Genomic DNA, 55,397 nt, shown 5'->3' with positions numbered 1-55,397 from the left:
ATGATAGACGGCGTTGAGCGGCGTGGTGCCGCCCTTGGCCGCCGCGCCCAGCGATTTCTCGAGGATGGTCGTCAGCCCGCCCAGCTTGTTGCCCGGCGAGGGGTTGTTGTTGAGCTCCATGTTGTTCCGCCTGGTGTAGTCCTCCCACCAGTGGATGATGTCGACCAGCTTCTGGCCCACGTCCGGGGTCCGCGCCCGCCGCGTCAGCAGGTGCTCGGCGCCGTAGATCTCCGGCGTTTCGCTGAGGATGGCGGTGCCGCCGTGCCGGACCAGCAAATCGGCGGCGTAGCCGAGCGCCGGATTGGCGGTGATGCCGGAATAGCCGTCCGAGCCGCCGCATTGCAGCGCCAGCATCAATTCGCTCGCCGGCGCGGTTTCGCGCTGCACGGCGTTGACGATCGGGAGCATCGCCCGCACCGCCTCGACCCCGGCCTCCACCGTCTTTTTGGTGCCGCCCACCTCCTGGATGGTCATGGTGCGGAAGGTGTCGTTCTCGGTGACGCCGTAGGCTTCCTTGAGCTTGGGAATCTGGAAGCCCTCGCAGCCGAGCCCGACCATGATCACGCCGCCCATGTTGGGATTGGTGGCATAGCCCCAGGTGGTCTTTTTCAGCGTGTCGAAGATCACGCCGCGATAGTCGATGATGCAGCCATTGGCCTGCTTCAGCGCCACGATGCCGTCGATGTTGGGATAGTCGTCGAGGATGCCCGAGCGCTCGACCTCGCGCGCGATGAACCCGGCCACCGTGGTCGAGCAGTTCACCGAGGTCAGGATGCCGACATAGTTGCGCGTCCCGACGCTGCCGTTCGAGCGGCGGTAGCCCTGGAACGTCGCCTGCTGCGGGCCGGTGAAGAACTCGACCGGGGTCACGCCTTCGGAGAATGCATAGTCGCGGTTGAACGCCCCGTGCTCCTCGCCGATGCCGCAATTGTGCTCGTGCACCCATTCGCCCGCCGGCAGGTCGGCCTTGGCGAAGCCGATGATCTGGCCGAACTTGACGATCGCCTCGCCGGCCCTGACCGGCCGCACGGTGAATTTGTGCCCGCGCGGCACGCGCTTGGTGGTGGTCACCCCCTGCGGCGTCGCCACCCCGACGTCGAGATTGCTCAGCGCCACCGCGACGTTGTCGGCCGGATTGAGCAGCAGCGTCCTGGCGGACGGGCGGGACATGACTTCGGACATCGGCAATCTCGCGATAGTGCGGCGCAGCCGGTTGATCGGCTGGCCTGATGCAACTAACATGTTAGCATGACGGTGGCGGAAATCCCCTACAAATTTCTGGTGAAGGCGGCCACGCCGCAGCGCGGCGGCGTCACCGCCTCGGTCACCGAGCAATTGCGCCGCGCGATCGTCACGCTCGAGCTCAAGCCCGGCGAGATCCTCGACAAGGGGCTGATCTGCGAGCGCCTCGGGGTGTCGCGCTTTCCGGTGTCGGAGGCGCTGGCGCGGCTGCAGTCGGAGGGGCTGGTCGAGATCATGCCGCAGCGCGGCTCGATGGTGAGCCGCGTGCGCATCGGCGACGTGGTCGAATACATGCTGATCCGCAAGGCGCTGGAGAGCGAGGCGGTGCGCCTGCTCGTCGCCCGCGCCACGCCCGACCTGCTGCGCGAGCTCGAGGCCAACCTCGCCGAGCAGGCGCGCGCCGCGCGCAAGGGCGAGCGCGAGACGTTCCACCACCACGACCTCGAATTCCACGAAATCCTGTTCGAGGCGCTGCGCTTTCCGCGCATCAAATCGGTGATCGACAATGCCCGGGCCAATCTCGACCGCGCGCGGCTGCTGATCCTCGACCCGCGCCGGCTCACCAACACCCATGCCGAGCACAAGGCGATCGCCGACGCCATCGCCCAGGGCGATCCCGACCGGGCCGCCGCCGCCATGCGCGCCCATATCGACAAGGTGACGGGCGAGCTGCTCGCCTTCGCCCAGAAGACGCCGGAGCTGTTCGCCGACGGCGACCGCCTCGCCGCCGCCGACCTGCCATTCGACTGAGGGACTTTCATGCTCAAGGGCATTCCGCACATTCTCGGCCCCGATCTGCTGCACGCGCTGCAATCGATGGGCCATGGCGACGAGATCACCATCGTCGACGGCAATTATCCCGGGGCCGGCGCCGGTCCGCGGCTGATCCGCGCCGACGGCCACAGCGGCACCGATCTGCTCGAGGCGATCCTGACGCTGATGCCGCTCGACGATTTCGTCCCCGATCCGGCGGTGGTGATGCAGGTGGTGGGCGATGCCGAGGAGCGCCCGCCGATCGTCGACGCCTATGAGCGCATCGTTGGCCGCTTCGAGCCCGAGGTGGAACTCGCCTCGCTCGAGCGCTTCGCCTTCTACCGCCGCGCCAATGCCGGCTACGCCATCGTGCAGACGGGCGAGCAGCGCCTCTACGGCAACATCATCCTCAAGAAGGGCGTGATCCGCCCGCCGAACCCATAACCTCAAACCCGCCCTCGCCTTCGGGCGCACGGGCCGCTACAGACCGCCAAAATCAAGGACACGGAGACCGACCGATGAAACTGCTGCGCGTGGGCGACAAGGGCGCCGAAAAGCCGGCCCTGCTGCATTCCGACGGAACCTATCGCGATTTGAGCGCGGTGGTCCCCGACATCACCGGCAAGACCATCGACGCCGCCGGCCTCGCGAAAATCAAGGCCGCCGATCCGACGAAGCTGCCGGTGCTCGACGGCAAGCTGCGCATCGGGCCCTGCGTCGGCAATGTCGGCAAGTTCATCTGCGTCGGCCTCAACTACGCCGACCATGCCGCCGAATCCAACCTGCCGGTGCCGTCCGAGCCGATTCTGTTCATGAAGGCGACCAGCGCCATCATCGGCCCCAACGACACCGTGGTGATCCCCAAGAACTCGACCAAGGCCGACTGGGAAGTCGAGCTCGGCGTCGTCATCGGCAAGGAGGCGCGCTACGTCGAGGAGAAGGACGCGCTGAGCCACGTCGCCGGCTATTGCGTCATCAACGACCTCAGCGAGCGCGCCTTCCAGAAGGACCGCGGCGGGCAGTGGGTGAAGGGCAAGTCGGCCGACACGTTCGGCCCGCTCGGCCCGTGGCTGGTCACCGCCGACGAGGTGCCCGATCCGCAGAACCTCAAGATGTGGCTCGAGGTCGACGGACACCGCTACCAGAACGGCTCCACCAAGACGATGATCTTCGGGGTCCGGACCCTGGTCAGCTACATCAGCCAGTTCATGTCGCTGCAGCCCGGCGACGTCATCTCCACCGGCACCCCGCCGGGCGTCGGCGAAGGCGTCAAGCCGAGCTCGGTGTTCCTGCGCCCGGGCCAGACGATGCATCTGGGCATCGACGGGCTGGGCGAGCAGACGCAGCGCACCGTCGCCTACGCCTGATACGGCGTTCCAGTGGCCGGCGGGCGAGGAGCCCGCCGGCATCCGGCGATCTCAGCCGGCGCTCGGATTCCAGGTGGAGTCGGCCTTGCGCGCGAGCTGCTCGAAGATGGTCTTGCCCAGGGTGCGGATGTCGGTTTCCGGCAGGCTCGCGACGATGGTGCAGGTCACCGCGTCGTTGGCCCAGTAATAGGCGTCGACGCCGCGGCGGCTCTCGAGCTTCCACACTTCCTTTTTGTCGGGCAGCGGGCCGGTGATGTAGAGCGTCAGCCGCTCGGCGGCGGCGTTCTCGTACATCAGTTGCGCCGCCGGGCCGTGCGCCGCCTCGCCGGCCTCGCCCGGCAGCAGGCGGCCGCCGAGGAAGGTATAGCCCTGCGCCGCGAGGTCGGGCGCGTCGATCGGGCTCGAAATGCGGTTGGAGAGCCAGCGCATGAGGTTGGGCGAATCCGCCGCCGCCTCGACGGCGTGGGTCTTTTCCTTGACGTAGAGGGCGTGGGCGATGACGGCGTTGTCGATCAGCCGCTCATAGACCGGCTCCTCCTGCCAGAACACGCCGCGCAAATACCAGCCGAGGCTGCCGGCGACGGCGACGACGACCAGCACGGCGGCGATGTTGCGCAGCGCCTCGAGCCGGCCGGTGCGGACGCGCTCGGCAATGCGCTGCGGGTTGAGGCGGGCCGGCACGGGGTCCTGCTGCACCGGCGGAAACAGCGCCCCCAGCGCCTCGTTCTGGCGCGTCCACTGGGCGACGAGCGCGGCGGCGTCGGGGTGCGCGGCGAGCCAGGTTTCCACCGCGGCGCGCCGTTCGGCCGGCAACTGCCCGTCGACATAGGCGTGCAGCGCATCGGTATCGATCTCGAACGGCGCGCCGGTCATTTCACAGTCCTCAGTCTGGGCTCCTCGGCACCGCCGGTCGCGGTCCGCAGCGCGGCCCTGGCGCGCCCGAGGCGCGACATCAATGTTCCGATCGGAATGCCGAGCGCCGTGGCGGCCTCGGCGTAGCTCATGCCCTCGAGCACGACGAGCAGCAGCGCCTCGCGCTGCTCGGCCGCGAGGGTTTCGATGGCGCGCGCCATCTCGGCCAGGGCGATGCGGCCGGGCTGCGCCGGGGCGACGGCCGGCTCGGCCACCAGGGCCTCCACCGCCAGGTGCTCGCCGCGGCGGCGCACGACGCGCAATTCGTTGCGGTAGAGATTGAGCAGGATGCGGAACAGCCAGGCCTTGAGCGGCCCGGTCGGCTTCCACAGCGCCTGCTTGCGGATGGCCCGCTCGAGGCAGTCCTGGACGAGGTCGTCGGCGCGGTCGGCGTTGCGCGTGAGCGCCCGCGCATAGCGGCGGAGCGCCGGCACGCAGAGCTCGATCTCGTCCAGGAACTGCTGGGACACGGGGGAATGCTGCCGGCTGCTACTCGACGGCAGTGTGCCAGGTGCCGCCGACGCCGTCGCCGGTGGTGTCGCCCGGCTTGGTGTCCTTGACCCACAGATAGAGCGGCCAGCCCTTGTAGGCGACGATCTTCTTGTCGCTGTCCTTGCGGTCGACGAGGGTGAAATCGCCGCTGACGGCGGTCGAGGCATCGACCAGCACCGGCGGCCAGGCGGTGGCGCATTTGTCGTAGCAATTGGACACGCCGACGGCGTCCTTGTCCCAGATATAGAGGGTCATGCCCTTGGAATCGGTGAGGATTTCCTTGCCGCCGACGCTGGCGGACTTGACCGCGCCGCCCAGGTAATCGTCGGCCAGCGCGAAGGAGGTCGAGAGCAGGCCGATGGCGGCCGCGCCCAGAAGCACAGAGCTCAGTTTCATGTCGGACTCCCTTTGGAGAATGGCGTGCCGGTGGGCAGCGCTCATCGATCAAAACAATCGGCCTCCGATCTTATTCCTTATGATGCTAAAGATTCTTGCGGGGCGGTTGCCGTTTTGCTTGTGTCGGGGTCCTGTTGACGGGAGGACTTTTATGAAGAGACGGCAATTCTTCGGGGCGGCGAGCGCCGCCGGAGTGGGCAGCATCGTGGCGTCGGCACTGCCGATGCCGGCCATCGCGCAGTCGACGCCCAAGGTGAACTGGCGCATGAGCTCGGCGTTCCCGAACTCGCTGGACACGCTGTTCGGGGCGGCCAAGCTGCTCAGCAAATACGTGTCGGACGCGACCGACGGCAATTTCGTCATCGACGTGTTCGCGGCGGGCGAGATCGTGCCGCCGGCGCAGATCGCCGATGCGGTGATGTCGGGCTCGATCGAGGCGGCGCACACGGCGTCGTATTACTACTGGGGCAAGGACCCGGCCTGGCAGTTGCCGACGACGATGCCGTTCGGCCTCAACGCCCGCGGCATGAACGCCTGGTTCTACTATGGCGGCGGCAACGAGATCTGCGACGAGTTTTTCGCGGCGCAGGGCATCACGGCGTTCCCGGCGGGCAATACCGGGGCGCAGATGGGCGGCTGGTTCCGCAAGGAGATCAACACGGTCGCCGATTTCGAGGGCCTCAAATTCCGCATGGGCGGCTTTGCCGGCGCCATCATGCAGAAGCTGGGCGTGATCCCGCAGAGCCAGCCGGGCGGACAGATCTACGAGGCGCTGGAGAAGGGCACGATCGACGCGGCCGAATGGGTGGGCCCGTATGACGACGAGAAGCTCGGCTTCGTGAAGGTGGCGCCGTACTACTATTATCCGGGCTGGTGGGAAGGCTCGGCGGCCCTGCATGCCATGTTCAACAAGGCCAAGTTCGAGGCGCTGCCGCCAGCCTACCAGTCGGCACTGAAATCGGCGTCGCAGGCGGTCAATCTCGACATGACGGCGCATTACGACTTCGTCAACGCCACCGCGATCAAGGCGGTGGTGGCCGAGGGCGCCAAGCTCCGCCCGTTCAGCCCGGAGATCCTCGCCGCCTGCCTCAAGGCGACCGACGACACCTATGCCGAAATGAGCGCCAAGAGCCCGACCTTCGGCAAGATGCTCACCTCGCTGAAGGCGTTCCGCAAGGACTATTATTTGTGGACGCAGGTGTCGGAGTACCCGTTCGACGCCTTCATGATGCAGCAGCAGCGCGCCAACGCGCTGTAGAGGCAGGGGGGCGGCAACAGGCATCGAGCCTGGAGTCGCCCCCACCCACCGCGCTCAGTTGAATGCCGGCGGGGTATTCAGGTCGAAGGTGGGCGGGGCGTTCAGATCGCCGTTCTGGTCGGGCGGCAGGGTGATCTGGATGGTGTTGAGGTCGGTGGTATTGGCCGGCTCGAGGAACGCCGTCACCAGTTGTGGGAACATGATCAGGATCAGCACCAGCGCCACCTGCAGCAGCAGGAACGGGATGGCGCCCAGATAGATGTCGCGGGTGCGCACGTCGCGCGGGGCGATGCCGCGCAGGTAGAACAAAGCGAAGCCGAACGGCGGGTGCATGAAGCTGGTCTGCAGCGTGGCGCAGATCATGATGCCGAACCAGATCATGTTGATGCCCAGCGTGTTGGCGGCCGGAGTGAGCATCGGAATGATGATGAAGGCGATCTCGAAGAAATCGAGGAAGAACGCCATGACGAAAATGAAGGCCATGGTGAACAGCAGAAAGCCGGTCTGACCGCCCGGCAGCGACACCAGAAGGCTTTCGATCCAGTGGCTGCCGCCGACGCCCTGGAACACCAGCGAGAAGACTCGGCTGCCCAAAAGGATGAAGATCACCATCGAGGTGAGGCGCATGGTGGCGGCCATACCGTCCCACAGCATCGGCCAGGTCAGCCGGCGGTTGAAGGCGGCCAAGGCGAGGGCGCCGACGACGCCCATGGCGCCCGCTTCGGTCGGCGTGACGAGGCCGAGAAAGATGGTGCCGAGCACGATGAAGATCAGCGCCAGCGACGGCACCATGCCGCGGACGAGCTTGACGGCGAGGGCGCGGCCGCGCAGCGTGCGGGCCTCTGGCGGCAGCGCCGGCACCAGCTTGGGGCGCAGGATCGAGAGCACCAGCACCCAGGCGGCGAACAGCAGCACCTGCACGATCGAGGCGCCGGTGGCGCCCACATACATGGCGCCTGCCGACTGGCTGAGCTGCGAGGCGAGCACGATCAGCACCAGCGACGGCGGGATGAGCTGGGCGATGGTGCCCGAGGCGGCGATGACGCCAGTGGCGTGCCGCACGCTGTAGCCATAGCGCATCATCACCGGCAGCGAGATGAGGCCCATCGAGATCACCGAGGCGGCGACGGTGCCGGTGATGGCGCCCATGATGGCGCCCACGAAGATCACGGCGTAGCTCAGGCCGCCGCGAATGCCGCCGAACAACTGGCCGAAGCCTTCGAGCAGATCCTCAGCGAGGCCGCTCTTTTCGAGGATGACGCCCATCAGGGTGAAGAAGGGAACTGCCAGGAGCAGGTCGTTGGAAAGCACGCCATAGAGCTGGTAGGCGAGGTTGCCGAGGAATTCCGGCTCGATCAGGTGGAACTGCAACGCGGCGATGCCGAAGAACAGGCCCACGGCGCTGAGCGAGAAGGCGGCCGGATAGCCGATCAGCATGAACAGCACGAGGCCGCCGAACATCAGCGGCGCCATGTTGGCGCGGACGAAATCGATCATTGGATCGGCTTCTCGTAGGCGCTCTCGCGCACATAGGTGGTGGTGAGCGCCAGGATGCATTTGATGATCTCGGCGATGGCCTGCAGCAGCAGGATGAAGAAGCCGACGGGCAGCAGGATCTTGGCCGGCCATTGCGGCAGGCCGCCGGCATTGGCCGAGGCCTCCTGGGTGACCAGCGAGGTCCAGGCCCAGCCCCAGGTGAACCAGATCAGCAGCAGGCAGAGCGGCACCAGGAAGAACAGGCCGCCGAGCAGGTCGATCCAGGTGCGGGTCCGCTCGCTGACGGCGCCGTAGATCAGGTCGACCCGCACATGGGCGTTGACCTTGAGCGTCCAGGCGCCGCCGAGCATGACGATGGCGGCGAACATGTACCAGGAGCTGTCGCTGAGGGCGTTGGAGTTGTTGGCGTAGAGGCTGTAGAGCCAGCCGAAGACGCCGAAGCCGGTCCTGCTCTCGAGCCAGAGCAGGGCGCCGCTCGAATAGCGGATGATGGCGTTGGCGGCGGTGACCAGCGAACACAGCAGCACCAGCCAGATGGCGACAAGGCCGATGCGGCGGTTCAGCTCGTCGATGGCGCCGGCGAGACGCAGCGGCCAGCGCGGCGCTGGCGATAAAGCACGAGGCATGGAACCGGCCCCCCGAACGATCCAATAGTTCGGATGCTAGCGATCATGCCTCGCCGCGCCGGTCAACAGTGCTTGTGCTCTGTCCGAACAAGACCGTCGGCCTCGTTCGTCCAACCGCTGGCCGTTCTTGCGCTCTGTCCGAACGAGACCGAGGGGCCTCGTTCGTCCAACCGCTGGCCGTTCTTGCGCTCTGTCCGAACGAGACCGAGGGGCCTCGTTCGTCCAACCGCCGGCCGTTCTTGCGCTCTGTCCGAACGAGACCCAGAAATCTCGTTCGTCCAAATGCTAGCCGTTCTCCAGCCATTTCACCTGGTCGGGCGTCAGCCTGATCGACAGCGCCTTGATGGAATCGTCGAGCTCCTGCAGCCGGCGCGGCCCGATCAGCGGGATCGACGGGAAGGGCTGCGCCAGCACGTAGGCGAGCGCGATGTGGATGGGGCTGGCGCCGAGCTCCTTGCCGAGCGCGATGGCGCGGTCGCGGCGGGCGAAATTGCCCTCCGAGTACCAGGTGTCGACCAACTCGGCATTGTCGCGCCTGTCGCGGCCAGCCCGGTCGGTGAAGAAGCCGCGGGCCTGGCTCGACCACGAGAAATTGGGGATCTGGTGCTCGGTAAGCCACGCCTTGTAGGGCGCGTCGGAGGCGGCGATGCAGCCGGCCCAGATGGCCTTGATCATCTCGGCCAGGGCGAAATTGTTGCTGAGCGCGCCGGGCGCCTGCTTGCCGGTGCGCCTGGCATAGTCGATCGCCTCCTGCATGCGTTCGCGGCTCCAGTTGGAGCCGCCGAAGATGCCGCGGATGCGGCCCTTCTTCACCTCGGCGTCCATGGCGTCGACGAACTCGCCCACCGGCACGTCGAGGTTGTCGCGGTGCATGAAGTAGATGTCGACATAGTCGGTCTTGAGGCGATCGAGCGACTGGTCGAGCTGCCTGGCGATGACGTCCGGATAGCAGAGCGGGGAATGCGCGCCCTTGCCGATCAGCACCACCTCCTCGCGCACGCCGCGATTGGTGTGCCATTCGCCGAACAGCTTTTCGGTCGCGCCGGCGCCATAGACATAGGCGGTGTCGTAGAGGTTGCCGCCGGCCTCGAAGAAGGCGTCGAGCAGGATGGAGGCCGACGAGAAGGTGCGGAAATCCTCAAAGCCGGTGGCGACCACCGAGGCCTGCTTCGTGAGCCCAGGAATGGAGCGCTTGGCGATGCGGCTGCCGCCGCGGGCGAGGGGCGTGCCGCGCAGGGTGACGGTGCGGCGCGAGGATTTCTCGAGGTCGTATTCGAGCCCGGCGCCGGCGCGCCAGGCATCGAGGGTGCGCAAATTGCCGAGGGTGTCGGCCCAGCTCATGCCGGGGGCGGCGAATTCCTGGCGGCCGGCGAAGATCGCTTCGGCGGCGCCGTCGGCCTCGAAGGAATAAAGATGCGGCTGGCCGCGCCCGGCCTCGATGGTCTCGACCTCCTTGCCCGGGCGGACGATGCGGATGGTGCCGGGGCCGCCGCTGCGGTCGCCGCCGGCGAACCAGAAATCGGGCACCTCGATGCGGCCGGTGGCGCCGTGGATGCGCAGCACGTTGTCGAGCTGCACGAAGACGGCGCAGCTCACCTGCGCGACGATGCCGGTGTCGAACTGCAGCACGGCGGCCGACCATTCGTCGGTGCGTTCCTTGCCCAGATGCGCGGTGCCCATCACCTTGACCGGATCGAGGAAGGGGCGGCCCACGGCCCGGCCGGCGATGAAGCGCGACATCGACACCGGGTAGCAGCCGACATCGAGGATGCCGCCGCCGGCGAGATCGTTGGCGAACAGGCGATGCTCGGGCTTGAAGGCCGGCATCTGGAAGCCGAAGCTCGACTGGATCATGCGCACTTCGCCGATGGCGCCGGAGGCGACGAGGTCGCCGAGCGCCCTGGTCGCGGGGTGCAGGCGGTACATGAAGGCTTCGCCGATGAAGGTGCCGGCGCGGGCGTGGGCGTTGAAGATGGCGTCGGCCTCGAAAGCGGTCAGCGCCAGAGGCTTTTCGACGAGAACGTGCTTGCCCGCTTCGGCTGCCTTGATGGCCCATTCCGCATGGCCGGGGTGGGGTGTCGCGATATAGACGGCGTCGACATCGGGGTCGCGCAGCAGCGCGTCGTAGCCGGCGACGATGCGGGCGCCGGGGAAGGTGTCGGCGAGTCCGGGCTTTTGCGGATTGCGGCTGGCGATGGCGACCAGCTCGCCGGTTTTCGACGCCTTGACGCCGTCGCGGAAGGCCTGGGCGATGCCGCCGGGCCCGATGATGCCCCAGCGCAGTTTCCGGTCGGTCGTCATGTCGATGTGCTCCTCGCCCCGCGGCTTGTCGCGCCGCTTTGATGGTGCGCCACTGTTAGCGGAGGGCGCCCGGCGGCGCAATATTTCAGTAAATATTTACTTCGGATTTTGGCTTTGGATTTCGGCTTCGGATTTCTGCTTCGCAGGCGAGGCCGACATGCGGCTGGAATCGCGCCGGGCGGCATTGTAACCAAAGGCAGTTTCCGGAGGGGCGTCCATGTTCGTTGTCGGTGGCGAGAGCCTGATCGATCTCATCAGCAAGCCGGTCGGTCCGGACGGCCGGCGCGAGTTGGTGGCCAAGGCCGGCGGCTCGCCGATGAACTGCGCCATCGCGCTTGCGCGGCTCGGCAACGAGGCCGGGTTCCTGTGCCCGATCAGCCGCGACAGTTTTGGCGATTTCATCCTCGAGCCGCTGAACGCGGCTGGGGTGAAGGTGCTGCTCGGGGAGCGCGTGCGCGAGCCCTCGACGCTGGCGGTGGTCACCGACGACGGCCGCGGCAACCCGCGCTATGCGTTCTACCGCGAGGCCGACCGCGCCTTCACCCGCGACGGGCTGATCGCGGCGTTGCCGGAGCGGGTGGAGCTGTTCCAGATCGGCGGCTTCTGCACCATCGAGCCGGCCGACATGGCGGTGTGGCTGGAGGTGGCACGCGAGGCCAGGCGGCGCGGGGCGCTGCTGTCGACCGACCCGAACCTCCGGCCGTCGCTGATCGCCGATTTGGACGCCTACCGGCAGCGGGTGCTGGCGTCGCTCGATCTGGTGAGCCTGGTGAAGCTCTCGGAAGAGGATCTGCATACGCTCGATGCGAGCAAGAGCATCGAGCAGCACGCCGATGCGCTGCTCGAGCGGCCCAATATCGAGCTGGTGGTGGTGACGCTCGGGGCCGAGGGCTCGAGGGCGTTCACCGCCAATGCCAGCGTGCACGCCGACATCTATCCGGCGGCGCCGGGCGGCGACAATGTCGGGGCCGGCGATACGCTGATGGCGGGCATCCTCACCTGGCTCAGGGACCACGGGGCGCTGGCGGCGGGCCGGCTCGGGACGCTGCGCCCGGAGCAGTTGCAGCAGATGCTGTGGTTCGGCGCCGTGGCCGCCGGCATCAATTGCAGCCGCGTCGGCGCCAATCCGCCGACGCGGGCCGAGGTGGATGCCGTGGTGGCGAGATAGCTTGGTTCTCGCTCGGCCAGCCGCTGCGGGATTATTCCCCGATCACTGAAATATTTGTCGGGTTGTCGGTATCGCGCGGCTCTGCTTTGTTCGGCGCATGCGGGTGGTGCTGTGGCTCATCGCGGTGGTGGTCGTGGTCGGCGCGGGCGTCGGCCTCTATATGCTGACGCCGGTGCGCGGGCCGGCGCGGGACCTGACGCTGGTGGGCGACGTCGAGCGCGGCAACTATTTGATGCGGCTGGGTGGGTGCGTGACCTGCCATACCGACCCCAAGACCAAGGACGCGGTGCTGGCGGGGGCGCAGACGGCCGGCCTGAAGACGCCGTTCGGCACCTTCTATCCGCCCAACATCACGTCGTCGAAGAGCGCCGGTATCGGCAACTGGACGCTGGCGCAGTTTGCGAGCGCGCTGAGCGACGGGGAGGGGCCGCAGGGGCATCTCTACCCGGCGTTCCCCTATGACAGCTACACGCTGATGAGCGACCAGGAGGTGGCCGACCTCTATGCGGCGATCGAGGCGACGACGCCGGTCGACACGCCGAGCAAGCCGCACGAGGTGGCCTTCCCGTTCAACCAGCGCTGGCTGCTGGCCGGCTGGAAGCATCTGTTTTTCCACCCGCAGCGCTTCGTGGCCGACGCGGCGCAATCGGAGGCGTGGAATCGCGGCCGGTACATCGTGTTCGGGCCTGGGCACTGCGTCAGTTGCCACAGCCCGCGCAACGCGCTGGGCGGGCTCGACGCCGGCACGGAGCTGAGCGGCAATCCCGACAAGACGAGCCCGGGCGGCCGCACGCCGTCGCTGCTCGCGGCCGACCTCAAGAAGCACGGCTACGACGCGGCGTCGCTGGCGCAGGCGCTGGTCGACGCCTTCACCCCGGACATGGACAGCCTGGGCGGGCCGATGGGCGAAGTGATCGAGGACGAGACCTCGCACTGGACCGACGCGGACCGGGCGGCAGTGGCGGCGTATCTGCTGGGCGGGTCATAGGAGCCTGACTGATGGCTCTTGCCCAGCGCGACACAACCCCCTAACTCACCAGCAGAGCCAAGGAGCCGACCATGCCGCAAGACGCCGAAGTGCTGCGCTCGACGCTGTCCCTCGCGCCGGTGATTCCGGTGATCATCCTCGACGACGTGCAGAAGGCGCGGCCGCTGGCCGAGGCGCTGGTGGCCGGCGGGCTGCCGGTGCTGGAGGTGACGCTGCGCACGCCGCGCGCGCTGCAGGTGATCGAGGAGATGGCCAAGGTGCCGGGCGCGGTGGTCGGCTCGGGTACGGTGCGCTCGCCGCTGCAGATGGGCCATTCGGTGGATGCGGGGGCGAAGTTCATGGTGTCGCCGGGGGCGAGCCCGCGCCTGCTCGAGGCGGCCGACGAGGTGTCGATCCCGCTGCTGCCCGGCATCGGCACGCCGACCGAGGCGATGACGGCGCATGAGCACGGCTATTATTTCCTCAAATTCTTCCCGGCCGAGGCGCTGGGCGGGGCGGCGGTGCTGAAGGCGTTCGCCTCGCCGCTCAGCGACATCACCTTCTGCCCGACCGGCGGCATCGACGCGGTGAAGGCCAGAACCTACCTGGCGCTGCCCAATGTGATCTGCGTCGGCGGCTCGTGGGTGATGCCGCAGGATGCGCTCGAGGCGGGCGACTGGGCCCGCATCGAAGGCCTGGCGCGCGAGGCCGCGGCGCTGAAGAGGGGCTGATGCGGGCGCCGAGCAGGGTGCCCGGCCTCACGCATCTGCGCGTCACCTTCACCGACGATTTCTATGTCGGCCCGGGGCGGGCCGACCTGCTCGAGGGCATCGCCGAGACCGGCTCGATCGCCGCGGCGGGCAAGCGCATGGGCATGAGCTACAAGCGCGCCTGGGGGCTGGTGCAGGCGCTCAACGCCGGCTGGGGCCGGCCGCTGGTCGAAACCTCGCGCGGCGGGGCCGGGCAGGGCGGCGCCAGCCTCAGCGCCGACGGGCAATTCGTGCTCGAGCGCTACCGCGCCATGCAGCAGGCGGCGCGCCGCGCCATCGCACCGGATGTTGCGGCGGTCGGCAAGCGGCTCGATATTTCCTGGCGGAAATAACGCTTGCCCGGCCGCAGCGGCTTTGCGACAAGCGATATGGTTCAACGAACATATCGGAGCGCCCCATGCGCCTGCCGCGCCGTTCTTTCCTCGGGCTTGCGCTGGCCGTCACCGCCCTCGCGAGTGTCACGGCAGCCGAGGCCGCCATCGTCAACGCCGCCGTCGCTGCCAATTTCACGCAGGTCGCGACCGACCTCGCGGCGAGGTTCAAGGCGGCGACCGGCAACGACGTGCAATTGAGCTTCGGGGCGACCGGCGGGCTCTATACGCAGATCACCCAGGCGGCGCCGTTCGATGTGTTCTTCAGCGCCGACGACAAGCGCACGGCGACGGCGGTCAAGGATGGTTTCGGCGTCGCCGGAACCGAGTTCACCTATGCGGTGGGCAAGGTGGTGCTGTATTCGCCGACGCTCGACGTGAGCAAGGGCGACGAGGCGCTCAAGGCCAATGCGTTCCAGCACATCGCCATCGCCGATCCGAAATCGGCGCCCTATGGCGCGGCTGCCATGGCGGTGCTCGACAAGCTCGGGCTGACCGCGGCGGTGACGCCCAAGATCGTAACCGGCGAGAACATCACGCAAACGCTGCAATTCGTCGACAGCGGCTCGGCCGAGCTCGGCTTCGTGGCGCTGAGCCAGGTGATGGGCAAGCCGGCGACGCAGATCTGGCTGCCGCCGCAGGAGGACTATCCGGCGATCCGCCAGAACGCAGTTCTGCTCAAGCATGGCGAGAGCAACGAGGTGGCCAGGGCGTTCCTCGACTTCGTGAAGTCGGACGCCGCCGTGGCGGTGATCAAGGCCGCAGGGTACGCGGTGGAGTAGCGGAACGCGGTTTTAGAGGTCGCCATGCCGAGTTGGGCCGATATCGCTTCTCCCGTCACGCTGACGCTGGCGCTGGCGGCGGCCACCACGCTGGTGCTGCTGCTGGTCGGCACGCCCATCGCGTGGTGGCTGGCGCGGACGCGCACCGCCTGGCGCGAGCCGATCGCGGCGCTGGTGGCGATGCCGCTGGTGCTGCCGCCGACGGTGATCGGCTTCTATCTGCTGCTGGCGCTCGGGCCGAACGGCCCGGGCGGGGCGCTGGCGTCGCTGTGGGGGGCGCGGACGCTGGCCTTTTCCTTCCTCGGGCTGCTGATCGGCTCGCTGTTTTATTCGCTGCCGTTCATGGTGCAGCCGCTGCGCGTCGCCTTCGAGGGGCTCGACCAGGATACGCTCGACGCGGCGGCGACGCTGGGGGCGGGGCGGGTGCAGACCTTCCTGCGCGTGGTGCTGGGGGCGTCCGCCAGCGGTCTCGTCACCGGGCTGATCCTCACCTTCGCGCACACGGTGGGCGAGTTCGGCGTGGTGCTGATGATCGGCGGCAACATTCCCGGCGCCACCAAGGTGCTGTCGATCAGCATCTACGATTTCGTCGAGCGCGGCGAATGGGCGGGGGCGCACTGGCTGAGCGCCGGCATGGTGGTGTTCGCCTTCGTGGTGGTGACGGCGACGATGCTGCTGGATCGCAGGTTCGGCCGGCTGACGGGATAGTGCAGCCGACGGCATGGCCGGTGCCGTTGCCCGAGGGCGAACGATCGCCTATCACTGTTCGCATGTCTCAGGATCTCGCGCGCATTCGGGCGTTCGTGCAGGTGTTCGATGCCGGCGGGTTTTCGGCGGCGGCGCGCCAGCATGGGCGGTCCAAGGCGCTGCTGAGCAAATACGTGACCGACCTCGAGGATTATCTCGGGGTGCGGTTGATGAACCGGACGACGCGCAAGCTCAGCCTCACCGAGGCGGGCGAGGCGTATTACCGCGAGGCCAGCCAGCTGCTGCAGCAGCTCGACGACCTCGATGCGTCGATCCTCGACCAGACGGCGGCGCCGCGCGGACTGCTGAGGGTGTCGGCGCCGCGCAATTTCGGCGAGATGATCCTGGCGCCGGCGATCTTCGCCTTCCTCGCCGAGCACCCGGACGTGACGCTGGACCTCCGGCTCGAGGACCGCTTCGTCGACCTGGTGGAGGAGGGGATCGACGTGGCGCTGCGCATTTCGGCGGCGCAGGATTCCTCGCTGATCGCGCGCAGGATCTCGGACATGCAGCATTCGGTGGTGGCCTCGCCCGATTATCTGCGGGCGCATGCCGCGCCGCAGGCGCCGGACGAGCTCAGGCACCATGCCTGCATCGTCGACACCAATCTGCAGGGGCAGGCGAACTGGCGCTTCGTCGACCACGGGCAGACGGTGTCGATCCACGTGCAGGGGCCGGTGCGGGTCAACTCGCCGCTGTCGGCGCGCGACGCGGCGCTGGCCGGCCTTGGGCTTGCCTTATTGCCCGGCTACCTCGCCGATCCGATGCTGACGTCGGGCAGGCTGATCAGGGTGCTCGACGGCTACGTGCAGACGGGCGCGAGCCTGCAGGCCGTGTACCCGCATCGCCGGCATCTCGCCGGCAAGGTGCGGGCGCTCATCGATCACCTGGTGGCGTGGTTCGAAGCCCACCCGGTCTGACTGGACGATTGGTTCCGGCGGTGCCGGAACAGGGGCAGGTGGGAATATGCGTCGCCGTTTTGCCGCGCTGGTGGGGTTGTGCGCCCTGCTGCCCCTGCCCGCGCTGGCGCATCCGCACATCTTCGTCGATGCCAAGGCCGCCATCACCTTCAACGATGCGGGCGAGGTGGTGTCGATCCACAACACCTGGACGTTCGACCAGGCCTATTCGGCCTGGTCGATCCAAGGGCTCGACACCAACAATGACGGCAAATATTCGCGGGCCGAGCTGCAGCCGCTCGCCGACGACAACATGAATGGGCTGGCCGACTACCAATATTACACCTTCGCCGGCGAGGGGAACGATCCGAACCTGCCGTTCAGCCATGGCAGCCACGCCAGCATCGACTATGACGGCAAGCAGACGACGCTGAATTTCGACGTGGCGCTGGCCAAGCCCTATGCCATCCGCAAATCGCTCGAGCTCTCCATCGACGATCCGGAATATTACGTCGCCATCACCTTCCACGACGCGAGCGACGTGACGCTGGTCAACGCGCCGAAAAACTGCAGCATCGCCATGCAGGACGCCAAGGAGATGCCGCCGGAGCTGGCCGATGCGCTCTACGCGCTGCCGCCCGACGTCACCAAGCTGCCGCCCGAGCTGGAGCAGGCGCTGCGCGGCATGCAGGGGGCGATCCTGATCAACTGCCCCGGCGGCAGCCTGACCGGCAAGCCGGCGACAGCCGAGGGCGCGGCGGCCACCGCACCGGCGGCGGCGTCGACCGCGCTCGATGCGGCGACGCAGATGGCCGAGACCACGCCGGCCGCCAATCCGCCGGCGCAGCAGGGGCTGACCTCGCCGATCCTTGCCGGCAATCTGCCGTTCGGGTCGGCGCCCAACGAGCCGGGGCTCAAGCTGCCGCGCACCGGCTTTCTCGGCTGGGTGCAGCAGAAGCAGGTGGATTTCTACATGGCGCTGGAGCACGCGCTCAGCGGGCTCAAGACCGACTGGACCGGCTTCTGGGTGCTGGGGCTGCTGAGCTTCCTCTACGGGGTGTTCCACTCGGCCGGGCCCGGGCACGGCAAGGTGGTGGTGTCGTCCTACGTGCTCGCCAACGAGGCGCAGGTGCGGCGCGGCATCCTGCTGAGCTTCATCGCCGCGATGCTGCAATCGCTGGTGGCCATCGGCTTCGTGCTGGTGGCGGCGAGCCTGCTGGGCATGACGGCGATGGCGATGAGCGATGCCGCCAACTGGATCGGCATCCTGTCCTACGGGCTGGTGGCGCTGCTCGGGCTGTGGCTGATCCTGCGCAAGCTGTTCGGCTGGGGCCATCATCACCACCATGACGAGCCCGAGGCGATGGCGGCCGCGGCCAATCCGATGCAGGCGCTGGCGCGCAAGCATATGGGGACGCCGGCGCACGCGCTGGCGGCGGGCGGGCCGGCGCTCACCGCGTTCCGGGTGGCCGAGGCCGGCCCCGACGCCTATGGCCGGCTGCCGGGGCACGCGCATTACGGGCACAATCACGGCGACGACGGCCACGACGAGCATGACGACGGGCACGCCCATATCGTGACGCCGGCGCAACTCAGTGGCGGCTGGCGCGAGCAGCTGGGCGTGGTGTTGTCGGTGGGCATCCGGCCGTGCTCGGGGGCGCTGATCGTGCTCGCCTTCGCGCTGAGCCAGGGGCTGCTGCTGGCGGGCATCGTGGCGGTGCTGCTGATGGGCGTGGGCACGGCGATCACCACCGGCACGCTGGCGGCGCTGGCGGTGGGTTTCAAGGGCCTCGCCCGCGGCGTGGCCGGGGCCGACAACAAGATCACCGGCATGCTGGTGTGGTGGGCCGAGCTGCTGGCCGCCGTTGGCGTGTTCGCGTTCGGCGTGGTGCTGCTGCTGGCGAGCGTATGAGCTAGGCGGCCCGGGTCTTCGCCTCGGCGTTCTTTTCGGCCTGGCGCGAGCGGAACAGCTCGCGCATCAGCCAGGCGCCGAGCAGCTTTTCGCGCTCGAGGATCGAGGGAAAATCCAGCGACGGGGCGATGTGGGCGGCAAAGGCCTCGGCGTCGTCCGGCGTCTGCCGCAGATCCTCGGGCAGCTCGTACCAGCGGCGGATGGCTTCGGCTTCGGCGTCCTGTTTGGTCAGTTGCATGTCGGGCCTCCTGAGGGGCAACCGAAGCCGCCAGCATCGGCCGCCATGGCTAACGAAAGGTTAACGGCGGCGCTCATTCGGCGGCGTCCCGGCGCGTTTCCGATTCCGGCGGCACGTTGCCCCAGGGCGGCAGGCCGTCGCGCTCGCGCCGCAGCCAGCTCACGATGAGCTTGCGGGAATTGGCCATGGTGCGGAAATCCAGCTCTTCGGCGAGGGCGGCGGCAAAGACCTGCATCTGGTCCTCCGTCTCGCGCTCCTGGGCGGGCAATGCCCGCCAGCGGCGGAGGGTTTCCTCGCGCGCTTCGTCCTTGGTGAGTTCAGTCAAGCGACCCCGATTTCTGAGCCCCGCCGAGGAATCCGCGACATCGCGATTGGTTCCACCGATGCTTCTTGCAAATCATTCGCAACAAGAATATCTCTTGCGAATGATTTGCAATGGCGAATAGCGCCGGCTACAAGGACGGTCCCCGCAATGACCACGAACACCATGGACGCCCTCCCCTCACGCCGGCCCGGCTGGCTGCGCGACAGCACCACCCCGCCGCTGGTGGAGGTGTTCCGCTCCATCCACCTGCCCAAGGATGCGCCGACCTGGCGGCGGTTCCTCGCCTTCGTCGGACCGGGCTATCTGGTCGCCGTGGGCTATATGGACCCCGGCAATTGGGCGACCTCGCTCGCCGGCGGCAGCCAGTTCGGCTACACGCTGCTGTTCGTCGCGCTGCTCAGCAACATCATGGCGATCATCCTGCAGTCGCTGTGCGCGCGGCTCGCCATCGGCACCGGCAAGGATCTGGCGCAGGCCTGCCGCGACGCCTTTCCGCACTGGATCGCGTGGCCGCTCTGGGCGCTGGCGGAGATCGCCATCGTCGCCACCGACCTCGCCGAGGTGGTGGGCACGGCGATCGGGCTCAACCTGATCTTCGGCATCCCGCTCGAGCTCGGCATCATCATCACCACGCTCGACGTGTTCCTGATCCTGTTCCTGCAGGCCAAGGGCTTCCGCTGGATCGAGGCCTTCATCATCACCATGCTGGGGGTGATCGCGGTGAGCTTCGTGTTGCAGATCATGCTCGCCAATCCCGACTGGGGCGGGGTGATCCGCGGCTTCGCGCCGACCACCGAAATCGTGCACAATCCCAACATGCTGTACCTGGCGCTGGGCATCATCGGCGCCACGGTGATGCCGCACAACCTCTATCTGCATTCGGGTATCGTGCAGACGCGCGCCTATGGCGACAGCCTCGCCGAAAAGCGCGAGGCGCTGAAATTCTCGACGCTCGATTCGGTGTTCGCGCTCACCTTCGCGCTCACCATCAATGCCTCGCTGCTGGTGCTGGCGGCGGCGGTGTTCTACCCGCACCACGAGGTGGTGACCGACATCGGGCAGGCCTCGCATCTGCTGACGCCGCTGCTCGGCTCGACGCTGGCGCCGATCCTGTTCGGCATCGCGCTCATCGCCTGCGGCCTCAACTCGACGGTGACGGCGACGATGGCCGGGCAGATCGTGATGGAAGGGTTCATCCGCTTCCGCATGGCGGCCTGGGCGCGGCGGCTGATCACGCGCGGCATCGCCATCATCCCGGCGCTGATCGCGGTCTATGTGTTCGGCGCGGCGCAGGCGGGCCGCTTGCTGGTGTTCAGCCAGGTGATCCTGAGCTTCCAGCTGCCGTTTGCGGTGGTGCCGCTGGTGCTGTTCACGGCGAGCCGGCAGAAGCTGGGCGATCTCGTCTCGCCGCGCTGGCTGACGGCGATCGCCGCCGTGGTGGCGACGCTGATCATCGGGCTCAACGCCAAGCTGCTGTTCGACTTCGCGACCGGCGGGCTGGGTTAGGCCGCGGGCCGGCCCCCGCGACAATCGCGGAGCTTGCGTCGCGGGCGACGGCAGATATGGTGCGCGCCGCCTCGACCTTTCTCACCAAAAGCGCCATGCCGGTCCTCAAACCCGCCGACCACCCGACGATCAAGGACCCGAAGGTCGGCGTGCTGCTGCTGAATCTGGGCACCCCGGATTCGCCCGATTACTGGCCGATGCGGCGCTATCTGAGCCAGTTCCTCAGTGACCGGCGGGTGATCGAGACCAATCCGGCGATCTGGCAGCTGATCCTGCAGGGCATCATCCTCAATGTGCGGCCGCAAAAGAGCGGCGCCAATTACCGCAAGATCTGGGACAACGCGGCCGGCGACAGCCCGCTCCGGGTGATCTCGCGGCGGCAGGCGGAAAAGCTCCAGGCGCGGCTGGGCGACGCGGTGGTGGTGGCCTTCGGCATGCGCTACGGCAACCCCTCGACCGAGAGCACGCTGCGGGCGCTGCTCGCGGCGGGGTGCACCCGCATTCTCGTCTGTCCGCTCTATCCGCAATATTCGGCGACGACGACGGCGACCGCCAACGATGCGGTGTTCGACGTGCTGAAGCGGCTGCGCTGGCAGCCGGCGCTGCGCACGCTGCCGCCCTATTACGCGACGCCCGAATACATAGCGGCGCTGAGCGACAGCATCGCGGCGGGCGTCGCGGCGCTGCCGTTCAAGCCGGATGTGGTGCTGACCTCGTATCACGGCATGCCGGTCGAGTATCTGCTGAAGGGCGATCCGTATTATTGCGACTGCCTCGCGACGACGCGGCTGGTGCGCGAGCGGCTGGGCTGGAGCGAGGACTATCTCAAAGTGACGTTCCAGAGCCGCTTCGGCCCGGACGAATGGCTCAAGCCCTACACCGCCGATACTATCGAGGAGCTGGGCCGGCAGAAACGAAAGGTGGCGCTGCTGGCGCCGGCGTTCTCGGTCGACTGCATCGAGACGCTGGAGGAGCTGGCGATCACCGGCCGCGAGCAATATGTGCATGCCGGCGGCAATCATGACGACTACGCCTACATCCCCTGCCTCAACGACAGCGACGGCGGCATGGCGATGCTGGAGGCGGTGGTGCGGCGCGAGCTGGCGGGCTGGCTGTAGGCCGGACCTCGCGGATCAGTTGGCCGCCGCGGCGGCCGGCTCGGGCTGCGCCGGGTCCTTGCCCACGCCGAAGGCGTCGACGCGGCCCTTGGGGGCATCGAGCATCTGGCTGAGGTCGAAGGGCGTATCCGTACGCACGGCCGACGCGGTGACGAGTTCGGCGGCGCGCTTGGGCGTCTGGCTCAGCGGCACCACGGCGCCGGCGATTTCGAGCAGCCGCGTCTGCCCCAGCCCCTGGTAGGGCGGCCGCACCATCACGGCGGCGTCGGTGCCGGCCAGCACGTCGGCGATGTCGATGCCCACCCCGCCGCTGCCATGGTAATAGAGTTTCAGCGACTGGCTGACATAGAACGCCAGTTTATCGGCGCCGGCGGCGCTGAAATGGATGCCGTCACCCTTGCGCATCTGCACGATGGTGCCGTTGATGTCGGGGCCGGTCGAGGTGTAGTTGCCGTCGTCGTCGACGAATTTGTCGTAGATGTCGAGGAAGTCCGAGCCGCCGGCGAACACCGCCAAACGCTGGATCGAGCTGATCTGTCCCATGGCGGTGGAAAAATCCGCCTTGGCCATCGGCGGCAGGCCGACCCAGATCAGCGGCTTGTTGGCGCCCTTGATGGCGGCGACGAAATCGGCCACGCGCTGCTTGTAGGCGTCGGTCCATTCCGGCGTCAGCGGCTTCACCGAACCGTCGGGCAGCTTGATCGTCTGCCGGTCGTTGATGCCCACGATCATCACGGCGATGTCGAAGCTGTTCTTGCTGACCTGATCGACCGCCGTCTTGTCCCAGTCGAAGAAATCCGGGCGCGCGAAGCCGGACGAGCCGACGCCCTGGTTGATCACCACGATGTTGGGATCGTCCTGGTACAGCCGGTCGAGCGCCTTGGCGAGATCGACCGCCATGGAGTCGCCGAACACCGCCAGCCGCGTCGCGTTCGCCGCCTTCTCGGCCGCCGGCTTGGCGGGAGCGGGCAGCGTCGCCTTCTTGGGCTTCACCACCACCGGCGCGGGGGGCGGCGTCTCTTCCTGCTGGCCGCCGCCGAACAGCATGTCGAACAGCGTCCGCCGCTTCTTTTGCGGCTGCTGGCTCTGCGACTGGTCGCCGCCGCCGCCGAACAGCCCCTGCGCCGCCACCGGCGCGACATCGCCGGCAACGAACAGCGCGACCAGGATCAGGACGACGAGACGGCGGAGCATGACGCCCTTATGCCCGTTCGGCGCGGCGAAATGAAGGCTCTCCCTCACGGCGGTTGGCCGAGCGATCCCGTTTGGCATCGGTCGGACAGAGCACAAGCAAAACCGGCTTGGGCTCCCCCTCATCCACCTTCGGGCGCCGCCTCGCGCCACCCCACTATTGCCCCGTGAGCTCGCGCCAGCTGTCGAGGGTGATGAAGCCGTCGGCCACCTCGCCGCGGCTCGCCTGGTAGCGGGCGTAGGCGGCCGAGGTTATCGGCCCGAGCCGGCCGTCGACCTCGCCCTTGAGCAGGCCGAGCCGGATCAGCGCCGCCTGGATGTCCTTGCGCTGCGCAAGGTCGGGGAATTTCGTGTCGCGCGGCCAGCTCGCCTGGAACGCGCCGGCGCCCTTCAGCCGGTCGGCGAGATGCGCCACGGCGAGCGCGTAGCTGTCGGAGAAATTGTAGCCCTTGAGCACGAGGTAGTTCCTGGTCATCAGGAATTTCGGGCCCTTGGCACCGGCCGGGGCGTAGAAGAACACCGGCACGGAGGGGTCGGCGAAGGGCTTGCCGCTGACCCGCTTCACGCCCAGGCCGGCGAACACCGAGATCGGCTTCAGCGTGGTGCGGTCGGCCAGCATGTAGTCGAAATTGCGCGGCACGCTGACCTCGAAGCCCCAGTCGACGCCGGGGGCATAGCCGAGGTCGAGCAGGAATTTGGCGCTGGTCGCCAGCGCATCGGCGAGCGAATCCTGCAGATCGATCCTGCCGTCGCCGTCGCCATCGGTGCCGTGCGCGATGACGTTGCTGGGGTTGACCTGCAGGTGCCCGATGGCGCCGGCCCACGAGCCGAGCAGGTGGCGGGCATCGAGCGGGCCGCGCTGCACCAGCTTCAGCGCCGCGATGAAATCGGCCTTGTCGCCCTCGTAGCGGCCGCGATGCTGCCACACCAGCGTCGCCAGCGAGCGGATCACCGGCTTGATCAGCTTCTTGTTGCCCAGCACCGAGCCGTAATTGGTCTCGATGCCCCAGATGGCGCCGAGCACATAGGGGTCGACGCCGAAACGCTTGCCGGTCGCGGCGAACAGAGCGCGGTTCTTGTCGATCGCCGCCTTGCCGCTGGCGATGCGCGTGTCGCTCACCCGCTGGTCGATATAGCTCCAGATCGGCGTGGTGAATTCCGGCTGCGTCTCGACCAGGGTCTTGATCGTCGGGTCCGGAGTCAGCCCGGCGGTCGACAGATCATAGACGTCGGGGCTCACCCCCGAGGCGATGGCGGTGGCGCGAAACGCATGCAGGAAGTCGGAAAACGACGCGGCGTGCGCGGGAGCCGCGAGGAACGAAGCCAGCAATACCAATATCAGCAGTCGCATTGCTCGTTCCCCATGCGCGGGAATGACGATGCGGGAATGGTGCCACGCAAGTGTGTTGGAAACCTGACGGCCGCCTCTACCGATTCCGCCGCTGCAGGTACCGCTCCCAGTCGAGCGCCGTCTGCACCATCTCGCGCAGATCGGCGTGCTGCGGCACCCAGCCCAGTTGCTGGCGCACCTTCTCGCCGGTGGCGGTGATCGAGGCCGGGTCGCCGGCGCGGCGCGGGCCTTCGTCGACGCGGAAATCGACGCCCGACACGGCCTTCACCGTATCCACCACCTGCCGCACCGAATAGCCTTGGCCATAGGCGCAGTTGAGCGTGGTCGACTCGCCGCCGGCCCGCAGATGGTCGAGCAGCAGCTTGTGCGCCTCGATCAGATCGGTGACGTGGATGTAGTCGCGCACGCAGGTGCCGTCGGGCGTCGGATAGTCGGTGCCGAAAATGTCCATCTTCGGCCGCTGCCCGAGCGCCGTTTGCGCTGCGACCTTGATCAGATGCGTCGCGAGCGGCGTCGACTGGCCGGAGCGGCCCTTGGGGTCGGCGCCGGCGACGTTGAAATAGCGCAGCACGCCGTATTTGATCGGATGCGCTGCGGCGACGTCGGCCAGCATCCACTCGGTCATCAGCTTGGAGCGGCCATAGGGCGACATCGGGCTCAGCGGCGTCGTTTCCTCCACCGGCGCCAGCCCGGTCATCCCATAGACGGCGGCGGTCGAGGAAAAGATGAAGCGCTGCACTCCGCCCTTCACCGCCGCCTCCAGCAGATTGCGCGAGGTGGCGGTGTTGTTGCGGTAGTATTTGAGTGGATCGGTCACCGATTCCGGCACCACGATGGAGCCGGCGAAATGGATGATCTCGGTGATCCCGTGCTCGGCGATCAGCCCGCCGACGAACTCCATGTCGCCGGCATCGCCAGTCACCAGCGTCGCCCGGTGATCGACGGCCCAGTCGAAACCGGTGGTGAAATTGTCGAGCACCACCGTCGGCTCGCCGGCGTCGCCCAGCCTCAGCGCCATATGGCTGCCGATATAGCCGCCACCACCCGTTACAAGCACCGTCATCCGGCTAATCTCCAATTAAGCGGCAAAATGCTAATGTCGCCTGGTTGAAACACTCTTATGCCCCGATTCGGAGCGTCTCCCCTTGTCCAAGCGCGTTCGCACAGCGGTGTTCCCGGTGGCCGGCCTCGGCACACGGTTTTTGCCGGCCACCAAGGCCATGCCCAAGGAGATGCTGACCGTCGTCGACAAGCCGCTGATCCAGTACGCCGTCGACGAGGCGCGCGAGGCGGGGATCGAGCACCTGGTGTTCGTCACCGGCCGCAACAAGGGTGTTATCGAGGATCATTTCGACAAGCAATTCGAGCTCGAGCACACGCTCGAGGCGCGCGGCAAGACCTGGGCCTTGGACGAGCTGCAGCGCGAGCTGCCGCAGGCCGGCCAGGCCAGCTTCACCCGCCAGCAGGAGCCGCTGGGCCTCGGCCATGCCGTGTGGTGCGCTCGCGAACTGGTGGGTGACCAGCCGTTTGCGCTGCTGCTGCCCGACATGCTGTTCAAGGGCACGCCGGGCGTGCTCAGGCAGATGATGGACGCCTATGAGGACGGCGCCAACGTCATCGCCGTCGAGGAAGTGCCGATGGACGACGTCTTCAAATACGGCATCGTCGCCCGCGGCGAGGGGCCGGACGAGGGGTTCGCCATCACCGCCATGGTGGAAAAGCCAAAGCGCGAAGAGGCGCCGTCCAACCTCATCATTTCCGGTCGCTACATCCTGCAGCCCGAGATCTTCTCGCTGATCGCCGGGCAGAAGCGCGGCGCCGGCAACGAGATCCAGCTGACCGACGCCATGCAGACGCTGATGACCACGCAGCGCTTCACCGGCGTCAAATACAAGGGCCAGTCCTTCGATTGCGGCGGCAAGGTCGGGTTCCTGCTCGCCAATGTCGTTTACGCGCTCGACCGCCCGGACCTGTCGGGCCCGTTCCGCGCCGAGCTCAGGAAACTCCAGCTCGGCTGAGATCAGCCGGCGGCTATTTCCGGAATTTCAGGCCCAGGGTCACGCTGTGGCTGTCGGTCGCCGGATTGCCGGTCTTCTGGTCGTGGCTGAACAGATAGTCGAAAGTCCACGCCGTGTGGCGCGACGTCGAGAGGTCGGCGCCGACGCCGGCATTGTAGCCCTGGTCCACCGCCGAAGTGCCCAGCGTCAGCGTGTGGTTGAACCCGGCCGAGCCGCGCAGCGTGAGCCAGGGGTTGACCCGGTAGCCGGCATTGCCGGTCAGCGTATAGGCGACATCGGTGTCGCCCGCCGTATTTGCCGATGGCCCGACGCTGGTGTCGAGCGAGGCCGCCAGCGTCACCGTCTCGTCCGGGGTGAAGCTGACGCTGCCATTGGCTACCCAGGCCGGGCGGTCGGTGAGGGTGGAGTCGGCGTAGTCGATCCAGGCGCGGCCCGCCGACAGTTCCGCGGTCAGCGTGCCGGGCTGCGTGAACGCCACGCCGCCGCGCAATTGCAGCGTGCGGTTGTTGGTGTGGACGAGCAGCGAGGGGTTGGGCCTGTCGTAGAGCGTGTAAGCCTCGCTCGCCTCGACGAACACCGAGGTCTTGGCGGTGAACTCCAGCCCGGTGCGCAGGCTCGCCTGTCCCATCCAGTAGCTCTGGTCGGAATTGTCGATGGTGCTGAGGTCGGCAAGCGTCGTCGGCCCCTTGATGAAGCGCTCGCCGGTGAGGGTGCCGGTCACGTCGAACTGGCCGAAGCGGCGGGTGGCGCTGCCCGTGGCCGTGCCGGTCAGCTCGTTCGGCCCGCTCAGCGTATTGGCGGGCAGTGACGCATCGAACGGGCTGAGCTGGGTATCGGAAAGCGACAGGCTGCCCTTGAGTGTGGTGAACTGGTCGAGCGTGAAGCTCAAGGCGGCATTGGCGTGTGCCTCGTCGACACGGATGGTCTTGTTCTGGTCGACCGACACCGCGGCGCCCGCGCCGATGCTGGCGTCGCCCCCCAGATAGTGCCGCGTCAGCGACACCTCCGGCGCCACGATCGCCTCGTAGCGCGAGCCCTTGGCGCTGTCGGCGGTATAGCTGCCGCGCAGCGCCACGCTCCAGTCGAGATCGATCAGCGGCCCGCCGGGATCGTCGTTCGCCGGCGCCTCCTGCGCCAGCGCCGCGCCGGCAAGCGCCAGCCCGCCGCCGACGACAAGGGCAGCAGACAGGGCTCCGGCGATGCGGATCGGGCGGCGCAAACTCGGGCTCCCACGCCTCGGGCGGCGTAAACAAACCCTTGCAGCTTATGGTTAAGGAAGCCTTGCGAGCGTGCTCAGGCGGCTTTCGTCAGGGCTTCTGTTGACGGCCGGATGGTCACGTCGATGTGGATCTCGTCATAGGGAAAGACGACCTTGCGCTCCTCGGCCTTGACGATACCGGTGAGCTTCAGCGCCTTGACGTCACCGTGGACAGCCTTCACGTCACGTCCCACACGCCGTGCCACTTCACGAATGGACATTGGTCCTTGCCCGACCATTGCCCTCAGGATGTCCCAGCGCTTGGGAGCAAGTACGCGCCACATCAGTTCGAGATCGAGAAAATAGATGCCATAGCCGGGAAACTCCCGCGTCCGGATAGCCCGCGATGCTCGGGCTTTGGCCTCCTCGATCGTTGTGACGCCGATGGTTACGACTTTCTTTTCGACTTTTGCCACTCGTCCACGTCCTTCCAGAAGTCCTCCAGCAACTGATCGATGCTCACGAACCAATAGGGGAACTCGCGGCGACCGACGTGCCGGTGGTCACCTTTGCCGGCCTCATTGTCATAGCGGAATATATTGGTCCGCCCATCGATCAGCGCGAGGCTGTATTTGTAGCTGTGGTCGCTGCCAGGCAGCTTCCTGGGAAGCTCCCAAATCACAATGCGAGCAACGGCGGTGTCGCCCGCCGGGGACTCTTCATTGAAGATCAGCCGAGCATCCATCGCTGTTGGACTTTACTCCAACAGCCGGCTGTTGTCCACGACTCCAACAGCAGCGTCAGGCCGGCTCCACCTTCAGCACCGCGCCGTCGGCGCCGACCACCCGCACCTTCTCGCCGGCGGCGAGGTCGGGGCCGGCAATGCGCCAGATGGTGTCGTCCAGCGTCAGCCGGCCGAAGCCGTCGCGGATCGGCTCGTCGATGATCGCCTCGTGGCCGATGAAGCGGTCGGCGCGGCGGTTGAGGAACGGGTTGTCGGTGCGATGCCGGCGGTTGCGCGAGACCAGCGTCCACGCCACCACGATGGCGATGGCGAGGATGCCGAAGATGGTCACCTGCCACGGCCAGCCGAGGCCGGGGATGAAGGCGAGCAGCCCGGTGGCGATGCCGGCGGCGCCCAGCCACAGGAAATAGCCGCCGGGCGCCACCAGCTCCAGCGCCAGCAGCACCAGCCCGGTGACGAACCAGGCCCAGGGTCCGTAGGTGACGAACAGGTCGAGCAGAACCATTGGAATTCCCCTCTAATCGTTTCGCCTCAATTGCCGGCGGAGGGCGGGCGGCCGCTGCCGCGCGGCGGCGTCGCCGCCGGCCGTTCGCCGCCGAACGTCTCCTTGGCGATCTCGGCGATGCCGCCGATGGCGCCGATGACGCTGGCCGCCTCGACCGGCAGCATCAGCACCTTCTGGTTGGGCGACTTGGCCAATCCTTCCAGCGCCTTGATGTAATTGTTGGCGACGAAGTAGTTGATCGCCTGCACGTTGCCCGAGGCGATGGCGTCCGACACCATCTGCGTCGCCTTGGCCTCGGCTTCCGCCGAGCGCTCGCGCGCCTCGGCGTCGCGGAACGCCGCCTCGCGCCGGCCCTCGGCCTCCAGCACCTGCGCCTGCTTCATGCCCTCGGCCTGCAGGATGGCCGACTGCCGCCGGCCCTCGGCCTCGAGAATGGCGGCGCGCTTTTCGCGCTCGGCCTTCATCTGCCGGCCCATCGATTCCACCAGGTCGCGCGGCGGATCGATGTCCTTGATCTCGATGCGGGTGATCTTGAGGCCCCAGGGGCTGACCGCCGCGTCGACGACGCGCAGCAGCCGCGAATTGATCTCGTCGCGATGGCTCAGGAGCTCGTCGAGGTCCATCGACCCCATCACGGTGCGGATGTTGGTCATCGTCAGGTTGAGCACGGCATTCTGCAGATTGGCCACCTCGTAGGCGGCCGCCGCGGCGTCGAGAATCTGGTAGAAGGTCACCGCGTTCGCCGTCACCGTGGCGTTGTCCTTGGTGATCACCTCCTGCTGCGGCACCTCCAGCACCTGCTCCATCATGTTCATCTTGCGGCCGATGCCGTCGACGAAGGGAATGATCAGGCTCAGCCCCGGCTTCATGGTGCGGATGTAGCGCCCGAAGCGCTCGACCGTGTAATTGTAGCCTTGCGGCACGGTTTTCACCGCTGCCAGCAGCACCAGCACCAACAGCACGCCAATCACGATCAGCGTAATGCTCATACCATCGAGAAGCATCGACATCTCCCTCGCCGGCGCCGGGGTGGATGCGGGACTGCGGCGCCGTTCTGTTCAACAAGTATGTGGCGCGCGGGCTCGACGCAATGGAGCCGGAACGAATGCCCGCAAAGTTCCGTTGAATCGACTGTGGTGTGTCTGAACGAGGTATGAACCATGGCGGCAGCGCGGCCGATCTGGCGGGGACAGCTCCGCCTCAGCCTGGTTTCGATCAATGTCGAGATGTTTCCGGCCCATAAATCCGGCGCGACGACCAGCTTCAACCAGATTCACGCGCCCACCGGCAAGCGCATCCACTACCAGAAGGTGGTCGACGGCGTCGGGCCGGTGCCGGCCGACGAGATCCGCAAGGGCTACGAGTACGAAAAGGGCGAATATGTCCTGCTCGAGGACGACGAGCTCGACGCGGTGAAGCTCGAAACCAAGAAGACGCTCGATCTGGTGCAGTTCGTCGACGAGGCGGAAATCCCGCCGCTCTACTATGACAGCGCCTATTTCCTGGTGCCGGCCGACGAACTGGCCGAGGACGCCTTCCGCGTGGTTCGCGACGCGCTGCGCAAATCGAAGCGCGTCGGCCTCGGGCAATTGGCGCTGCGCGGCAAGGAATACCTCGTCGCCATCCGCCCCTGCGGCAAGGGCATGCTGCTCGAAACCCTGCACTACCAGGAGGAAATCCGGAAGTCCGACAGCTTCTTTTCCGAGATTCCCGCCAAATCGGCCGACCCCGACCTGCTCGAGGTGGCGACGGCACTGATCGACAAGAAGACGGCCAAGTTCGATCCCACCGAGTACAAGAACCACTACCAGGCGGCGCTGCGCGAGCTGATCCAGCGCAAGCTCAAATCGAAGGGCCGGCGCATCGAGGTCGAGGAGGAAAAGCCGCGCCAGGAATCGGGCAACGTCATCGACCTGATGGCGGCGCTGAAGAAGAGCCTCGAAAGCGGTGAGCGCACGCCGGCCAAATCCGCCGCCCGCAAGGCGCCGGCGAAGAAGGCGCCCGCCAAGAAGGCCGCGGCCAAGGCGGCGCCGCGCCGGAAGGCGAGCTGATGCCGGCCACCTCCAGCGACAAGCTCAAGGCGTACAACGCCAAGCGCGATTTCGGCAAAACCGCCGAGCCGGCCGGCAAGCCCGGCCGCCGCAAGGCCAGGGCGCTGAGCTTTGTGGTGCAGAAGCACGATGCGACGCGCCTGCACTACGATTTCCGCCTCGAGCTCGACGGCGTGCTGCTGAGCTGGGCGGTCACCAAGGGGCCGTCGACGAACCCCGCCGACAAGCGCCTCGCGGTGCGCGTCGAGGACCACCCGCTCGACTATGGCGGCTTCGAGGGCACCATTCCCGCCGGCCAGTATGGCGGCGGCACGGTGATGCTGTGGGACGAAGGCACCTGGGAGCCGATCGGCGATCCGCACCAGGGCCTCGCCAGGGGCGAGCTCAAATTCACCCTCAAGGGCAAGCGCATGAAGGGCGAATGGGTGCTGGTCCACATGCAGGGCCGCGACCAGAAGACCCGCCACGGCACGCGCGAGAACTGGCTGCTGATCAAGCACGACGACGCCTATGCCACGCGCAGCGACGGCCTCACCGAGAAATTCACCACCAGCGTCGAGACCGGCCGCGACCTCGACGGCATCGCCAAGGGCAGCACGCCGAAGCGTCCGCGCAAGGCCGCCGGGCTCGAGGTGCCCAGCGCCAATGTCTGGACCCGCGCCGGCGCGGTGGCGCTGCCCGAGTTCCAGCCGCCGGAGCTCGCCACCCTCGTCGACGACATCCCGACCGGCCGCGACTGGCTGTTCGAGATGAAATATGACGGCTATCGCGCCCTCGCCGCGCTCGCGGGGGGGCAGGTGCGCCTCTACACCCGCCACGGCAACGACTGGACGGCGCAGTTCCACACGCTGGTGGAACCGCTTTCCACCGTCACCAAGGGCAGCGCGCTGATCGATGGCGAGATCGTCGCCTTCAAGCACGGCAAGACCGACTTTTCGACGCTCAAGGACGCGCTCTCGTCGGGCGCGCCGCTCACCTATTTCGCCTTCGACCTGCTGGAGCTCGACGGCGAGGATCTGCGCCGGCTGCCGCTCACCGAGCGCAAGGCGCGGCTGCTGCAGCTGCTCGGCAAGCCGCGCGCCAGCGATCCGGTGCAATATTCCGAGCACATCGTCGGGGAGGGGGACAAGTTCTTCGCCGCCATGTGCGAGGGCGGCTTCGAGGGCATGATCGCCAAGCTCGGGCAGAGCCCCTATCTCGGCGAGCGCACGCGCGACTGGCTCAAGATCAAGTGCACGCAGCGGCAGGAATTCGTCATCGGCGGCTGGCGACCGTCGGACAAGAAGTCCGGCTTCGCCTCGCTGCTGCTGGGCACCTGGGAGGGCGACAGGCTGCGCTATCGCGGCCGCGTCGGCACCGGCTTCAATGCGGCAAGCGCCGCCGAGCTGCAGCAGCAGCTCGACGGGCTGGCGCGCAAGACCTCGCCCTTCGCCGACGCCCCGCGCGACATTTCGCGCCGCGCCCGCTGGGTCGAGCCGAAGCTGGTGGGGGAGGTGGCATATTCGGAGGTCACCCCCGACAACCACCTTCGCCACCCTTCGTTCATGGGTTTGCGCGAGGATAAGGCGAGCCGCGAGGTGACGCTGGAGCTTCCGGCGGCGCCGCCCGCGGCGGCCAAGGCCAAAGCGAAACCGAAGAAGGCGACGCCCTTGCCGCAGATCGAGCTGACCGACGCGATGGGGATCGCCGCCGCCGACCGCCTCGGCGTGCGCCTCACCCATCCGGACAAGATCGTCTACGAGCCGGCCATCACCAAGGCGCAGCTCGTCGCCTACTACGATGCGGTGGCCGAGCGCATGCTGCCGCACATCGCGCGGCGGCCTTTATCGCTGGTGCGGCTGCCCACCGGCAGCAAGACGCCGTTTTTCCAGAAGCACGATTCCGGCGGTTTCCCCGGCGCCTTCAAGAAGGTGAAGATCACCGAGACCACCGGCCCCACCGACATCTACCTCTATATCGAGGACGCGGCGGGGCTCGCGGCCAATGTGCAGATGAACGTGCTCGAGCTCCACATCTGGGGCAGCCATATCGACCGGCTGGAGCAGCCCGACCGCATCATCTTCGACATCGATCCGGACGAGGGGCTGGATTTCGCGGCGACCAGGCAGGCGGCGCTCGACATCCGCGACCGGCTGGGCGCGCTCGGCCTCACGACCTATCCGATGGTCACCGGCGGCAAGGGCATCCACGTCATCGCGCCGCTGCGGCGGACGCTGGAATGGCCCGAGGTCAAGGCGTTCTGCCACGCCTTCGCCGAGCGGCTCGCGGCCGACGAGCCCGACCGCTTCACCGCCAATATCCGCAAGGTCAACCGCAAGGGCCGCATGTTCGTCGACTATCTGCGCAACGAACGCGGCGCCACCGCCGTCTGCCCGTTCTCGACCCGCGCCAAGCCGGGGGCCTCCTGCGCCGTGCCGCTGAGCTGGGACGAGCTGCCCGACATCGCCGCCGCCAACGTCTTTTCGATCGCCGAAGCCGCGGCGCGGGCGCAGGCGGCCGATCCCTGGCCGGATTATTTCAAGCAGAAGCAGGCCATCACCAAGCCCATGCTGAAGGCGGTGGGCGCCTGACCGCCGCAGCTGGAACGACAGTCCAGTCGCGCCATGCGCTGCGGCGGCTCATGCGCTCTGGTTGGTGATGAAGGCGTCGAAGGCGGCGAAGACCTGGGCGCGGATGGCGTCGTTTTCCATGAACAGCTCGTGCCGGGCGGCGGGGATCACCATGTGGCGGCCGGTGCGCATCCGGAGGCCGAGCTGCTCGGTCCAGGCGGTCGACACCACCTGGTCGAGGGCGGCGGCGAGGATCAGCACCGGCACCTTGACCGCCTGCGGGAAACGGTCGGTGGCGGCATAGGCCATGGCGTGCATGGCGGCGGCGGCCCAGCGGTAGGTGGGCCGGCCGATCAGCAGGTCGGGGCGCTCGCGCCAGGTGTCGACGGTGCGCATGTAGCGCACGAGGTCGGAGGTCAGCGCATTGGAGGGGAAGCTCTTTTCGGTCGGCGGCGCGTCCTGGGCGCGGCCGACCGGCAGGCGGCCCATGCCGAGGAGCGACAGCGCATCGCTCAGCACCGCCATGCCGGCAAAGCTCAGCGGCTGGCGGTCGAGCCCGACCATTGGAGCGGACACGAAGATGCGGTCGAACATCATGCGGTCGCGCGTGCCGGCGATCAGCGACACCAGCCCGCCCATGGAATGGCCGACGAGGTAGAACGGGCCGGGACAATCGGGCAGCAGCACGTTGGCATGGAAGGCGCGCAGATCGGTCCAGTAATCGTCGAAGCTGCGGACATAGCCGAGCGTGCGGTTGCCGATCAGGCGGTCGGAGCCGCCCTGGCCGCGCCAGTCAAAGGTGGCGACGGCGAAGCCGCGCTTCTGGAAATCGGCGATGGTCTCGAAATATTTCTCGATGAATTCGGTGCGCCCCTGCACCAGGCAGATGGTGCCCTTGGCGGCGCCCTCGGTCTTGGGGAAGGTGGCGTAGCGCAGCCGCACCTTGTCGGGCGTGACGAAATAGCCGGCACGCAGGCCCTCGGGCGCCGGATTGGACGGCAGGATGGCGAGCTTTGGCCCCTCGGGGTCGACAATCGCGGTCATGGGTTTGGCGTAGCGCAGGACCCGGATGCGGAAAAGCCAGCGTCCCTTGCGAGACACTGGCTTTCCTCAGAATTGATCGCCGTGCGGGGGGCGGGTGACGGCGGATCAATCGATGTGCCGTTGCAGCAGACAGCGAGCACAGTGCTGGTTCTATAAGGGGCAGGCTGAAGCGACCCTGAGACGACCGTTCAGATTCCGTTCATCGGGAAAAATCGCCTCAGCGGCCGAGGCAGAGCCAGGCGGCGAGGCCCAGAAACAGCAGCAGCGCCAGCAGCACCACCACCGCCTCGCGCTGCCAGGACCGCCGGCCCCTGCGGCGGCGCGGCGGGACGGCAGGCGGGTGGTCGAGATCGGTCATGGCGGGTGACGTAGCGGCGTTCGGTTCTGCACACAAGTGAATACTATGTGCATATCGATGACCGCCGAATGACCCTTGAACCGCCAAAACCCCGACCTATCTCCATGCTGTCCGCCGGTTGACGCCGGGGACCGGGCCACCCGGGAATGCGCCTTCGCCGATGTGCGGGAGGGCGCGTGGGACACCCGCCAGAACCACGTTGCTCACACGGAGAATGTGAAATGCAGACCTACGATTTTTCCCCCTTCTATCGTTCGACCGTCGGCTTCGACCGGCTGTTCAACCGCCTCGACGGCCTCGTCGGCCAGGAGGCCAAGACCTACCCACCCTACAATATCGAGAAGGTCGGCGATGACGCCTACCGCATCTCGATCGCCGTCGCCGGCTTTGCCGAGAGCGACCTCGTGATCGAGTCCAAGGAGAACGGCCTCGTCGTCAAAGGCGCCAAGGCTCCGGCCTCCGAGGACAAGCGCGAATTCCTGCATCGCGGCATCGCCGAGCGCGCCTTCGAGCTGCGCTTCCAGCTTGCCGAGTATGTGGAAGTGTCGGGCGCCGCGCTCGAGAACGGCCTGCTGCACATCGAGCTGAAGCGCGAGCTGCCCGAGTCCAAGAAGGCCCGCACCATCGAGATCAAGGGCAACGCCCCGAAGGTGCTCGAGCAGGTCAACTAATTCCGGTCACGAACGGCCTGCTCAATCAGGCCCTCTCCTGACCGGCAGGCGATTGGAATTGGGGCGCGGATCCGGCAGGGTCCGCGCCTTTTGCGTGTCAGCCGAGGCGCGGGCGCAGGCGGGCGACGAGGATGTCGACGGTGGCGGCGAAACCGGCGGCGGCGGTGTCGACCGCGAGATCGCCGAACGGCCGGTCGGCGTAGCCCTGGGCCAGCATTTCGGCGATGCGGGCGCGCTCGTCGGCGGAAAACACCCGCCCGCGGCCGGCGTTGACGAGCGCGTCGTAGGAGGCGCCGAGATTGACGACGAGGCAGCCATGTCCGGCATCGGCCAGGCGGCGGCGGAAATAGAGATAATTGGTGCAGCGCAGCGGATAGGCGACGATTGCCGCCGGGTGCTGCCGCAGCGCCGCCAGCAGCGCCTCGGCGATGCCGCGGCTGGTGCCGAGGCTCGAGGCGTACCAGGGGCGGTCGTGCTCGGCGTAATCGTCGCCGTCGAGGAAGGCGGCGCCGAGACGCGCCGCGACGGCGCGGCCGAGCGTGGTCTTGCCGGCGCCGATCGGGCCGCTGAAGAAGATCGCCTGCGTCATCGTGCCCGCCATGCCCGGATGCCCTTTTTGTCCCGGACGGAACCGCCTAGCTATCGTATGGGTTTTGCACCCATTGCAGCGTCAACAGGACAGTTTCCCATGAAATCCCCCGATATCGGCCTCAAGTCCAACACCAAGACCGCCATGGTCGAGCTGTGCAATGCGCGGCTCGCCGATACGATCGATCTGGCGCTGGCGGTCAAGCAGGCGCACTGGAACCTCAAGGGCCCGACCTTCATCGCCGTGCACGAATTGCTCGACATGCTGCGCACCAATCTCGACAACAACATCGACACCGTGGCCGAGCGCGTGGCGCAGCTCGACGGCGTGGCGCTGGGCACCACGCAAATCGTCGGCGACAAGAGCGCGCTGCCGGCCTATCCGACCGACATCAAGAAGGTGGCCGACCATGTCGGCGCGCTGGTCGAGCGCTACGGCGCGCTCAGCAAATCGGTGCGCGAGGCGATCGACACCGCCGACGACGCGGGCGATGCCGGCACCTCCGACATCTTCACCGCGTTCTCGCGCGACCTCGACAAGGACATGTGGTTCCTCAAGAGCCATCTCGAATAACGGTCCATCTGTCTCCCTGCCTGATGCGGCGTCCGTGAGGGCGCCGCACGTATTTTAGGCAGTCTGCTGCCCAAGATTTGAGCATTTTACCTGCTGCCACGAAAAAGTCGCAGAGTGCGCTTGCCCGCAGTTTAGAGTTGTGCAAATGTAGCCTCGATAGGACAGCTTTGCTGTCTTAATCGCGCGGGCATCCGGTCTCCCCGGACTGGCCGCACGCCGGACCGGCTGGCCCGTTCGTCGAGAGCGGAAACGGAAGGCGGGGCTTCGTGCCCGAATGAGCGGCCATTTGGATGCAGCGCCGCTCCCTGTTGACATTGTGACTTGCCCTCACGGGCTGCACTCATCACGATCCGGGCCCCCGCCCGGCAATCGTGGGTAAGACAGACGGAGCGTGGACGCCAATGACCGATACCGAGCCGATAAAACGAAAACCTTCCTGCCCTGAAAGGACCGACGCGCCGGCTTGCCGGCTCCCCCTGACCTGATTTCTCTGATCGAAGGACATCGCCGATGGCACAGTCTCGCTCTCCCGCCGCCCTCATTCCGGACCGCGCCATCGCACCCGCGAACCGCCCTCAGGCGTTCGGGCTGTTCGATCCGCTGCGCGAGCACGATGCCTGCGGCGTCGGCTTCATCGTCGATCTCAAGAACCGCGCCTCGCACAAGATCGTCAGCAACGGCCTCGACATCCTCGAGAACCTCGAGCATCGCGGCGCCGTGGGCGCCGACCCGCTGATGGGCGACGGCGCCGGCATCATGGTGCAGATCCCGCACGCCTTCTTCGTGCGCGAAATGGCCAGGCAGGGCGTGACGCTGCCGGAGCCCGGCCATTACGCGGTGTCGCACATCTTCTTCCCGCAGGACGCAGACCTGCGCGTCAAGCTGGAGAAGGTGGTCGAGAAGGTCATCGAGGACGAGGGCCAGACCGTGCTCGGCTGGCGCGACGTGCCGCACGACAATTCCTCGCTGTCGAGATCGCCCGAGATCGCGGCGACCGAGCCCTATCACCGGCAGGTGTTCATCGGCCGCGGCCGTAGCATCGCCGACGACGAGGCGTTCGAGCGCAAGCTCTACATCATTCGCAAGGTATGCTCGGGCAAGATCTATTCGGCCTATGAGGGCAAGCCGAACGACTTCTACGTCGTGTCGATGAGCTGCAGAACGCTGGTCTACAAGGGCATGTTCCTGGCGGCGCAGCTGCGCGCCTATTACAGTGATCTCAGCGATCCCGAATTTTCCTCGGCGCTGGCGCTGGTGCACCAGCGGTTCTCGACCAACACCTTCCCGAGCTGGCGGCTGGCGCATCCCTATCGCTTCGTCTGCCACAACGGCGAAATCAACACGGTGCGCGGCAACGTCAACTGGATGGCGGCGCGGCAGGCGTCGGTCAGCTCCGAGCTGTTCGGGGCCGACATCCAGAAGCTGTGGCCGATCTCCTATCCCGGCCAGTCGGACACCGCCTGCTTCGACAACGCGCTCGAATTCCTGATGCGCGGCGGCTATTCGCTGCCGCACGCGGCGATGATGCTGATCCCCGAGGCGTGGGCCGGCAATCCGCTGATGGACGAGGACCGGCGCGCCTTCTACGAGTACCACGCGGCGCTGATGGAGCCGTGGGACGGCCCGGCCGCGATGTGCTTTTCGGACGGTGTCCACATCGGCGCCACGCTCGACCGCAACGGCCTGAGGCCGGCGCGCTACATCGTCACCGACGACGACGAGGTCATCATGGCCTCCGAGATGGGCACGCTGAAGGTGCCGCCGGAAAAGATCGTGCGCAAGTGGCGGCTGCAGCCGGGCAAGATGCTGCTGATCGACCTCAAGAAGGGCGCCATCGTCTCGGACGAGGAGATCAAGGCCGAGCTCGCCAAGGCGCAGCCCTACAAGCAGTGGCTGGCGCGCACCCAGATCGTGCTCGAGGACCTGCCGGAAGTGGCGCCGCAGGCGCCGCAGAACGACGTTCCGCTGCTCGATCTGCAGCAGGCCTTCGGCTATACGCAGGAGGATCTGAAGCTCATTCTGCCGCCCATGGCGACCACCGGGCAGGAAGCGGTGGGCTCGATGGGCACCGACACGCCGATCTCGGCGATGTCGGACAAGTCGAAGCTGCTCTACACCTATTTCAAGCAGAATTTCGCGCAGGTCACCAACCCGCCGATCGACTCGATCCGCGAGGAATCGGTGATGAGCCTCGTGAGCTTCATCGGTCCGCGGCCCAACATCCTCGACCACCAGGGGCACAGCTCGCGCAAGCGGCTCGAGGTGCACCAGCCGATCCTGACCAACGCCGATCTCGAAAAGATCCGCGCCATCGGGGCGATGGCCGACAATCCGTTCCGCTCCAAGACGCTCGACATCACCTATCCGGCCGAGCTCGGCGCCGCGGGCATGAAGGACGCGCTCGACCAGTTGTTCTCCGACGCCGAGATGGCGGTGCATTCGGGCGACAACATCATCATCCTTTCCGACCGGCTGGTCGGGCCGGGCCGCATCGCCATCCCGGCGCTGCTGGCGACGGCGGGCGTGCACCATCATTTGATCCGCAAGGGCCTCCGTACGTCGGTGGGGCTTGTGGTCGAGACCGGCGAGGCGCGCGAGGTGCACCATTTCTGTGCGCTCGCCGGCTATGGCGCCGAGGCGATCAACCCGTATCTGGCGTTCGACACGCTGCTCGCCATGCGGGCGCAGACCAACGACATCCCTGAGGAGGTGGACGAGCACGAGCTGGTGCACCGCTACATCAAGGCGATCGGCAAGGGCATCCTCAAGGTCACGGCCAAGATGGGGATTTCGACCTACCAGTCCTATTGCGGCGCGCAGATCTTCGACGCCGTGGGGCTGAGCTCGGATTTCGTCGACACCTATTTCACCGGCACCGCCACCACCATCGAGGGCGCCGGGCTCATGCAGATCGCCGAGGAGACGGTGCGCCGCCACCAGGAGGCGTTCGGCGACAGCCCGGTGCTCGAGGACAGCCTCGAGGTCGGCGGCGACTACGCCTTCCGCTTCCGCGGCGAAGCGCATATGTGGCGCTCGGAGACGGTCAGCAATCTGCAGCACGCGGCGCGCGGCAACGCCCGCGACAAGTACCGCGAATTCGCGCGGCTGGTGAACACGGTGGAAGACCGCTACGTCACCATCCGCTCGCTGTTCCGCATCAAGGGCGCCGACGAGGACGGGCGCGCGCCGGTGGCGCTGGAGGAGGTCGAGCCGGCCGCCGAGATCGTCAAGCGGTTCTCGACTGGAGCGATGTCCTACGGCTCGATTAGCCGCGAGGCGCACACCACGCTCGCCATCGCCATGAACCGCATCGGCGGCAAGTCGAACACCGGCGAGGGCGGCGAGGAGGTGGACCGCTTCACGCCGCTGCCGAACGGCGATTCCATGCGTTCGGCCATCAAGCAGGTGGCCTCGGGCCGCTTCGGCGTCACGGCGGAATACCTGGTCAATTCCGACATGATGCAGATCAAGATGGCACAGGGGGCCAAGCCCGGCGAGGGCGGCCAGCTTCCCGGCCACAAGGTCGACGCCATCATCGCCAAGGTCCGGCACTCGACGCCGGGCGTCGGGCTGATCTCGCCGCCGCCGCACCACGACATCTATTCGATCGAGGATCTGGCGCAGCTCATCTTCGATCTGAAGAACGTGAACCCGGCGGGGCAGGTCAGCGTGAAGCTCGTCTCCGAGGTCGGCGTCGGCACCGTCGCCGCGGGCGTGAGCAAGGCGCGCGCCGACCACGTCACCATCTCGGGCTATGAGGGCGGCACCGGCGCGAGCCCGCTGACCTCGCTGAAGCATGCCGGCTCGCCGTGGGAGATCGGCCTCGCCGAGACGCACCAGACGCTGGTCGCCAACAAGCTGCGCAGCCGTATCGCGGTGCAGGTCGATGGCGGCATCCGCACCGGCCGCGACGTCGTCATCGGGGCGCTGCTGGGGGCCGACGAGTTCGGCCTCGCCACGGCGCCGCTGATCGCGGCGGGCTGCGTGATGATGCGCAAGTGCCACCTCAATACCTGTCCGGTGGGCATCGCCACGCAGGACCCGGTGCTGCGCGCCCGCTTCACCGGCAAGCCCGAGCACGTCATCAACTACCTGTTCTTCGTCGCCGAGGAGGTGCGCGAGCTGATGGCCGCGCTCGGCTACCGGCATTTCGACGAGATGGTCGGGCAGATGCAGATGCTCGACAAGACCGAGGCGGTGTCGCACTGGAAGGCGAGGGGGCTGGATTTCTCCAGGCTGTTCCACAAGCCGCCGACGGTCGAGGGCGTCGCCATCCATCACAGCGAGACGCAGAACCATCCGATCGACAAGGTGCTCGACCGCCGGCTGATCGAAAAGGCCAGGGGCGCGCTCGACACCGGAACGCCGGTGCAGATCGGCGAGACGATCAACTCCACCGACCGCTCGGCCGGCGCCATGCTCTCTGGCGAGGTGGCGCGGCGTTACGGCCAGGCGGGCCTGCCGGAAGACACCATCGCGGTGTCGCTGACGGGCACCGGCGGACAGAGCTTCGGCGCCTTCCTCGCGCATGGCGTGACGCTCGACCTCGTCGGCGAGGCCAACGACTATGTCGGCAAGGGTCTGAGCGGTGGCCGGCTGGTGGTGCGCCCGTCGGAAAAGTCGGCGGCCAGGCCGGAAGAGTCGATCGTCATCGGCAACACGGCGCTCTACGGCGCGACCGAAGGCGAGTGCTATTTCCGCGGCATCGCCGGCGAACGGTTCGCGGTGCGCAATTCCGGCGCGGCGGCGGTGGTCGAAGGCACCGGCGACCATGGCTGCGAATACATGACCGGCGGCGTCGTCGCGGTGCTGGGCAAGACCGGCCGCAATTTCGCGGCGGGCATGTCGGGCGGCATCGCCTATGTGCTCGACGAGGACGGCACGTTCGAGAGCCGCTGCAACATGTCGATGGTGTCGCTGGAGCCGGTGGTCGAGGAGGAGATGATCTCCGAGCGCGACTACGGTCATGGCGGCGACCTCGAGACCTCGGGGCTGGTCGAGATCATGTCCAACCTCGGCTCGGGCGACGCCGACCGCCTCAAGGCGCTGATCACCCGGCACAAGAGCTTCACCGGCTCGAGCGTGGCGGCCAGGATCCTCGACAACTGGGCGCACTATCTGCCCAGGTTCAAGAAGGTCATGCCGGTCGAATACCGCCGGGCTCTCGCCGAGCTCGAAAAGGAACAGGCCCGGCTGCAGGTCGCAGCGGAATGAGGTATCCCGTCATCCTCTCGGCTGCAGGATTGTTGCTTGCCGGAGTGGCGGCTCCCGCCGCTGCAGCGCCCGTCAACTACTGGGTTCAGCTCAGCTACATAAAACTGACCGACGATCCGACCCCGCCGCCCAAGACGTTCGTTTACCCGATGCAAGGCAGCAGCGTCGAGGCGGTGATGACGATGTGCACGAGCGAAATGAGTCTGCTCAGGTTGAGTAGGCACGTTCTAGATCGCAATCTCAAACTACAGGGGCGCTGGTATGCCAATGGAGGAGAGTGCGTGCGGGACAGGGCTGGAAATATCAAGATGACCGCTGGGGCTTTGCCCAAGGGGAGGAATTAGTCATGGGCAAGATCACCGGCTTCCTCGAAATCGACAAGGACGACCGCGACTATCTTCCGGTCAAGGATCGGCTGCAGAACTACGCCGAATTTGTCATTCCGCTCGGCGACAAGGGTACGCGCGACCAGGCGGCGCGCTGCATGGATTGCGGCGTGCCCTATTGCCATACCGGCTGCCCGGTCAACAACCAGATCCCCGACTGGAACGACCTCGTCTATCGCGGTGACTGGCAACGGGCGCTGCGCAATCTGCACTCGACCAACAACTTCCCCGAATTCACCGGCCGCATCTGCCCCGCTCCGTGCGAGGCGGCGTGCACGCTCAACATCATCGAGCAGCCGGTGAGCATCAAGACGATCGAATGCGCCATCGTCGACAAGGGCTGGGAGAGCGGTTGGATCACGCCGGAGATCAATCCGGTCAAGACCGGCAAGACGGTCGCGGTGATCGGCTCGGGGCCGTCGGGCCTCGCCTGCGCGCAGCAGCTCGCCCGTGCCGGCCACGATGTGCATCTCTATGAAAAGAACGCCAAGGCCGGCGGGCTGATGCGCTATGGCATCCCCGACTTCAAGATGGAGAAGCGGCACATCGACCGGCGCGTCGCGCAGATGGAGGCCGAAGGCGTCACCTTCCACTACGGCGTGCATGTCGGCCGCGACGTCAGCGTCGCCGAGCTCGAGGACAGGTACGACGCCATTGCGCTGGCGGGCGGCGCCGAGCTGCCGCGCGATCTGCCGATCCCCGGGCGCGAGCTCGACGGCATCCACTTCGCCATGCAGTTCCTGCCGCAGCAGAACCGCCGCGTCTCCGACGAGCCGCTCGACAACGTCAAGCCGATCCTCGCCGGCGGCAAGCACGTGGTGGTGATCGGCGGCGGCGACACCGGCTCGGACTGCATCGGCACCTCCAACCGCCAGGGGGCGCTGTCGGTGACGCAGATCGAGATCATGCCGGCGCCGCCGCTCAAGGAGAACAAGGAGCTCACCTGGCCGCTGTGGCCGATGAAGATGCGCACCTCGTCGTCGCAGGAAGAGGGCGTGACGCGCGATTTCGCGGTGGCCACGGTGCGCTTCGAGGGCGAGAACGGGCAGGTCAGGAAGCTGATCTGCGCCCGCGCCGACAGCAAGTTCCAGCCCATTGCTGGAACGGAGTTCGAGCTCAAGGCCGATCTGGTGCTGCTCGCCATGGGCTTTCTCGGCCCGGTGCAGGACGGCATGCTCAAGCAGTTCGGCGTCGAGCTCGACCGGCGCGGCAACGTGCAGGCCGACACGGTACGCTACCAGACGAGCCGGCCGAAGGTGTTCTCCTGCGGCGACATGCGCCGCGGCCAATCGCTGGTGGTCTGGGCCATCCGCGAAGGCCGCCAATGCGCTCGCGCCATCGACCAGACCCTGATGGGCGCCACAACGCTGCCGCGGTAAGCACCGCGGCAGTCGGGACTCCTCTCCCGCTTGCGGTGGAGGGGGACCACGCGCAGCGTGGTGGAGGGGGCGGCCCCAACCACCGTGCCGGTGGCCCGCCCCCTTTCGTCGCTTCGCGACACTTTCCCCCGCTGCGCAGGGGAAGGACCCGACTGCGGCGCTTTCGTTTCTCTTGATCCCACAGCCAGCTGCACCTCGTCCCGTCAGGGAGAGAGCCTGCCCCCGGACTTGATCCGGGGTCGCGCGCTTGGCGAGCATCAGCGAGCCTGGCAATCGGGTGAGGAGGCGATGTCTCGGTCACGGAAATGCTGCCCGTAACGCGCAAGCCTCACCACCGCACCGCCTCTCCCACTCCCGCTCGCTCCCAGCCGCACCCTCCGCCCCACTTCTCCCGTCCCCCCATCCCCATTCCCCTTGCAACTGACTGACCGGTCGGTTATTACATTACTGACCGAGCAGTCAGTTGGAGTGATCGCATGGCAGATGCCTTGCAACGGGGGCCGAAATTCCGGCGGCGGGCCGAGGCGCGGCCGGACGAGGTGCTGGATGCGGCGTTGGCGCTGTTCGTGGAAAAGGGGTTCGCCGCCACGCGGGTCGAGGACATCGCGGCGCGCGCCGGGCTCAGCAAAGGGGCGGTGTACCTCTATTTTCCGAGCAAGGAGGCGATCCTCGAGGGGCTGGTGAAGCGGGCGGTGCGGCCGATCGCCGACAACGCGCTGGGCTTTCTCGAGAACTACGCCGGCGATCCGCGGTCGGTGATCGGCACGGTGCTGAAGATGGTCGCCGGCCGGCTCGCCGACCCCATGCTCGTCGCCATCCCGCGCCTCCTGGTGCGCGAGATGGTCAACTTCCCCGAGCTGGCGCAGATGTACCGGCGCGAGGTGCTCGACCGCGTCATCCCGGCGGTTTCGGCGCTGATCGCCAGCGGCGTGCGCGAGGGCTATTTCCGGCCGGTCGATCCGGAGCTGACGCTGCGCTCGGTGATCGGGCCGGTGATCGCCCACATGCTGATGTCGGAGCTGTTCGGCATCCGGCCGGCGGGCGGGCTCGAGATCGAGCGGCTGATCGACAACCACCTGACCATCCTGTTCGACGGCCTCAGCGCACCGCAGCGCGAGCGCCGCTTCATGGCGACCTGAGGAGGCGCGCATGGGCACCGTTCTTGCCTGGCTGACGGGACTCGTCGCCATCCTGCCCGGCTTCGGCCCGGCCGCGCCGCCGGCCTGGAACGGCTACGCCGAGGACGACTACCTCTATGCCGCCGCGGCCACGGCCGGTCCCATCGCCGCGCTGCCGGTGACCGACGGCCAGCTCGTGCGCAAGGGCGAGGTGCTGTTCGTACTCGATACCAGCCAGCAGCAGGCGCAGTACGACGCCGCCAGGGCGCGGGCCGACGCCGCCGAGGCGACGCTGGCCAATCTGCAGACGGGCAGCCGGCAGGAAGAGATCGACGTCACCAAGGCGCAGTTGATGAAGGCCGAGGCGGATCTGAGCCTCGCGCAGCAGAACCTCGCGCGCACGCAGGATCTGTTCGATCGCGGGCTGACGCCGGTGGCGACGCTCGACCAAAGCAAGGCCACGGTCAAGGCGGCGCAGGCGGCGGTCGACCAGCTCACGGCGCAGCTCAAGGTGCAGGAGCTGCCGGCGCGCGACGCGCAGCAGATCGCCGCCGAGGCCAATGTCGCGGCGGCCAACGCCGATGCCGCCAGCGCCAAGGTGGCGCTCGACATGCGCACCGTCACGGCGCCCGCCGACGGCCGCATCGAGCAGCTCTACTACAAGGCCGGCGAGGTGGCAGCGGCCGGAGCGCCGGTCGTGTCGCTGAGCGGCGCCGGCAGCATGAAAGTGCTGTTCTATCTGAGCGAGGCCGACCGGCAGCATTTCGCGCTCGGCCAGCAGGTGCGGGTCAGTTGCGACGGCTGCGCCGCCGGCCTCACCGCCACCATCAGCCGCTTCGCCTCCGATCCGCAATTCACCCCGCCGATCATCTATTCGCGCGACGAACGCAGCCGGCTGAGCTTTCTCACCGAGGCGCGGCTCGATCAGCAGAACGCCGTTCGCCCTGGCCAGCCGGTGAGCATCGAGCCGCTGCAATGAGCGACACCGCCGTCATCGATGTGCGCGGCCTCACCAAGCGCTTCGGTACGCGCACGGTGGTCGATCATTTCGACATCCGCGTGCCGCGCGGCGCCATCTACGGCTTCCTCGGCCCCAACGGCTCGGGCAAGACCACCACCATCCGCATGCTGTGCGGGCTGCTGACGCCGGACGAGGGCGAGGGCACCTGCCTCGGCCTCGACGTGCGGCACGAGGCCGGCCGCATCAAGGAGGCGGTGGGCTACATGACGCAGAAATTCTCGTATTACGAGGATCTGACCATCCGCGAGAACCTCGATTTCGTCGCCCGCATGTACCGGCTCGACCGGCGGCGCGAGCGGGTCGACGCGGCGCTGCGCGATCTCGGCCTCGCCGACCGGCAGAAGCAACTCGCCGGCTCGCTGTCGGGCGGCTGGAAGCAGCGGCTGGCGCTCACCGCCTGCCTGCTGCACGAGCCGCAATTGCTGCTGCTCGACGAGCCCACCGCCGGCGTCGATCCCAAGGCGCGGCGCGATTTCTGGGACGAGATCCGGCGGCTGAGCGCCGGGGGCGTCACCGTGCTGGTCTCGACCCACTACATGGACGAGGCGGTGCAATGCGATTTCATCACCTACATCGCCTATGGCAGGAAGCTGATCGACGGCCCCTCGGCCGACATCCCCAGGCTGGTCGGGCTCGAGACCTGGCGGGTCGAAGGCCCCGATCTCGCGCGGCTCGAAGAGCGGCTGAAGCACGAGCCGGGGGTGGAGCAGGTGGCGCGCTTCGGGGCGGTGCTGCACGTTTCGGGCACCGACAGGCCGGCGCTAGAGGCCACGGTTCGGCGGCTCGAGGCCGAGGGCACGCATCGCTGGAGCAAGCAGGTCGCCGGCCTCGAGGAGGCGTTCATCTACCTGATGGCGGGGGCGCGCGACAATTTCGCCGGCGACCCGCAGGGCGTGGCGGCATGACCGAGGCGAAGGAGATCTTGTCGCGCCGCAGCGGCTTCTCGCTGCGCCGCTTCGGCGCCGTGCTCTACAAGGAATTCATCCAGATGCGGCGCGACCGCGTCACCTTCGGCATGATGATCGGGCTGCCGCTGATTCAGCTGTTCCTGTTCGGCTTTGCCATCAACGCCGACCCGCGGCACCTGCCGACGCTGGTGGAAATGGGCGACAATGGTCCGATCACCCGCGCGGTGATCGCCGCCATGCAGCAATCGGATTATTTCGATTTTCGCGGGCCCGTGGCCGGCACCGCCGCCGGCGAAGAGGCGCTGAGGCGCGGCGACGCCAATTTCGTGGTGGTGATCCCGCAGAATTTCGAGCGCGACGTGGTACGGGGGCGAGCGCCGGAAATTCTCGTCGCGGCCGACGCATCGGATCCCTCGGCGGTCGGCGGCGCCGCGGCGGCGCTTTCGGGCATCGTGCAATCGGCGGTGGGCGAGGCGCTGGTCGGGCCGCTGGCGAAAGCCGGCAGCCCGCCGCCGTTCTCGATCGTGGTGCACCGCGAATACAACCCCGAGGGCAAGACCTCGACCAACATCGTGCCGGGCCTGCTCGCCATCATCCTCTCGATGACCATGGTGATGATCACCGCCGTCGCCATCGTCAAGGAAACCGAGCGTGGCACCATGGAGATGCTGATCGCCACCCCGGTGCGGCCGTTCGAGGTGATGCTGGGCAAGATTCTGCCCTATGTGTTCGTCGGCTACGTGCAGACCATCGTGTTCCTGATTTCGGCCTATCTGGTGTTCCAGGTGCCGTTCGACGGCAGCTGGTGGGCGTTCTTCGTCGGCTTCAACCTGTTCATCGTGGTCAATCTGGCGCTGGGCTTTCTCATCTCCACCGCGGCGCGCAACCAGATGCAGGCGATGCAGCTCAGCTTCTTCACCATCCTGCCCTCGATCCTGCTGTCGGGCTTCATGTTTCCGTTCGCCGGCATGCCGGGCTGGGCGCAATTCATCGGCCAGGGCGTGCCGGCCACGCATTTCCTGCGCATCATCCGCGCCGTGATGCTGAAGGGCGGCGACATCCACGACGTGGGCGCCGAATGCCTCGCGCTGGGCGCCATCCTGGTGGTGATCTCGATCATCGCGATGCTGCGCTACCGGCAGACGCTGGACTAGGTCTTGCCTCTTCCCCGATCTCGCAGTCGGGCTCACCCCCAGGGGAGAGGGGGCGCACCTGGCGAGCCGAGCGAGCCGGCAAGCCGGTGAGGGGGGCGATCTCTCGGCTACAGTGACGCTGCCCGCAACGCACCAGGTTCACCCATGTTCGCTGCAAGCATCGCCTAGGATGCGAGCAGCGCCAGCACATCATCGGTCGTCGCCACCTCGCCGATCTTCTTGAGCTGCACGGTCACGGCGTGCTCGTGTGCGGCGGCGTCGCCGTCGGTCATCGCGTCGCTCACCGAAACGACGTTGTAGCCGTGATCGTAGGCGGCGCGGGCGGTGGCTTCGACGCCGCTCGAGGTGGCGATGCCGGCAAGAAAGATCTGCGTCACGCCGCGGCGGCGCAGCTGCATGTCGAGACCGGTGCCGTAGAAGGCGCCGATATTGTACTTGGTGATGCGGATGTCGGCCGGCTGCGCGTCGAGCTCGGGCGCCAGCTCGTCCCAGCCCGGCGGCGGGGCGAAATTGCGCGGATTGGCGGTGCGGCCCGGGGCGCGGCCAGCGACGTTGACCAGCGCCACCGGCAGGTTTTTCGCGCGGAAGGCAGCGGCAAGGCGCGCCGCGCGCGCCAGGATGTCGGCGGCCGGATGCGCCGTCGGCATGCCGAGCACGCCCTTTTGCAGGTCGATGACGACGAGGGCGGCGACGGGATCGAGCCGGGACACGCTCATGGCGTTGTCGCCGGGCTGTTGCCGCCATTGTGGCGGCCGAAATGATAGGCGAGGAACAGGCCGATGAAGGCCACGCCGATGCCGAGGCTCAGCGCGTCGCCGAGATCGCGCAGGTCGAAGCTGCCGACCCGCGCGAGCAGCAGCCAGGCGATGACCAGGTTCACCAGCGCCCACGCCATGTTGACCACCGAACTCGATTGCGCGATGCCGCGCGGCCGGGCAAAGGGCGATTGAAACGGCTTGCCCGCAACGCCATGCACGAAATGTGGAACGGCGTTTGCAAGGAACATGCCGCCGACGAAATAAGCCAGATCATAGAGCCAGATCATGGTGTGCCCCGAATGGTTGAAAACTCGCCGTCCAGTCCATCTGCTCACCGGCATCCGACGCTACAGCCCGAGCGCGCCATGCACCTGGCCGACCAGCCGCGCGTCGTCCCAGTAATTGGCCTTGAGCCAGTCGCTGGCGGTCAGCAGCTCGTCGGGGTGGCGCGGCACCCAGCCGAAGCGCAGGGCCACGGCGACGCGGCCGGGAGTGGCGCTGTACATCTCGGCCATCGCCTCGAACACGCGCTTGGAATGCCCATAGGGGTTGATCTGGTGCGCCGCCCAGCGGGTGCGCGGCTGCGCCCAGTCGGAGGAGGGGAGCACCACGCGCTTGATGTCGTAGCGGTCGCAGGCGGCGAGCAGCCGCGCCGTGTCGCGCACCGCGGCCCAGTGCACCGCGGGCGGATCGTCGACGTCGTAGGAGGTGGCGACGTGGATCAGGCCCTCGGCCTGCGCAAAGGCGGCGCGGATCGCCGGGGCGTCGTAGTCGAGGTCGGCGAGGTCGGCGACGATGTCGGCGCCGGCGGCGCGGTCGATGCCGATGGCGCCGGGAAACGCGGCGCGCAGGCGCCGGCCGATATTGCCCTCGGAGCCGAGGATGAGGATGGCCATCAGCTCAGCCCGAACATCTGGTCCTGCCGCTGCCGCAGCGCATAGAGCCGCGTCGTCTGGTCGGGCGCGGCATTGTGGCGGGTCAAGAGCTCGCCCTTCCTGACCGGCGCGATCACCTTGCCGCCTTCGAGCAGTCCGACCGGCACGGCCTGTTTGGCGCGGGCGTCGCCGATCCTGAGGATGAAGCTGCGGTAGCAGGTCTCGCCGATGGCATCGAAGCTCTCGCCGATCGCGAGGTCGCGCTTGGCCACGGCGCACACTTCCGCCACCGGATTGGGCAGCGGCACCATGTCGGGGCGCCCGTAGAGCATGATTCTGGCGGCGGTCAGCGGCACTTCCAGCGAGGTCAGATGGTAGGGGCGGAAGAACGAATAATACGGCCCGTGCCCGACGTGCAGATCGTCCATGCGCTCGATGATGCGCGGATGCTCGGCCTCGACGATCACGAACACACCGGGCGCCACGCCCTTGCCGATGGTGAAGTCGACGACGCCCTTGCTGTCAAGGATGCCGCCATCTTCCCTGGGGATCAGCACCTTGACCATCTGGTCGCGGTCGGCCTTCGGGCCATGCATGCCCGGAACATCGGGAACGAGGCCGGTGGCGTTGGCGATGGCGCACATCTCGACCATGGTCTTGCTGCCGTCGACGAACTCCACCAGCATGCGCGGGTTCATGTTGCGGCGCGCCGCTTCCTCGCGATAATCGTCGGGCACGGCGTCGTGGTTGAGCGGGTTGTTCTTGCCCTTGCCGGCCGACACGATGCGGTAGCCGAGCGCGGTGGCGAACTCGATCAGCTCCATGCAGCTCGACGGCTCGTCGCCGGCGCCCACCGAATACACCACCCCCAGCCGGTCGGCCTGCTGCTTGAGGTAGGGCCCGATGGTGACGTCGGCCTCGACGTTCATCATCACCAGGTGCTTGCCGTGCTCCATCGCCATCAGATCGTAGTCGGCGGCGACGCCCGGCTTGCCGGTGGCGTCGATGACCACGTCGATCTCGGGCGTCTTGACCAGCACGTCGGCCGAGGTGATGGCGAGCTTGTGCTGGCCGATGGCGGCCGACACCTTGCCCAGCGTCTCGGCCTCGACGGCGTGCGAGGTGTCGCCATAGGCAATCGCGGTGGCCTCGAGCGCGGTGTGCGGCCGGCGCGTGGCGATGGCCGCCACCTCGATGCCGCGCATCAGCATGCCCTGGGTTACGAGGTCGGTGCCCATCTCGCCCGAGCCGATGACGCCGATGCGGATCGGCCGGTTCTCGTCGGCGCGCCGGGCCAGGTCGCGGGCAAGCCCGGTCAGATGCACATTGGTCAAAGGCTGGTAGGTCGGCATGTCGCGGCGGGGTCTAGCATTGAAGGTGAGCGAGGGAAACGGGAGATTGCGGAAGATCGCCGCCGGCTGCAGCAGAGGGTGGTGCCGACTGCTCAGTCAGGCTAGGAACACGTCATGACCGACGACCTCCTGATTTCCACCGACGGCCATCTGGGCCGCATCGCGCTCGACCGGCCGGCGGCCATCAATGCGCTCAGCCTGTCGATGATCGAAGGCATCAAGGCGGCGCTGCTCGGCTGGCGCGACGATCCGGGCATCGGGGCGGTGCTGTTCGAGGGCAATTCGCCCAAGGGCTTCTGCTCGGGCGGCGACGTGCGGGCGGCGCGGGCGCTGGTCGTGGCGGGCACGCCGGAGCTGGCCGATGCGTATTTCGCCTCGGAATACGAGATGAACCGGCTGATTGCCACCTATCCCAAGCCGCTGGCGGTCCTGGGGCACGGCATCACCATGGGCGGTGGCATCGGCATCGCCGGCCATTGCGGCTTCCGCTTCACGCAGCCGGGGGCGCGCTTCGCCATGCCGGAATCGGCGATCGGCTTTTTCGGCGATGTCGGGGTCAACGCCATTCTGGCCAAGGCGCCGCTCAACCGGGCGCTGCTGTTCATGCTGTCGGGCGCCAGCGTCGGGGCCGCCGACGCGGTGGCGCTCGGCCTCGCCGACGCGGTGGTGGCGCCCGAGCGCGTCGCCGGCCTCCGCGCCGACCTCGCGGGCGCGGCCGCCGCGCCCGAGCCGGCCGCCGCCATCGGCCGGCTGATGCAGGCGGACTCCGTGGTGGCGGGTGCGGCGCCGTTCTGCGCCCTCGCCGATCTGCTGCCGGCGGAGCCCGCCGAGTCGCCGGCCGAGTTCGTCGCCGCGGTGGCGGCGGTGCCGGCGCTGGGTGAGATCGCGGCGCTGCTGCCCACCCGCTCGCCGGGCTCGCTGGTCGCGACCTTCTTTGCCCAGCACGCGGCGCGGCGGCTGATGGACGTGACCGCGACGCTGGCGATGGACCTCCGCCTCGCCCGGGTGATGGCGCGGCGGCCGGATTTCGCCGAGGGCGTGCGGGCGGTGCTGGTGGACAAGGACCAGGCGCCGAAATGGACGCCGGCGACGCTCGCCGAGCTCGATGTCGAGCGCGACGCCGGGCCCATCCTCAGGGCGGTGAAAGGCCCGTAACAGCAGCGATTTTCGCGCTGCCGGGCGAACACGGTTAGCACTTCTTAAACCGTTCGCATGGACACTGCCGGCCAGGGAAACACCCTCGGGGGACGGCCTCTTCATGTCCGAAGCAGCGGCGCGGGTCGTGGCATTGCCGGCGATCGTCGATCTGGACGCGCTCGACATCGTGCGCGACGGATTGATCGACTGCGTCGAGACCGGCGCCGTCGAGATCGACGCCAGCAAGGTCGAGCGCGTGGCGACCAATGCGCTCCTGATGCTGATCAGCGCCGCCGAAACCTCGCGGCGCAGCAATTTCCCGTTCGCCATTTCGGGGGCCAGCGCCTCCATGCTCGCGGCCATCGACCGGCTCGGCCTGGGCGCGAGCTTTTCGGGTTTGATGAAAGGATAATGGCGCATGCGCGTGCTGACGGTTGACGATTCCCGCACGATCCTCGCGATGCTGCACCACACCCTGAGCAATGCCGGGTTCGAGGTGCTGCAGGCCGAGGACGGCCAGAAGGGTCTCGACGTGCTGGCGACGGAAGATGTCGACGTGGTGATCACCGACATCAACATGCCGGTGATGGACGGCATCGAGTTCATCAAGCGGGTGCGCGCGTCGGGCGAGCACAATTCGCTGCCCATCCTGATCCTCACCACCGAGACCAGCCAGGACAAGCGCGACCAGGGCCGCGCCGCGGGCGGCACCGGCTGGATCGTGAAACCCTTCGATCCCGAGAAGCTGATCTCGGTGATCCACCGCGTGGTGCACTGACGTTCGGGCGCTGACCCAGAAGGGGAGACGCCGCCAATGAGCGATCTCGACGACTTCAAGGCCACCTATTTCGACGAATGCTCCGAGCTTTTGACCGAGCTCGAGGAGCAGTTCGCCGCCATCGAGGCGGGCGAGCGCACGCCCGACCGGCTGAACGCGGTGTTCCGCGCCATCCACTCGATCAAGGGCGGCGGCGGCGCCTTCGGCTTTGCCGAGCTGGTGGCCTTCGCGCATGCCTACGAGACGCTGCTCGACCATGTGCGCGACGGCCGCATCGAGCTCAGCGGGCCGGTGACGACGCTGTGCATCCGGGCCAACGACATCGTCGCCGACTTCGTCAACGCCGCCAAGACCGGGGCCAGCCTCGGGCCGGCCTATGGCGACGTCGAACGGCACCAGTTCGACGCGCTGACCAGCGGCAACGCCCCCGGCGGGGAGGCCGACGCCGAGGCGCCGATGGAAGATTTCGACATCGACTTCGTGCCGGTGATGGTCGATCTCGGCGCCGCCGCTCCGGCCGCGCCCGAGCCCGCCGAGGACAGCTTCGCTTCGGCGCCGCTGACGGTCGAAAAGGGCCATTGGGAGATCCGCTTCGCGCCGCACAGCGAGCTCTATGCGCGCGCCAACGATCCGCTGCTGCTGTTCCGCGAGCTCGCCAATTTCGGCGAGCTGACCGTGGTCGCGAGGCTCACCGACATCCCGCCGCTCGCCGATTTCGAGCCGTTCGGTATCTACTGCACCTGGGAGCTGACGCTGGTGTCGCCGACGGCGAGCGCCGAGGCGATCGCCGAAGTGTTCGAATTCGTCGAGGGCAATTGCGAGCTCTCGATCGCGCAACTGCCCAGCCGCGCCGCGCCGGCGCCCGAGCCGTCGCTGGCGGAGCTGGCGCAACTCGTGGCGCCGGCTGCCCCCCCGGATTCGCCGGCGCTCAGCTTCGCCGAGCTGGCCGAGACGGTGAAACAGGAGATGCCGGCGCGCCCCGCCGCCCCGGCGCCCGCCCCCGCGCCGGCAATCAAGCTGGTCGAGGCCGAACCGGCGGCCATCGCCGACGAGCACGAGGAGCGCCGCGCCGGCCCCGAGGAGCGCCGCAATGCCGGCGTGCAGTCGATCCGCGTCGACCTCGACAAGGTCGACCGCGTCGTCAACATGGTGGGCGAGCTGGTGATCACCCAGTCGATGCTCAGCCAGCAGATGGACGATACGCTGAGGGCCCGCTACCAGGAGCTGGTGCGCGGCCTCGAAGTGCTGGCGCAGACCACGCGCGGCCTGCAGGACGCGGTAATGGCCATCCGGGCGCAGCCGGTCAAATCGGTGTTCTCGCGCATGCCGCGGCTGGTGCGCGAGCTCGCCACCAGGACCGGCAAGAAGATCAAGCTCGAGACCATCGGCGAAGCCACCGAGATCGACAAGACCGTGATCGAGCAATTGTCCGATCCGCTGACGCACATGATCCGCAATTCCGCCGACCACGGTATCGAGGCGCCGGACAAGCGGCTGCGCCTGGGCAAGCCCGAGATCGGCACCATCCGGCTGTCGGCCGAGCAGGCGGGCGGCAACATCCTGATCGCCGTCGAGGACGATGGCGGCGGCATCAACCGCGAGCGCGTGCTGCAGGTGGCGTGCGACAAGGGCATCGTCGCCGCCGACACGACTCCGACCGACGAGCAGATCGACCAGCTCATCTTCGCGCCGGGCTTTTCCACCGCCGAGGCGGTCAGCGACATCTCCGGGCGCGGCGTCGGCATGGACGTGGTGCTGTCCAACATCAAGAAGATCGGCGGCTCGGTGCACGTCAAGAGCCGCAGCGGGCAGGGCACGCGCATGACGCTCCGGCTGCCGCTGACGCTGGCGGTGCTCGACGTCATGCTGGTCAAGGTCGGCCCCAGCCCCTACGTCATTCCGCTGAGCTCGATCGTCGAGACCATCCAGTGCTCGCGCGCCGATTTCGGCCGCGCGCCGTCCGGCGCCAAGGTGCTGCGGGTGCGCGGCGAATACGTGCAGGTGGTCGACCTCTCCGAGCGCTTCCAGCTGCGCGGCGATGCCGAGCTCGCCAACCGCTTCGTGGTGCTGTGCGAGGCCGAGGGCGGCGTCAAGATCGCGCTCGTCGTCGACGACATCATCGGCCAGCAGCAGGTGGTGATCAAAAGCCTCGAGGAAAACTTCGAGTCGATCGACGGCATCGCCGGCGGCACCATTCTGGGCGACGGCAACGTCGCTCTCATCGTGGACGTGCAGGGGCTCAAGGCGAGCAACAGCCTGCACAAGAACGCCGCCTAGAAGGGTCGGCAGAAGGATCAGAAGATGGAAAGCCTCGCCCTCAAGGACGATTACGGCACCGGCGCGCAGGTCAATGCGCAGAATTCACTGCAGCTCATCGCGTTTTCGATCGGCGAGCAGACCTATGGCGTCGAGATCACCACGGTGCGCGAGATCCGCGCCTGGAACGGCGCGACGCCGCTGCCCAACACGCGCGAATATGTGCGCGGCGTGATCAATCTGCGCGGCACCATCGTGCCGATCTTCGATCTGCGCGCCCGCTTCGGCGAGGGCCAGACCTCGCCCACCAAGAACCACGTGGTGGTGGTGATGTCGGTCGGCGACAAATGGGTCGGCATCCTGGTCGACGCCGTCAGCGACATCCTCACCGTCAGCAAGGACGAGATCCACAACGTGCCGGAAGGCAATTCGATGGACACCGAGCTCCTCAACGGCATCGTCACCCACGACAGCCGCATGGTTGGCCTCATCGACCTGCACGCCGTCGTCTCCGGCGCCAAAGTCGATAGCTAGAACAATGAATCAGTAAATCGCATCGAGGGCGCCGCGA

General features: G+C 67.4%; 55 protein-coding genes (1 of these 55 only partly in view). 31 read left to right on the top strand and 24 right to left on the bottom strand.

The annotated features are described in order from the left end of the window. A protein-coding gene (locus tag BGO82_RS15165; protein ID WP_291306446.1) for an altronate dehydratase family protein crosses the window boundary here: on the bottom strand, nt 1-1,182 show its 5' portion. The gene continues 369 nt to the left of window position 1, outside the view; the window shows 1,182 of its 1,551 coding nt (coding positions 1-1,182); its start codon is at nt 1,180-1,182; the stop codon falls past the left edge of the window. A 66-nt stretch (nt 1,183-1,248) separates the two neighbouring features. Between BGO82_RS15165 and BGO82_RS15160 the strand changes: the two genes are divergently transcribed. The 3 genes from BGO82_RS15160 (at nt 1,249) to BGO82_RS15150 (ending at nt 3,362) form a co-directional block, all read left to right on the top strand. Beyond that, nucleotides 1,249-1,992 (top strand): GntR family transcriptional regulator, encoded by a 744-nt coding sequence (locus tag BGO82_RS15160; RefSeq protein ID WP_291306445.1) that lies wholly within the window; start codon nt 1,249-1,251, stop codon nt 1,990-1,992. 9 nt (nt 1,993-2,001) lie between these two features. Further along, on the top strand, nt 2,002-2,439 hold the full coding sequence (locus BGO82_RS15155; RefSeq protein ID WP_291306444.1) for an RbsD/FucU domain-containing protein: 438 nt from the start codon (nt 2,002-2,004) through the stop codon (nt 2,437-2,439). 74 nt (nt 2,440-2,513) lie between these two features. After that, complete coding sequence (locus BGO82_RS15150; protein WP_291306443.1) at nt 2,514-3,362, top strand: fumarylacetoacetate hydrolase family protein; 849 nt, start codon at nt 2,514-2,516, stop codon at nt 3,360-3,362. Between the two features lie 51 nt (nt 3,363-3,413). On the opposite strand, the gene BGO82_RS15145 is transcribed toward BGO82_RS15150, so the two are convergent. The 3 genes from BGO82_RS15145 to BGO82_RS15135 are packed head-to-tail and all read right to left on the bottom strand — an operon-like array spanning nt 3,414 to nt 5,162. Further along, nucleotides 3,414-4,235, bottom strand: a complete 822-nt coding sequence (locus BGO82_RS15145) for an anti-sigma factor (protein WP_291306442.1) — start codon at nt 4,233-4,235, stop codon at nt 3,414-3,416. Then, a complete protein-coding gene (locus tag BGO82_RS15140; RefSeq protein WP_291306441.1) occupies nt 4,232-4,744 on the bottom strand; it encodes a sigma-70 family RNA polymerase sigma factor in 513 nt (170 codons plus the stop codon). Before BGO82_RS15140 ends, BGO82_RS15145 begins: the two co-directional genes overlap by 4 nt. Nucleotides 4,745-4,763: 19 nt before the next feature. After that, on the bottom strand, nt 4,764-5,162 hold the full coding sequence (locus BGO82_RS15135) for a hypothetical protein (protein ID WP_291306440.1): 399 nt from the start codon (nt 5,160-5,162) through the stop codon (nt 4,764-4,766). Between the two features lie 151 nt (nt 5,163-5,313). Here BGO82_RS15135 and BGO82_RS15130 point away from each other — a divergent pair, with 151 nt between their 5' ends. Beyond that, a complete protein-coding gene (locus BGO82_RS15130; protein WP_291306439.1) occupies nt 5,314-6,420 on the top strand; it encodes a TRAP transporter substrate-binding protein in 1,107 nt (368 codons plus the stop codon). Between the two features lie 54 nt (nt 6,421-6,474). On the opposite strand, the gene BGO82_RS15125 is transcribed toward BGO82_RS15130, so the two are convergent. The 3 genes from BGO82_RS15125 to BGO82_RS15115 all read right to left on the bottom strand — a co-directional run bounded on the left by BGO82_RS15125 (nt 6,475) and on the right by BGO82_RS15115 (nt 10,844). Continuing rightward, nucleotides 6,475-7,917 (bottom strand): TRAP transporter large permease subunit, encoded by a 1,443-nt coding sequence (locus BGO82_RS15125; RefSeq protein WP_291306438.1) that lies wholly within the window; start codon nt 7,915-7,917, stop codon nt 6,475-6,477. Further along, the gene (locus BGO82_RS15120; RefSeq protein WP_291306437.1) at nt 7,914-8,543 is read right to left on the bottom strand and encodes a TRAP transporter small permease subunit; all 630 of its coding nucleotides are present in this window, start codon (nt 8,541-8,543) and stop codon (nt 7,914-7,916) included. Before BGO82_RS15120 ends, BGO82_RS15125 begins: the two co-directional genes overlap by 4 nt. Nucleotides 8,544-8,828: 285 nt before the next feature. Continuing rightward, on the bottom strand, nt 8,829-10,844 hold the full coding sequence (locus BGO82_RS15115) for an aldo/keto reductase (protein WP_291306436.1): 2,016 nt from the start codon (nt 10,842-10,844) through the stop codon (nt 8,829-8,831). A 217-nt stretch (nt 10,845-11,061) separates the two neighbouring features. Here BGO82_RS15115 and BGO82_RS15110 point away from each other — a divergent pair, with 217 nt between their 5' ends. The 8 genes from BGO82_RS15110 (at nt 11,062) to BGO82_RS15075 (ending at nt 18,460) form a co-directional block, all read left to right on the top strand. Beyond that, the gene (locus tag BGO82_RS15110) at nt 11,062-12,012 is read left to right on the top strand and encodes a carbohydrate kinase (protein WP_291306435.1); all 951 of its coding nucleotides are present in this window, start codon (nt 11,062-11,064) and stop codon (nt 12,010-12,012) included. A gap of 106 nt (nt 12,013-12,118) precedes the next feature. Further along, a complete protein-coding gene (locus BGO82_RS15105; RefSeq protein ID WP_291306434.1) occupies nt 12,119-13,000 on the top strand; it encodes a cytochrome c in 882 nt (293 codons plus the stop codon). A 71-nt stretch (nt 13,001-13,071) separates the two neighbouring features. Beyond that, on the top strand, nt 13,072-13,710 hold the full coding sequence (gene eda / locus BGO82_RS15100) for a bifunctional 4-hydroxy-2-oxoglutarate aldolase/2-dehydro-3-deoxy-phosphogluconate aldolase (RefSeq protein ID WP_291306433.1): 639 nt from the start codon (nt 13,072-13,074) through the stop codon (nt 13,708-13,710). Continuing rightward, nucleotides 13,710-14,081: a LysR family transcriptional regulator gene (locus BGO82_RS15095; protein WP_291306432.1), complete on the top strand. Its 372-nt coding sequence runs from the start codon at nt 13,710-13,712 to the stop codon at nt 14,079-14,081. The genes eda and BGO82_RS15095 overlap by 1 nt, the downstream gene beginning before the upstream one ends. Nucleotides 14,082-14,146: 65 nt before the next feature. Next, the gene (gene modA, locus BGO82_RS15090) at nt 14,147-14,902 is read left to right on the top strand and encodes a molybdate ABC transporter substrate-binding protein (RefSeq protein WP_291306431.1); all 756 of its coding nucleotides are present in this window, start codon (nt 14,147-14,149) and stop codon (nt 14,900-14,902) included. Nucleotides 14,903-14,926: 24 nt separating this feature from the next. Next, the gene (modB, locus tag BGO82_RS15085; RefSeq protein ID WP_291306430.1) at nt 14,927-15,610 is read left to right on the top strand and encodes a molybdate ABC transporter permease subunit; all 684 of its coding nucleotides are present in this window, start codon (nt 14,927-14,929) and stop codon (nt 15,608-15,610) included. 62 nt (nt 15,611-15,672) lie between these two features. Next, nucleotides 15,673-16,569, top strand: coding sequence for a LysR family transcriptional regulator (locus BGO82_RS15080; protein ID WP_291306429.1), 897 nt, complete (start codon nt 15,673-15,675; stop codon nt 16,567-16,569). Between the two features lie 46 nt (nt 16,570-16,615). Further along, entirely contained in the window at nt 16,616-18,460 is a 1,845-nt protein-coding gene (locus tag BGO82_RS15075; RefSeq protein ID WP_291306428.1) for a DUF1007 family protein, read from the top strand. Between the two features lies 1 nt (nt 18,461). On the opposite strand, the gene BGO82_RS15070 is transcribed toward BGO82_RS15075, so the two are convergent. Then, complete coding sequence (locus BGO82_RS15070; protein WP_291306427.1) at nt 18,462-18,698, bottom strand: hypothetical protein; 237 nt, start codon at nt 18,696-18,698, stop codon at nt 18,462-18,464. A gap of 73 nt (nt 18,699-18,771) precedes the next feature. Then, entirely contained in the window at nt 18,772-19,023 is a 252-nt protein-coding gene (locus tag BGO82_RS15065) for a hypothetical protein (RefSeq protein WP_291306426.1), read from the bottom strand. Between the two features lie 162 nt (nt 19,024-19,185). Between BGO82_RS15065 and BGO82_RS15060 the strand changes: the two genes are divergently transcribed. Both BGO82_RS15060 and hemH read left to right on the top strand, forming a co-directional pair. Continuing rightward, entirely contained in the window at nt 19,186-20,529 is a 1,344-nt protein-coding gene (locus BGO82_RS15060; protein ID WP_291306491.1) for an Nramp family divalent metal transporter, read from the top strand. Nucleotides 20,530-20,585: 56 nt separating this feature from the next. Then, on the top strand, nt 20,586-21,647 hold the full coding sequence (hemH, locus tag BGO82_RS15055; protein ID WP_291306425.1) for a ferrochelatase: 1,062 nt from the start codon (nt 20,586-20,588) through the stop codon (nt 21,645-21,647). Nucleotides 21,648-21,662: 15 nt separating this feature from the next. On the opposite strand, the gene BGO82_RS15050 is transcribed toward hemH, so the two are convergent. From BGO82_RS15050 to galE, 3 genes are all read right to left on the bottom strand, one after another. After that, on the bottom strand, nt 21,663-22,841 hold the full coding sequence (locus tag BGO82_RS15050; protein ID WP_291306424.1) for an SGNH family hydrolase: 1,179 nt from the start codon (nt 22,839-22,841) through the stop codon (nt 21,663-21,665). A 154-nt stretch (nt 22,842-22,995) separates the two neighbouring features. Further along, entirely contained in the window at nt 22,996-24,189 is a 1,194-nt protein-coding gene (locus BGO82_RS15045) for a lytic murein transglycosylase (RefSeq protein ID WP_291306423.1), read from the bottom strand. A 76-nt stretch (nt 24,190-24,265) separates the two neighbouring features. Further along, nucleotides 24,266-25,252 (bottom strand): UDP-glucose 4-epimerase GalE, encoded by a 987-nt coding sequence (gene galE / locus BGO82_RS15040; RefSeq protein WP_291306422.1) that lies wholly within the window; start codon nt 25,250-25,252, stop codon nt 24,266-24,268. 82 nt (nt 25,253-25,334) lie between these two features. On the opposite strand from galE, the gene galU reads away from it, so the two are divergent. Next, a complete protein-coding gene (gene galU, locus BGO82_RS15035; protein WP_291306421.1) occupies nt 25,335-26,207 on the top strand; it encodes a UTP--glucose-1-phosphate uridylyltransferase GalU in 873 nt (290 codons plus the stop codon). Nucleotides 26,208-26,220: 13 nt separating this feature from the next. On the opposite strand, the gene BGO82_RS15030 is transcribed toward galU, so the two are convergent. The 5 genes from BGO82_RS15030 to BGO82_RS15010 all read right to left on the bottom strand — a co-directional run bounded on the left by BGO82_RS15030 (nt 26,221) and on the right by BGO82_RS15010 (nt 29,659). After that, the gene (locus BGO82_RS15030) at nt 26,221-27,426 is read right to left on the bottom strand and encodes an outer membrane beta-barrel protein (RefSeq protein WP_291306420.1); all 1,206 of its coding nucleotides are present in this window, start codon (nt 27,424-27,426) and stop codon (nt 26,221-26,223) included. Nucleotides 27,427-27,500: 74 nt separating this feature from the next. Next, nucleotides 27,501-27,881 carry a transcriptional regulator gene (locus BGO82_RS15025; protein ID WP_291306419.1) on the bottom strand — a complete coding sequence of 127 codons (381 nt, stop codon included), beginning with the start codon at nt 27,879-27,881 and terminating at the stop codon, nt 27,501-27,503. Beyond that, on the bottom strand, nt 27,854-28,150 hold the full coding sequence (locus BGO82_RS15020; RefSeq protein ID WP_291306418.1) for a DUF6516 family protein: 297 nt from the start codon (nt 28,148-28,150) through the stop codon (nt 27,854-27,856). Before BGO82_RS15020 ends, BGO82_RS15025 begins: the two co-directional genes overlap by 28 nt. A 55-nt stretch (nt 28,151-28,205) precedes the next feature. Next, on the bottom strand, nt 28,206-28,655 hold the full coding sequence (locus tag BGO82_RS15015) for an NfeD family protein (RefSeq protein ID WP_291306417.1): 450 nt from the start codon (nt 28,653-28,655) through the stop codon (nt 28,206-28,208). Nucleotides 28,656-28,681: 26 nt separating this feature from the next. Further along, nucleotides 28,682-29,659 (bottom strand): SPFH domain-containing protein, encoded by a 978-nt coding sequence (locus BGO82_RS15010; protein ID WP_291306416.1) that lies wholly within the window; start codon nt 29,657-29,659, stop codon nt 28,682-28,684. A 156-nt stretch (nt 29,660-29,815) separates the two neighbouring features. On the opposite strand from BGO82_RS15010, the gene BGO82_RS15005 reads away from it, so the two are divergent. Further along, nucleotides 29,816-30,706, top strand: coding sequence for a Ku protein (locus BGO82_RS15005; protein WP_291306415.1), 891 nt, complete (start codon nt 29,816-29,818; stop codon nt 30,704-30,706). Continuing rightward, nucleotides 30,706-33,276 (top strand): DNA ligase D, encoded by a 2,571-nt coding sequence (ligD, locus tag BGO82_RS15000; RefSeq protein ID WP_291306414.1) that lies wholly within the window; start codon nt 30,706-30,708, stop codon nt 33,274-33,276. The genes BGO82_RS15005 and ligD overlap by 1 nt, the downstream gene beginning before the upstream one ends. A 48-nt stretch (nt 33,277-33,324) precedes the next feature. Here the strand turns inward: ligD and BGO82_RS14995 are convergent, their stop codons facing one another. Next, on the bottom strand, nt 33,325-34,299 hold the full coding sequence (locus BGO82_RS14995; RefSeq protein ID WP_291306413.1) for an alpha/beta hydrolase: 975 nt from the start codon (nt 34,297-34,299) through the stop codon (nt 33,325-33,327). Nucleotides 34,300-34,516: 217 nt separating this feature from the next. Beyond that, a complete protein-coding gene (locus tag BGO82_RS14990) occupies nt 34,517-34,657 on the bottom strand; it encodes a hypothetical protein (RefSeq protein WP_291306412.1) in 141 nt (46 codons plus the stop codon). Nucleotides 34,658-34,878: 221 nt separating this feature from the next. Between BGO82_RS14990 and BGO82_RS14985 the strand changes: the two genes are divergently transcribed. Continuing rightward, nucleotides 34,879-35,328 carry an Hsp20 family protein gene (locus BGO82_RS14985; RefSeq protein WP_291306411.1) on the top strand — a complete coding sequence of 150 codons (450 nt, stop codon included), beginning with the start codon at nt 34,879-34,881 and terminating at the stop codon, nt 35,326-35,328. Nucleotides 35,329-35,425: 97 nt separating this feature from the next. Here the strand turns inward: BGO82_RS14985 and BGO82_RS14980 are convergent, their stop codons facing one another. Further along, entirely contained in the window at nt 35,426-35,929 is a 504-nt protein-coding gene (locus BGO82_RS14980) for a shikimate kinase (RefSeq protein ID WP_291306410.1), read from the bottom strand. Between the two features lie 87 nt (nt 35,930-36,016). Between BGO82_RS14980 and dps the strand changes: the two genes are divergently transcribed. The 8 genes from dps to BGO82_RS14940 all read left to right on the top strand — a co-directional run bounded on the left by dps (nt 36,017) and on the right by BGO82_RS14940 (nt 47,670). Continuing rightward, complete coding sequence (gene dps / locus BGO82_RS14975; RefSeq protein ID WP_291306409.1) at nt 36,017-36,490, top strand: DNA starvation/stationary phase protection protein Dps; 474 nt, start codon at nt 36,017-36,019, stop codon at nt 36,488-36,490. Between the two features lie 510 nt (nt 36,491-37,000). Then, nucleotides 37,001-41,704 carry a glutamate synthase large subunit gene (gltB, locus tag BGO82_RS14970; protein WP_291306408.1) on the top strand — a complete coding sequence of 1,568 codons (4,704 nt, stop codon included), beginning with the start codon at nt 37,001-37,003 and terminating at the stop codon, nt 41,702-41,704. Beyond that, the gene (locus BGO82_RS14965) at nt 41,701-42,048 is read left to right on the top strand and encodes a hypothetical protein (protein WP_291306407.1); all 348 of its coding nucleotides are present in this window, start codon (nt 41,701-41,703) and stop codon (nt 42,046-42,048) included. Before gltB ends, BGO82_RS14965 begins: the two co-directional genes overlap by 4 nt. Before the next feature lie 2 nt (nt 42,049-42,050). Then, entirely contained in the window at nt 42,051-43,469 is a 1,419-nt protein-coding gene (locus BGO82_RS14960; protein ID WP_291306406.1) for a glutamate synthase subunit beta, read from the top strand. A gap of 476 nt (nt 43,470-43,945) precedes the next feature. Further along, a complete protein-coding gene (locus tag BGO82_RS14955; RefSeq protein ID WP_291306405.1) occupies nt 43,946-44,608 on the top strand; it encodes a TetR/AcrR family transcriptional regulator in 663 nt (220 codons plus the stop codon). A 10-nt stretch (nt 44,609-44,618) separates the two neighbouring features. Further along, entirely contained in the window at nt 44,619-45,566 is a 948-nt protein-coding gene (locus tag BGO82_RS14950; RefSeq protein WP_291306404.1) for an HlyD family efflux transporter periplasmic adaptor subunit, read from the top strand. Further along, entirely contained in the window at nt 45,563-46,513 is a 951-nt protein-coding gene (locus tag BGO82_RS14945; protein ID WP_291306403.1) for an ABC transporter ATP-binding protein, read from the top strand. Before BGO82_RS14950 ends, BGO82_RS14945 begins: the two co-directional genes overlap by 4 nt. Continuing rightward, entirely contained in the window at nt 46,510-47,670 is a 1,161-nt protein-coding gene (locus BGO82_RS14940; protein ID WP_291306402.1) for an ABC transporter permease, read from the top strand. The genes BGO82_RS14945 and BGO82_RS14940 overlap by 4 nt, the downstream gene beginning before the upstream one ends. A 164-nt stretch (nt 47,671-47,834) precedes the next feature. Here the strand turns inward: BGO82_RS14940 and BGO82_RS14935 are convergent, their stop codons facing one another. Genes BGO82_RS14935 through BGO82_RS14920 form a run of 4 tightly spaced genes read right to left on the bottom strand, consistent with a single transcriptional unit; the run spans nt 47,835 to nt 50,637 of the window. After that, on the bottom strand, nt 47,835-48,386 hold the full coding sequence (locus tag BGO82_RS14935; protein WP_291306401.1) for an isochorismatase family protein: 552 nt from the start codon (nt 48,384-48,386) through the stop codon (nt 47,835-47,837). After that, complete coding sequence (locus BGO82_RS14930; protein ID WP_291306400.1) at nt 48,383-48,715, bottom strand: hypothetical protein; 333 nt, start codon at nt 48,713-48,715, stop codon at nt 48,383-48,385. Before BGO82_RS14930 ends, BGO82_RS14935 begins: the two co-directional genes overlap by 4 nt. Before the next feature lie 60 nt (nt 48,716-48,775). Next, nucleotides 48,776-49,324: an NAD(P)-dependent oxidoreductase gene (locus BGO82_RS14925; protein ID WP_291306399.1), complete on the bottom strand. Its 549-nt coding sequence runs from the start codon at nt 49,322-49,324 to the stop codon at nt 48,776-48,778. Further along, the gene (locus BGO82_RS14920) at nt 49,324-50,637 is read right to left on the bottom strand and encodes an NAD(P)H-dependent oxidoreductase (RefSeq protein WP_291306490.1); all 1,314 of its coding nucleotides are present in this window, start codon (nt 50,635-50,637) and stop codon (nt 49,324-49,326) included. The genes BGO82_RS14925 and BGO82_RS14920 overlap by 1 nt, the downstream gene beginning before the upstream one ends. A 132-nt stretch (nt 50,638-50,769) precedes the next feature. Between BGO82_RS14920 and BGO82_RS14915 the strand changes: the two genes are divergently transcribed. The 5 genes from BGO82_RS14915 to BGO82_RS14895 all read left to right on the top strand — a co-directional run bounded on the left by BGO82_RS14915 (nt 50,770) and on the right by BGO82_RS14895 (nt 55,360). Then, nucleotides 50,770-51,810 carry a 3-hydroxyisobutyryl-CoA hydrolase gene (locus tag BGO82_RS14915; RefSeq protein WP_291306398.1) on the top strand — a complete coding sequence of 347 codons (1,041 nt, stop codon included), beginning with the start codon at nt 50,770-50,772 and terminating at the stop codon, nt 51,808-51,810. Between the two features lie 103 nt (nt 51,811-51,913). Next, nucleotides 51,914-52,204 carry an STAS domain-containing protein gene (locus BGO82_RS14910; RefSeq protein ID WP_291306397.1) on the top strand — a complete coding sequence of 97 codons (291 nt, stop codon included), beginning with the start codon at nt 51,914-51,916 and terminating at the stop codon, nt 52,202-52,204. A 6-nt stretch (nt 52,205-52,210) separates the two neighbouring features. Then, nucleotides 52,211-52,570, top strand: a complete 360-nt coding sequence (locus BGO82_RS14905; protein WP_291306396.1) for a response regulator — start codon at nt 52,211-52,213, stop codon at nt 52,568-52,570. A 36-nt stretch (nt 52,571-52,606) separates the two neighbouring features. Continuing rightward, nucleotides 52,607-54,847, top strand: a complete 2,241-nt coding sequence (locus BGO82_RS14900) for a chemotaxis protein CheA (protein WP_291306395.1) — start codon at nt 52,607-52,609, stop codon at nt 54,845-54,847. A gap of 24 nt (nt 54,848-54,871) precedes the next feature. Then, the gene (locus tag BGO82_RS14895; RefSeq protein ID WP_291306394.1) at nt 54,872-55,360 is read left to right on the top strand and encodes a chemotaxis protein CheW; all 489 of its coding nucleotides are present in this window, start codon (nt 54,872-54,874) and stop codon (nt 55,358-55,360) included. The last annotated feature ends 37 nt before the right edge of the window (nt 55,361-55,397 follow it).

Source organism: Devosia sp. 67-54 (assembly GCF_001899075.1).
In the GTDB taxonomy this organism is placed as follows: domain Bacteria; phylum Pseudomonadota; class Alphaproteobacteria; order Rhizobiales; family Devosiaceae; genus Devosia_A.
This window is presented reverse-complemented; position numbering and strand designations above follow the sequence as displayed.

Coding starts and splice junctions, on each gene's coding strand:
- BGO82_RS14895 (WP_291306394.1), top strand. CDS start 54,872: ATGGAAAGCCTCGCCCTCAAGGACGATTACGGCACCGGCGCGCAGGTC.
- BGO82_RS15160 (WP_291306445.1), top strand. CDS start 1,249: ATGACGGTGGCGGAAATCCCCTACAAATTTCTGGTGAAGGCGGCCACG.
- BGO82_RS15125 (WP_291306438.1), bottom strand. CDS start 7,917: ATGATCGATTTCGTCCGCGCCAACATGGCGCCGCTGATGTTCGGCGGC.
- BGO82_RS14950 (WP_291306404.1), top strand. CDS start 44,619: ATGGGCACCGTTCTTGCCTGGCTGACGGGACTCGTCGCCATCCTGCCC.
- BGO82_RS15015 (WP_291306417.1), bottom strand. CDS start 28,655: ATGGTTCTGCTCGACCTGTTCGTCACCTACGGACCCTGGGCCTGGTTC.
- BGO82_RS15145 (WP_291306442.1), bottom strand. CDS start 4,235: ATGACCGGCGCGCCGTTCGAGATCGATACCGATGCGCTGCACGCCTAT.
- BGO82_RS14995 (WP_291306413.1), bottom strand. CDS start 34,299: ATGACCGCGATTGTCGACCCCGAGGGGCCAAAGCTCGCCATCCTGCCG.
- BGO82_RS15130 (WP_291306439.1), top strand. CDS start 5,314: ATGAAGAGACGGCAATTCTTCGGGGCGGCGAGCGCCGCCGGAGTGGGC.
- BGO82_RS14955 (WP_291306405.1), top strand. CDS start 43,946: ATGGCAGATGCCTTGCAACGGGGGCCGAAATTCCGGCGGCGGGCCGAG.
- gltB (WP_291306408.1), top strand. CDS start 37,001: ATGGCACAGTCTCGCTCTCCCGCCGCCCTCATTCCGGACCGCGCCATC.
- BGO82_RS14985 (WP_291306411.1), top strand. CDS start 34,879: ATGCAGACCTACGATTTTTCCCCCTTCTATCGTTCGACCGTCGGCTTC.
- BGO82_RS15120 (WP_291306437.1), bottom strand. CDS start 8,543: ATGCCTCGTGCTTTATCGCCAGCGCCGCGCTGGCCGCTGCGTCTCGCC.
- BGO82_RS15155 (WP_291306444.1), top strand. CDS start 2,002: ATGCTCAAGGGCATTCCGCACATTCTCGGCCCCGATCTGCTGCACGCG.
- BGO82_RS14990 (WP_291306412.1), bottom strand. CDS start 34,657: ATGACCGATCTCGACCACCCGCCTGCCGTCCCGCCGCGCCGCCGCAGG.
- BGO82_RS15135 (WP_291306440.1), bottom strand. CDS start 5,162: ATGAAACTGAGCTCTGTGCTTCTGGGCGCGGCCGCCATCGGCCTGCTC.
- BGO82_RS14940 (WP_291306402.1), top strand. CDS start 46,510: ATGACCGAGGCGAAGGAGATCTTGTCGCGCCGCAGCGGCTTCTCGCTG.
- dps (WP_291306409.1), top strand. CDS start 36,017: ATGAAATCCCCCGATATCGGCCTCAAGTCCAACACCAAGACCGCCATG.
- BGO82_RS14980 (WP_291306410.1), bottom strand. CDS start 35,929: ATGGCGGGCACGATGACGCAGGCGATCTTCTTCAGCGGCCCGATCGGC.
- galE (WP_291306422.1), bottom strand. CDS start 25,252: ATGACGGTGCTTGTAACGGGTGGTGGCGGCTATATCGGCAGCCATATG.
- BGO82_RS14930 (WP_291306400.1), bottom strand. CDS start 48,715: ATGATCTGGCTCTATGATCTGGCTTATTTCGTCGGCGGCATGTTCCTT.
- BGO82_RS15075 (WP_291306428.1), top strand. CDS start 16,616: ATGCGTCGCCGTTTTGCCGCGCTGGTGGGGTTGTGCGCCCTGCTGCCC.
- BGO82_RS14905 (WP_291306396.1), top strand. CDS start 52,211: ATGCGCGTGCTGACGGTTGACGATTCCCGCACGATCCTCGCGATGCTG.
- BGO82_RS15095 (WP_291306432.1), top strand. CDS start 13,710: ATGCGGGCGCCGAGCAGGGTGCCCGGCCTCACGCATCTGCGCGTCACC.
- BGO82_RS15020 (WP_291306418.1), bottom strand. CDS start 28,150: ATGGATGCTCGGCTGATCTTCAATGAAGAGTCCCCGGCGGGCGACACC.
- BGO82_RS15045 (WP_291306423.1), bottom strand. CDS start 24,189: ATGCGACTGCTGATATTGGTATTGCTGGCTTCGTTCCTCGCGGCTCCC.
- BGO82_RS15070 (WP_291306427.1), bottom strand. CDS start 18,698: ATGCAACTGACCAAACAGGACGCCGAAGCCGAAGCCATCCGCCGCTGG.
- BGO82_RS14935 (WP_291306401.1), bottom strand. CDS start 48,386: ATGAGCGTGTCCCGGCTCGATCCCGTCGCCGCCCTCGTCGTCATCGAC.
- BGO82_RS15010 (WP_291306416.1), bottom strand. CDS start 29,659: ATGCTTCTCGATGGTATGAGCATTACGCTGATCGTGATTGGCGTGCTG.
- BGO82_RS15050 (WP_291306424.1), bottom strand. CDS start 22,841: ATGCTCCGCCGTCTCGTCGTCCTGATCCTGGTCGCGCTGTTCGTTGCC.
- modB (WP_291306430.1), top strand. CDS start 14,927: ATGCCGAGTTGGGCCGATATCGCTTCTCCCGTCACGCTGACGCTGGCG.
- BGO82_RS14925 (WP_291306399.1), bottom strand. CDS start 49,324: ATGGCCATCCTCATCCTCGGCTCCGAGGGCAATATCGGCCGGCGCCTG.
- BGO82_RS15005 (WP_291306415.1), top strand. CDS start 29,816: ATGGCGGCAGCGCGGCCGATCTGGCGGGGACAGCTCCGCCTCAGCCTG.
- BGO82_RS14915 (WP_291306398.1), top strand. CDS start 50,770: ATGACCGACGACCTCCTGATTTCCACCGACGGCCATCTGGGCCGCATC.
- hemH (WP_291306425.1), top strand. CDS start 20,586: ATGGTGCGCGCCGCCTCGACCTTTCTCACCAAAAGCGCCATGCCGGTC.
- BGO82_RS15080 (WP_291306429.1), top strand. CDS start 15,673: ATGTCTCAGGATCTCGCGCGCATTCGGGCGTTCGTGCAGGTGTTCGAT.
- BGO82_RS14910 (WP_291306397.1), top strand. CDS start 51,914: ATGTCCGAAGCAGCGGCGCGGGTCGTGGCATTGCCGGCGATCGTCGAT.
- BGO82_RS15150 (WP_291306443.1), top strand. CDS start 2,514: ATGAAACTGCTGCGCGTGGGCGACAAGGGCGCCGAAAAGCCGGCCCTG.
- BGO82_RS15110 (WP_291306435.1), top strand. CDS start 11,062: ATGTTCGTTGTCGGTGGCGAGAGCCTGATCGATCTCATCAGCAAGCCG.
- BGO82_RS14965 (WP_291306407.1), top strand. CDS start 41,701: ATGAGGTATCCCGTCATCCTCTCGGCTGCAGGATTGTTGCTTGCCGGA.
- BGO82_RS15115 (WP_291306436.1), bottom strand. CDS start 10,844: ATGACGACCGACCGGAAACTGCGCTGGGGCATCATCGGGCCCGGCGGC.
- BGO82_RS15060 (WP_291306491.1), top strand. CDS start 19,186: ATGGACGCCCTCCCCTCACGCCGGCCCGGCTGGCTGCGCGACAGCACC.
- modA (WP_291306431.1), top strand. CDS start 14,147: ATGCGCCTGCCGCGCCGTTCTTTCCTCGGGCTTGCGCTGGCCGTCACC.
- ligD (WP_291306414.1), top strand. CDS start 30,706: ATGCCGGCCACCTCCAGCGACAAGCTCAAGGCGTACAACGCCAAGCGC.
- BGO82_RS14900 (WP_291306395.1), top strand. CDS start 52,607: ATGAGCGATCTCGACGACTTCAAGGCCACCTATTTCGACGAATGCTCC.
- BGO82_RS14960 (WP_291306406.1), top strand. CDS start 42,051: ATGGGCAAGATCACCGGCTTCCTCGAAATCGACAAGGACGACCGCGAC.
- BGO82_RS14945 (WP_291306403.1), top strand. CDS start 45,563: ATGAGCGACACCGCCGTCATCGATGTGCGCGGCCTCACCAAGCGCTTC.
- eda (WP_291306433.1), top strand. CDS start 13,072: ATGCCGCAAGACGCCGAAGTGCTGCGCTCGACGCTGTCCCTCGCGCCG.